Below are 56,335 nucleotides of genomic sequence, written 5' to 3'. Positions count from 1 at the left end.
GCCAGGGGTTCTAGAGCAGGGGCGCGCCAAGCAGACGCCCAGAGTCAGCGGCGAGGGCCTGCCGCACCGGTCCGTAAGCCCCTTCCCGGCGCAATCGGCGACTCCTAGCGTCGGTTCATGACTCGGAAGCCACTGCGGTGCTGGTTCGGGTTTCACTCCTACGTCCAGCGACACCCAGACGGAGAGGAGGCCCCGGCGCCGGACGAGAAGATCTGCCGTCGGTGCGGGAGGCGCACCGGCGCCCCGTTCAACAAGGCTCCGTGGGTGGCCGGGTGACGTTCTCGACGCTGGGGTGCGCTGACTGGTGAGGACGGCGCCCATGAGACATGCCGTGAGGGGACACAAGGACCTCCCGCGCGCCGTCGCGGGCCTGAGCTGGGTCCTGCTCCTCTTCGGACTTCTCTACCTCATCGCTGCGGTAGCGCCGGACAGCGGCATGTACTGGGACGTCGAGCGGCAGTCGACGACTGCGTGGATCGGCATCGGTTTGCTGACCACGGCTGTGCCCGTGGGAGTGCTGGCCCTCGTCCTGGACCGGGACAACCAGGTCCGCGACTACGCCCCCGGAGAGTCCCGCGCCGGGATCCGGCACCCAGTCGCGCTCGCCGCTGCTTTCGCCTTGGCCGCCCTGACAGCGTTGGCTCTCACCGTCGTCGTGGCGCGTGCCTTCTGAGCCGGTATGCACCGGACCACTCAACGACACGTCAAACGCTGAGCTCGCCGCCGGACGTGTCCCTGAAGCCGCCTTCAGGGACAGGGGCGGCGGCGCACAAGATCTGCAGTACAGGCCGTAGGCGAAGTTGCTTTGAACGGACGCCCGCCTGACCTGGTGCCAGCGGTTCGGCTGGCCGGGCGGCCTGGACTACGTGCAGTTGATGCGGCAGATGGTCACTGAACGGCGTCGTTCTCGGCGCGTTAGCTGAGAGAACGAGGGCCCGGCACTACGGTCCCCGCCTTGTGAACCTCGGCCAGCAACTCCTGCACGACCTTTGGGCCGGTCTCCTCGACCGGCCGTGGCTGCTGGCTCTCCTGCTCTTCGTCGTCGTCTACCGGGCCGTCGGATTCGTGCGTGCAGTCATTCACGCCGGTCACCCCAAGGACGGCATCCGCCGGTTCTCCAGGGCCGACAAGACGGAAATCCTCGCTCGCGCAGGTAACCGCTGCGAGCGCCACTCTGTGCTCTATGGCCGCTGCCCACGAACCGATGCGCTCGAGGCAGACCACGTCCACCCACACAGCCGGGGCGGCTGGACCGCGGTCAGCAACGGCCAGGCGTTGTGCCGCAGGCACAACAAGGGCAAGGCGGCGCGAGTGCCGTGGGGCTGGGAGTTGCGGCGGCTAGCTCGCCGTCGAGCTGCCTACTTCCCGCCCGGCGTGCCGACCGAGGTCACCCGTCACCGACCTCGCTCGGTTGCCCGTCACTGAGCTCGACCTGACCGCCGACCGCCACGGTCGCCGTCCACTCAAACCACACCACGTCGTGCCGGCCAACTGCCTCGGTCGGCCCCTCAACCGTCAGCTCCGACCAGTCGGGCGTGACGCCGTCCGCGAAGGCCATGAGCCGGAGTTGTCCGCGCAGGCCAGCGGTTGCTCGTTCGCGGTCGTCGTAGGGCAGCGCCGTCGTCGCCCAGTAGATCACCGGGGAAGCGTCGCGCAGTGCACGCGCCGAGTACGGGTTGATCACGGCACGTCACTCGGGTGGGTCGGGCGCGTGGAGCGTCCGCCCGAATAGATACACCGAACATGTGTTCGCCCCGCCTCGCCTCATCCACCAGCAGTTGTTCGACCCGCCCCGCGACGTCCTCGTCTTCAACGACGGGCAGTGGTGGCCCGGCGAACAGACCGCGTGGCGGCTGTGCGACGACGGGTTCGGCTGGCGGGCCGCGGTCACCTGGCGGCAGTTGCACGACTACGGGTGGGGCCGGCACCTAACGTCGGTGCGGCCGGAGCAGGTGCGCCTGCCTTAACCGCCATGACTCTGCTGCGGTCCGGCGCAGGGACTCCAGTGGCAGAAGTGACTTCGCAGGCAAGGGTTGCTAATGGAGGAGAACCTGTTCCGTTTGAGCACGCCGCGACGGGTGCCCGGGTCGAGAAGCGCAGCGGGAGAGGGTGACGGGGACCTCAGCACCCCTCACCGGGAGAGAACATGCGTCTCCGCACCACCGCCGCCGCCGGCATCCTCATGACGGCCGCCCTGTCCTTCGGCGTCTCTGGCACGGCCCAGGCCGCCGACCGATACAACTGCCCGGACTTCGTCTCGCAGGCGGACGCCCAGGCGGTCTACGACGCCGACACGAGCGACCCGAACGGCCTGGATGGCCCCATCGGCACCGGCTCCACTGGCGTTCCCGGCGTGGCCTGCGAGGAGCACGACTACGTCGCCAACCCGGGGACCGTCACCGCCGCCATGGCCCTCGGCACCACGAGCCAGGTGACCCCCGGTACCACGAGCCAGGTGACCAGCCGTCCGGCGGGGGCCGTGGCCGCCGGCGACGGCAGCTCGTCCAACGACGCCAGCGCACTGCCCTACGTCCTGGGCGGCGTCGCCCTGACCGCGGCCGGTGGCGCCGCGTTCGCTGCGCGGCGCAGCTCCCGCGCGACCGTCTGACCTTCGCGACGTGCGGCACCGCGCACCCGACACCCGCCCCGGCCACACCGTGGCCGGGGCGGGTGGTGCGGTGCGCATCGTCGGGGCGTACCCCCCGCCACTACCTTCGGCGCGAGCGTCGAGCACCGACGCCGAGCTTGAGGTCCTGCTCGCCCGGCCGCCCCGAGTCACCCGCTACGGACAGCCCAGTCGCCGGGCTGTCCGTAGCGCCCGGCCACGTGCCGCCCGTGTCTGGGGGTGCACATCGGCGGTGCTGGCCGCCGCAGGAATCGCCGCGGTCGTCGTCCTGCCCCAGGGCGCGAATGATCCCGTCCGACTCGACGAGCCCCTCGCCGTGGTCGCCCCACCGACACCCGAGACCGCGACCCCGTCCGTGCCAGCCGCCGAGCTGGCCAGTTCGGCGGTCACCGCACCGCAACTGCCGGCCAGCACTCCCACTCGGGTCCAGATACCGGCCCTCGGAGTCACATCCCGGATCATGGAGCTCGGCCTGGAGCGGGACGGCTCCATGGAGGTTCCGCCGGGCGCCTATCCCGTGGGCTGGTACGACGGCAGCCCCACCCCCGGCCAGCTCGGGCCCGCTGTCCTCGCCGGCCATGTGGACTGGGAGGGCGAACCGGGAGCCTTCTACGGGCTACGGGAGCTGCGCCCCGGGGACACCGTCGTCGTCGACCGCGCCGATGGCACCGTCGCGACCTTCCGCGTCGACCGCGTTGAGCGGCACGCCAAGGACGGCTTCCCGACGGAGGAGGTTTACGGCGACATCGACCACGCCGGCCTCCGCCTCATCACGTGCGGCGGAGCGTTCAACGAGGACTCGGGGGACTACGAGGACAACATCATCGTGTTCGCCAGCCTCGCAGCGGTCGGCTGACTAGGCAGTACGCCAAGGTGGCTCAGAACACCAGCGCGGAGTTGTGAGTCGCTCCAGGCGTCTTTATCGCCGTGACGATAGTGGCGATGCGGTCGTCAACCCCGACATCGACCGGCTGCGTGCGCTGCATGACGCGATCGGCGAGTGCCTCGAGGGTTTGACGGAGACGGTCTCGCGGTAGAGACGCCCGCGAACCCGCCCCGCCCTGGTCGTCAAATCCCCGGGGCGGGGCGGTGGCAGCGTCCTTCGCTCATAGTGAGGACCTCGGGCGGTGTTCCGGCGCCGGGCGGGGACCACCTGTTAACGGTGCCATTTCGTGTGCCAGTGGTAGGCGTACAGGGCGGTCCGCGATTGTCCGCGGACGTCAGTCAAGTGCCTTGAGCTGCGGTTTTGTACGGCGGCGAACGACCCGGAACGACGGGCCTCTGAACTTTTAATCCGCGGGTTGTGGGTTCGATCCCCACGGGGCCCACCGTGCTGCCCCGGTGAGGAGCCGTCGACCCGGGATCCCCGCGGTCCCGGGGTGCTACGGAGCATCGCCCGGCCCGCGGCCCTCGACGTCGTCCGGGCCTCCTACGACCGCATCGCCGAGAACTACCTGGCGACGGGTGTGGGTGAGTTGCACGCCCATCCGTGGCTGCGGCGTGCCGGTGGCCTGGACGACGCACCTGTGGCTCCCCGAGCAGGTCGCCGCGATGCTCGCCGACGCGGGGCTGGAGCCGGTGTCCGAGCTGCGGCTGGCGGCGGACGCGTCCGGGCACCCCCAGGTGGCGCTCACCGCCCGGCGACCGGGTTGACCGCGCCGGGTCAGGAGCCCGCCAGCCAGGCCAGGGTGCGGCCCCGCGACCAGCACCGGCCGACCGCCTCGGCGTGCAGGCTCGAGCCGTCGAGCACGGCCACCCCCAGGATGCTGTGGCCGGAGGCGCGGCGGTCGCCGAACGTCGGGACGGCGGGCGCGACGCCGACCCCCTCCGCGGACACCCACGCCACCGGCCGGCCGGCCGCCGCCTCGCCGAGGCGCTGCAGGAAGCGCAGCCGGGCCTCGGGCGGGAGGCGCGAGAGCGCCCACGTCGTCGTGACCACCGGCAGCGCGTCCGCGGGCACCCGGGCGACGGCGTCGGGCAGCACCTCGACCGCGTCGCCGCGCAGCAGCAGGGGAGGGTCCGTCGCCGCCAGCGCGATCTCCGCGTCGAGCAGCGCCCTCCGCTCGGTCCGGTCCGGCGGCAGGCAGGCGCGCAGCCAGCGGGCGTCGTCGGGGTCGGTCACGTCCACCGGGTCGCGGTCCACGCCGATCCGGGCGACGACCCCGGGCACCGCCCGCGCCGGGACCGGCCGGTCCCCCACGACCCGGCACGCCGTCCACACCGGCGACGACCAGTCGCCCAGCGTCCGCCCGTCCCCGTAGGTGATGCCGATGCGGTCGAGGAACAGGTCGAACCCGGCCCCGCAGTCCACGCCGACCAGCCCGACCGCGGCCGCGCCCACCCGGTGCGCCGCCTCGGCGACCAGCGGGTACAGCACGGCGCCGTGCCCGGTCTCGTCGGCGCGCACCGGCCGGCGCGCGGCGACGGCGGCGACCGCGTCGGTCGTCCGCAGCAGGGTGTCGACCGCCGCGGCGGCGGCCGCGTCGGCGTCCCCGGCGGCGAAGGCCGCGGCGAGCGCCGGGGCGCGCCCGGCCAGGGCGAGGTCGTGCAGCGCGGCCAGGACGACGGCGGGGGTCCGCCGGCGCGCCGGCAGGGCCCCGACGGCGCGCAGCGCCGCGTCGGATGCGCCCAGCGCGACGGCGACCCGCTCGTACAGCGGCGAGTCCCCGGCGACGGCCTCCCCGAACCGCCGGGACGCCGCTGCCGGGCCGCGGGACCTGCTCCCGGGCGCGGCGCCTCCCGACGTCGGCTCCGGCACCCCGGCGACCCTAGCCGGACGACGGCCCTGCCCCTGCGACCCGAGCCCCTGTGACCGCGGGCCTTGGTCCCTGGTCCGGCGGCGGGCCCGGGACAACGGTGGCGGCGACGGCAGCCGGGACGACGGCCGGAGGTGGGGGCCATGGACGTGGTGGTGGTCTACGAGAGCGTGTTCGGGATGACGCACGACATCGCCGACGCCGTCGCCGAGGGCGTGGCCGAGGCGCGGCCGGACGCTCGCGTGGCGTGCCTGCGCGTCGGCGAGGCGACACCCGAGCGGATCGGCACGCCGGACCTGCTCGTCGTCGGCGGTCCGACGCACATGCGGGGCATGTCCTCGTCGATGACCCGCCGGATGGCGGTCTCCATCGAGGAGAAGGCCGACCGCGGCGAGGGTGAGCACCAGGGGCACGGCCTGGAGCCCGAGATCGAGGGCCCGGGCCTGCGCGACTGGTTCCACCGGTTGCCCAGGGCGCGCGGGGGCCAGATGGCCGCGGCCTTCGACACCCGGGGGGCCCAGGGGCGCGTCGTCGGCGGCGCGGCGCACGGCATCGCCCGCCGGCTCGAGCGGCACGGCTACGCGCTGGTCGCCGAGCCCGAGGGGTGGATCGTCGAGGGCGACGCCGGCCGGTTGCGCCCCGGGGAGCGGGAGCGGGCCCGGGCCTGGGCCGCGGACCTGACCCGTCGGGCCGCGCAGGCCACCGCCCCGTCCCGCTAGTGGCCGGCGCAGCCACCCGGCCGGGGCGGACCGCCGCGGGCGTGGGGACGGGGGCCCCGTGAAGCGGGGCCGCGGAGGCGCCACGGTCCTCGACCTGCCGGCGAGCAGGCGCGAGACGCCGAACCTCATCGACCTCATCTGGTGGCGGCACTGGGTCTACGGCCTGGTCGAGGTCGACGTCACCACGCCGCGCGCCCTGCTGCGGGAGTACGAGCTCCGGTCGGGCGAGCAGGTGTCCTTCACCGGCTACCTGGCCTACTGCGTGGGGCGCGCCGTGGGTGAGGACAGGACGGTCCACGCCCTGCGCAAGGGCCGCCGCCGGTTGGTGGTCCTCGACGACGTCGACGTCCTGGTCATGGTCGAGCGCCCCGTGGGCGACGTCCGCGTCCCCACCGGGCACCTCGTCCGGCGGACCGACCGCCGGCCCTTCCTGGAGATCAGCCGCGAGATCCGGGACGTGCAGGCCCGGCCGGCCTCCGGCACGAAGGGGATGCCCCCGCTGCTGCACCGGCTGATGCTGCTCCCGGGCCCGCTCGCCAGGCCGGTGGGCGCTCTGCTGCGGTTCGCCGCGCGACGCGACCCGGAACGGCTGGCCGGCACGGGCGGGACCGTGGGCCTCTCGGCCGTCGGCATGTTCGGCCGGCACAGCGGCTGGGCGCTGGCGCCGAACGGCCACACCCTCGACCTGCTCGTGGGCGGCATCGCCCGCAAGCCGGTGGTCGTGGGGGACCGGATCGAGGCGCGGGAGGTCCTGAGCCTCACGGTCGCCTTCGACCACGACGTCGTGGACGGCGCCCCCGCCGCACGCTTCGTCGAGCGGCTGGTCGACCACGTCGAGAGCGGCGCGGGCCTGCCCGGCGCGCCGACGAGTCCGCCTCCCGCTGCGGACACGGACCGACAGGCGGCCGCGCAGCCCCCGTCGCCCGCCGGCGAGGTCGCCGCGCCGGCGCCGGCCGAGGACGGTCCCGCCGCGCGTCGGGCTTGACCCTGGACCCGGGTCACAGGCCTAGCGTCGGCCGCATGACAGCGACAGCCGTCCGCGGGCTCCGCGTCGCCGAACTGGCGTCCGCGGCGGGGGTCCCGACGGACACCGTCCGCTACTACGAGCGCGTCGGCCTGCTGCCCGAGCCGGAGCGGACCGCGGCGGGCTACCGCAGCTACGACGCCGGCGCCGTCGACCGGCTGCACTTCATCCGCGGCGCCCAGCGCCTGGGCCTGCGGCTGTCCGACATCCGCGACCTGCTGGCCGTGCGCGACACCGGGACGTGTCCCTGCGAGCCGGCCGAGCAGTTGCTGCGCCGGCGCCTGGACGAGGTCGACGCCGAGATCGCCCGCCTCGTGGCCCTCCGCGCGGAGATGCAGGCGATGGCCGACGCCCTGCCCTCCGCGCAGTGCCCGCCTCCCAGCCCCGGCACCTGGTGCCCGCCCGCGAGGGGAGGTGACGAACCGTGAGCGACCCGATCGAGGACGACTGCTGCGACGAGACGTGCGACTGCTGCTGACGCCGCGCGCCTGACGCGAGGGCCGCCGGGCCCGGGACCGGTGCGCTCTCCACAGCGAGGCGATCTCTCGTTCGTCGACAACTGTCTATCGACAGTCGATGGATGATGCGCAAGAGTCGATGCATGTCACGTGTGCACCGGGTGGTCGTGCCCCTGCGGGTCCTGCTGGTCGTCGTGTTCGCCGCGCTCGCCGCCGCCCAGGTCTGGGCCGTGCCGGAGCTGGTGCCCGACGTCGCCGACCCGTCGCGGGAGCAGACGGCGATGGGCTGGGTCATGTGGACGGTCCTGGTGCTCGCGCTCGTGTGCGTCCAGGTCGTCATCGTCTGCACCTGGCAACTGCTGACGCTGGTCACGGCCGACCGCATCTTCAGCGCGAGCTCGCAGCCGTGGGTGGACGCGATCGTCGGCGCGATGGCCGCCGGGTGGCTGATGCTGCTCGGCGCCTTCGTCTGCGCGTACTACTTCGTCGTCGACGAGGTCAGCGACGACCCCGTGCTCCCCGCGCTGTTGATCGTGCTGCTGCTGGTCGGCGCCGTGGTCGGGCTGCTCATGGTGGTCATGCGGGCGCTGCTGCGGCAGGCCACCGTGCTGCGCAGCGACATGGAAGCGGTCATCTGATGCCCATCGTCGTGCGTCTGGACGTCGAGCTGGCCCGGCGGAAGATGAGCGTGGGCGAGTTCGCCGAGCGGGTGGGGCTCACCCCGGCGAACGTCGCGGTGCTCAAGAACGGCCGGGCCAAGGCGGTCCGCTTCAGCACCCTCGAGGCGATGTGCCGGGTGCTCGACTGCCAGCCCGGCGACATCCTCGAGTGGGTGCCCGACGGGCAGGAGGCGTCGCAGCCGGCGCACGAGGCGTCCCGGTGATCGAGGTCCGCGGCCTGACCAAGCGCTACGGCGACGTCCTCGCCGTCGACGGCCTGAGCTTCGACGTCGCGCCCGGCACGGTGACCGGCTTCCTCGGCCCCAACGGGGCGGGCAAGTCGACGACGATGCGGATGGTCCTCGGCCTGGACCGCCCCACCGCGGGGACGGCGCTGGTCGGCGGCCGGCGGTTCGCGGAGCTGGCCGAGCCGCTGCGCGAGGTCGGCGCGCTGCTCGACCCCGGCGCCGTCCACCCCGGCCGCACCGGGCGCGACCACCTCCGCGTGGCCGCCCGGACCAACGGCATCCCGGCGCGCCGCGTCGACGAGGTGCTCGGGCAGGTCGGGCTGGAGCGCGCCGCGCGCCGCCGCGTCCGCGCGTACTCCCTCGGCATGCGCCAGCGGCTGGGCATCGCGGCCGCGCTGCTCGGCGACCCCTGCGTGCTGCTGTTCGACGAGCCGGTCAACGGGCTGGACCTCGACGGCGTCCGCTGGATCCGCGGGCTGCTGCGCGCGCTCGCCGACGAGGGCCGCACCGTGCTGGTCTCCAGCCACCTGCTCGGCGAGGTGCAGGCGATGGCCGACCGGCTGGTCGTCATCGGCCGCGGCCGCCTCGTCGCCGACGTCACCACCGACGAGCTCCTGCGCGGGCTCGGCCGGCCCCGGGTCCGCGTCCGCAGCCCGCAGCCGGAGGCGCTGACGGCGCTGCTCCGGCGGCACGGGCTCTCCGTCGAGCCGGCCGGGGGAGCGGAGCTGCAGGTCGAGGGCGGCACCGCCGCGCAGGTGGGCGACCTCGCCGCGGCCTCCGGCGTCCCGCTGCACCACCTGTCCGAGACGGCCGCCTCGCTGGAGGAGGCCTACCTCGCGCTGACCGGCGAGGCGGTCGAGCACGCCGGCCGGCCGGTCGCGGCGACGCCGGAGGGGGCACGGTGACCGGGCGGGTGACGACCGGGCGCCTGCTCGTCCGCACCGCCGCCGCCGAGTGGACCCGGCTGTGGACGGTCCGCGCCACCTGGTGGTGCCTGGCCGCCGCCGCCGGGACGATGGCCGGCATCGCCGCCGTCGCCGGCTCGGAGGCGGCCGCGGACCCGCCGTCGGCGAGCGGCGCCTGGGCAGCGGCGGCCGTGCCGGTGCTGCCCGCCCAGTTCGCGCTGCTCACGCTGGTGCTGCTGGCGGTCACGTCCGACCACGCCACCGGCGGGATCGTCCCGACGCTGCAGTGGACGCCGCGCCGCGGGGTCCTCATGGCGGCGCGCACGCTGGTGCCGGTCGCCGCCGCCACCGTCCTCGGGGTGGCGATCGCGCTGGTCAGCGCGATGGCCGCCTTCGCCGCGCCGCACCCGGAGATCACCCTGTCCTGGGACGACGGCCCGGGCGTGCTCGCCGACGTCGCCCTCGTGCTCGCGGCCGGCACCGCCCTCGCCGCCGGGCTCGGCTTCCTGCTGCGCAGCACGGCGGGCGCCCTCGTCGCCGCCTTCCTCCTGCTCCTCGTGCTGCCGCTGCTGCTCCCGGCGGTCGGCGCCGGCTGGTCGGCGGCGGTCGCCGAGGTGCTGCCCGGGTCCGGGGCGGCGTTCCTCCTGCTCGGCGGGGACGTGCCGGGGATGACGCGGGCGTCGTCGGTCGCCGTGCTGCTCGCCTGGGCCGCCGGTGCGCTGCTGCTCGGCCTCCTGCGCCTCGTCCGCACCGACGCCGACCGGTGAGCGGCCCCGACACCGCCGACGTGCTCGTCGTCGGCGCCGGACTGGCCGGCCTGCACACCGCCACGCTGCTCGCCCGCCGCGGCCACGACGTGCTGCTGGCCGACCGGCGGCGGCGCCTGGACGGCGCGATCCGTACCACGGGCATCTTCGTCCGCAAGACGCTCGACGACTTCCCGCTGCCACCGGACTGCCTCGGCCCGCCGATCCGGCGCGTGGTCCTGTACCCGCCCGACCGGCGCCGACCGGTGGTCCTGGACAGCGACCGCGACGAGTACCGCGTGGGCGACATGGGCGCGCTCTACCTGGCCGCCGCCCGCGAGGCGGCCGACGCCGGCGTCCGGCTCGCCCTCGGCACCCGCTACGCCGGGCGCACGGACGGCGTGTCCCTGCTGGCCGGCCCGGACGGGGTCGCGCGCGTGCGGGCGCGGTTCGTCGTCGGCGCGGACGGCGCCCGGTCCGCCGTCGCCCGCGACCTCGGCCTGGACCGCAACACGCACCTGCTGGTCGGCGCCGAGGAGGTGTTCCCGGTCACGGACGGCGGGAGACCGCCGACGTTCCACTGCGTGCTCGACCCCTCCCTGGCCCCCGGCTACCTGGCCTGGGTGGTCGACGACGGCCGGCACGCCCACGTCGGCGTCGCCGGGTACGCCGCCCGCTTCCCGGACGGCATGCGCGCGGCGCTGCGGCGGTTCGCCACGGCGGCGCCGGGCCTGTCCGCGGGCCGGCCGGGCGAGGTGGAGCGGCGCGGCGGCCCGATCCCCGTCGGCGGGCTGCTGCGCCGGATCGGCTGCGCGGACGGGCTGCTCGTGGGGGACGCCGCGGGCGCGGTCTCCCCGCTCACCGCCGGCGGTCTCGACCCGTGCCTGCGGCTGTCCCGGCACGCCGCCGGCGTCCTCGACGACGCGCTGCGGACCGGCCGGGCCGACGCCCTGGGGCACTACGACGGCGCCGCGCTGCGCGCCGCGTTCCGCGGCCGGCTGCTGCTGCGCCGGGGGCTGGCCGCGGTGCGCACCCCGGCGACGGCGGCGGCCGCCTTCGGGGTGCTGCGCACGGCACCCGGGCGCGCCGCGGCACGCCGCGTGCTCTTCGGGGACCGCTCGTTCCCCGACCCCGCGCGACGTACCGTCTCCTGAGGCCGGTCGTCCCCGCAGCGGGCGCCCGGCGGCCGGGGGGACCGGCCACCGGACGACGAGGGGGAGAGGACCGATGCGCCCGACGGGCGACCTGCTGGGCGGCCGCTACCGGCTGGACTCCGTGCTCGCCAGCGGCGGGATGGGACGGGTCTGGCGGGGGCACGACACGCTGCTCGACCGGCCGGTCGCGGTGAAGGTCCTGCGCAGCGAGTACACCGGCGACCCGTCCTTCCTGCAGCGCTTCCGCGCGGAGGCGCGGCACGCGGCGCTGCTGACCGACCCGCACATCGCCGCGGTGCACGACTACGGCGAGACGGTCAGCCCGGACGGCGAGCCGCTGGCCTACCTGGTCATGGAGCTGGTGGCCGGGGAGCCGCTGTCAGCGGTCATCGCGCGCACCGGCGGGCTGGACGCGACGGAGACGCTGCGGATCGTGCGGCAGGCCGCCGCGGGGCTGGCGACGGCGCACGCCGCCGGCGTGATCCACCGGGACGTCAAGCCGGGCAACCTGCTCGTCAGGCCGGACGGCGGGGTGAAGATCACCGACTTCGGGATCGCCTTCTCGGCGTCGTCGGTGCCCATGACCCAGACCGGGCAGGTGATGGGCACCGCCCAGTACATCTCCCCGGAGCAGGTGCAGGGCGCGAAGGCCTCGCCCGCCAGCGACGTCTACGGCCTCGGCGTCGTCGCCCACCAGTGCCTCACGGGGCGGGTGCCCTTCGACGCCGAGAGCCCGGTGCAGGTGCTCCTCATGCACGTGCAGCAGCAGCCGCCGCCGCTGCCGGCCGACGTGCCGCCGGACGTCCGCGCGCTGGTCGCGCGGGCGATGGCCAAGGACCCGGCCGCCCGCTTCCCCGACGGCGCCGCCCTGCGCGACGCCGCCGACGCGGTGCTGGCCGGCCGGCCGGCACCGAGCGCGTCGTCGGCCACCCTCGTCCTCCCCGTCGCGGCCGCGCAGCAGACGACCGTCCTCCCGGCCGACGCCTCGGCGCCCGTCGACGTCCCCGAGGAGGCGCCGCGGCGCCGCCGGCTGCTCGCCGGCGCCCTCGCGCTGCTCGTCCTCGCCCTCGCCGGGGTGGCGGTCGTCCTCGGCACCCGCGGGGACCCGTCGTCCTCCGCGGCGCCGTCCTCGACCCCGCCGTCGTCGTCCGCGCCGTCGTCCTCCGCGCCGACCACCACCGAGCCCGCTCCGCCGCCCACCGTCGACGTCGTCGCCGCGGCCCTCGTCGGGCGCCCCCTCCCCGACGTCCAGGCCGAGCTGGCCGGGCTCGGGCTCCAGGTGCAGCCGGGCACGGTCGTCACCGGCGACGTCCCGGAGGGGCAGGTGGTCGCCGTCGACCCCGCAGGCCCGGTCGTCGTGGGGTCGACGGTCACCGTCACCTACGCCACCCCGCCCCCGGCGCAGGACGAGGGCGGCGGCGACAGCGGGGAGGGCGGCGGCGAGGACGAGGGCGGGGACGACGAAGGCCCCGGGAACGGCAACGGCAACGGCAACGGCCGCGGGAACGGCAACGGCGGCGACGACTGACCGCCCCGGGCCTCAGAGCACGGACAGGCCGTACATCTCCCCGAGCGGGTCGGCGATGAGCTCGATGCGGGCGCCGTCGGGGTCGCGGAAGTAGACCGAGACGCCGCTGTGCACCTCGTGCGGCACCCCGGCGTCGCTGAGCCGCCGCACCAGCTCGTGCCAGCGCTCGGGCTCGACGCTGATGGCCATGTGGTGCAGCCCGCCGAGCACCTCGGCGTAGGGGCCGACGTCGAGGCCGGGGAAGTCGAAGAACGCGAGCAGGTTGCCGTTGCCGATGTCGAAGAAGAAGTGCGAGGAGCCGGGGTAGTCGCGGTTCTCGACCAGCTCGGTCAGCGGGAAGCCCAGGACGTCCTGGTAGAAGCGCACGGTCCGCTCGACGTCGCTGCTGATCAGCGCGGTGTGGTGCAGGCCGCGGGCGGTCGAGGGCGGGCGCTCCCCGGCCGGCCTCAGGTGCGCGGCGCGGATGCGGGCGCGCTCGGCCTCCAGGGCCGTCAGGTCGCGGGTCTCGGTCATCTCGGGTCTCACCTCGGGTCGTCGGGGGTCGGGTGGTCGGCGGCCGGCGCCAGCCCGAACTGTGCCCGCCGGTCGGCGGGGACGAGGTCCAGGTAGTCCGGGTGCCGCCGGATGTATCCCCGGATGAACGGGCAGAACGGCAGGACCCGCGCACCCGCCTCCCGGGCGGCGTCGAGGGCGCCGCGGGCGAGCACGGAGCCCAGCCCCCGGCCCTCGAAGACGGGCTCGACGACGGTGTGGGTGAACGACAGCGCCGACGCCGTCCGTCGGTACTCCGCGTAGCCGGCCACCGCGCCGTCCACGAGGACCTCGAAGCGGCTGGCCGCCGTGTCGTCGACGACCACCGGTGCACTGTCGGTCACGGGCCTGTCGGTCACGGGTCTCCTCCGTTCGTCCCGGGGATGATCGCGCATCCGGGCCGGGCGCGGTCCCGATGCGCCTGCGCCGCCGCCGGGACGCGCCGCGGGGTTGAGCCGAAACGGCGTCGTCGTGCGGTTTCGGCACATCCCCACGCCCGCGCGAGCGCGGAACGGTCGACATGTGGGCGGTTGGAGGAGCCGGTCACCGTCCGTGTCGGGAGCCTTCGCAACGATCCGCTTACGCCGTGTCACGTGCGCGTTCCGCGGGGCGCCGCGGCGGGCCCCGCGCCCCTACGTTTCTGCCACCCGCTCCGCCCTCACCCGGCGGGCGCGGGCGCCGTCGCGCTTCCCCCGCGGCGGTCCCATGGACGGGATGAACGGTGGAACCAGTGGCACTCCGCAGCAGTGAGATCAGGGTCGACGGCCAGGCACGCCTGGGCTGGTGGCTCGTCGTCGACGACGGGCAGGGACGCGACCGCCTCGTCGACGGTCCCTTCCCCGACCGCTCGGAGGCGGCCTGGGCCGCCTCCATGCACGCCGGCGACGCCCGGCCGGTCTACGGCGTCCTGCGACCCGACGGCGGCCTGCACCGCCGGCCCTCCCCGCAGGAGCTGGCCTGGCTGGGCCACCTCGGCGACCAGCTCGACCGGCTGCCCGCGGACTGGGACGCCGAGCTGTCCGACGAGGACCCGCTGGCCACCCTCATCGTCGAGGTCACCGCCGCGCTCACCGAGGCCGGCCTGCCGCTGTGGGACGCCGCCGGTGACGGCGCCGCGCTCGGCGGGGCCTGCGTCAGCGCCGAGCCGGCCCTCGACGGCGTCGTCGTCGGCTGGCGGCAGCACGACCGGATGAGCGTCGAGCAGGTGCACGGGCTGGTCGCCGACATCTCGGTGCAGGCCGTCATGAACCGCGCGCTCGCCGACGTGCTGTGGCTGCGCGGCCTCGACGTCACGCCGCTCGGCGAGGAGGCCGGCGGGCACGTCGTCCGCCACCCCGAGTAGCCCCGCACGCGACACACAGCACGCCCTCCCGGGACGCCGTCGACACCGACGGCGTCCCGGTGTCGTTCCCGGGTCCCGCCGCCCGTCGGACCCCCGTGGCAGGCTCCGGGCGACCCGGGACCCCGAGGACGGAGGCGGACGTGCCCCAGACCGGGTCCACCGAGGGACCGCACGAGGAGCGGCACCGCGACGGGTCCCTGCGCGCCCGCGGGCACGTCGTCGGCGGGCAGCCCGACGGCTACTGGGAGTGGTCCCGCCTCGACGGGACGGCGCTGCGCTCCGGGTGGTTCGACCGGGGCCGCCCGACCGGCGAGTGGACCACCCACGACGGCAGCGGCGCGCCGTACAGGACGACCACCCGGGGCTGACCCGCGCCGACACGCCGTCGTCCGGGGTCACCGACCGGCCGCCGGCGCCGTCCACGCGGGGGGACCCACCGCGAGTCGACAAGACGTCGTCGGTTGCACACGGTCACCACCCCCGCGGGTGGGCGCACACAACGATCACGTGACGCCGCCGGGGAGCCGTGTCCAGCAGGGGCTCCGCGGGGCGCGCGGGCCCGATGCTCTCGGTGTCCCCGGCACTTCCCCGGCCGGGACGACGTCCTGGAGGAACACCGTGAGCGCGCCCACCCTGCCGGCACCCCGCCGGACCTCCTCGTCCCCGGTCCCGCCCGGGGACGGGCTCGGCATCGCCGACCTGCTCGGCCTGCTCGGTCTCGAGTCCGACACCCTGACCACCCTCGACCCGCCCCTCCCCGGCGACCCCGCCGACCACGTGCCGGTGGACCCGGTGGCGGTCGTGCGCGGCTGGGTGCGACGGGCGGCCGACTGGGGCGCCGGCCCGCAGCGGTCCTGGTGCGCCTGGTGATGACCGCCGTCCTGGTCTGGCCGGCCGTCGCCGTCCTCGGGTTCCTCGCGATGGCCGGGCTGGTCGTCGCGCTCGGCCGCAGCTCGACGGCCCGCTACGAGTTCGAGCGCAACGCCGCGGGCCGGCGGCAGCCGCCCGCCGACCCGCCCGCGGCGGCCGCGGCGGGCGCCGACGACACCGTCCCCGTCCTGCTGAAGACCCCCGTGCCGGCCCTGCCGACCGGCGGCGGCGAGGCCGCCGCGGCCGGCGCCGTCGCCACGGTCACCCCGGCCCGCACCGCCGTGGGGCTGGCGACCCACCCCGCCGGGCGGCGCAGCGGCTCAGCCGGCGCGCCGACGGCGTGGTGGCTGGCCGACGGGACCGGGGAGCGGCCCGTCGCGCTCGCCGGGCCCTTCGACGACCGGGTGGAGGCCGACTGGGCGGCCGTGGCCTGCGAGCTCGACGGCGCGGTCCGCACCGTGCACGGCGTGCTCCGCGAGGACGGCACCGTCGCCCGGCGGCCCTCGCCGCAGGACCGGGCGTGGCTGACCGAGCTCGGCACCCAGCTCGACAGGCTGTCCGAGGACTGGGACGAGCTGCTCACCGACGAGGACGCGCTGACCACGCTGGTCGTGGAGGTCGCCGCCGCGCTGGTCGAGACCGGCCTGTCGCTGCACGACTGCTCGGCCACCGACCCGGGGACCGCCGCGGCCGGCGGCGTGTGCCTGACCCCGGAGACCACCCACGGCGGGGTCCTGGTGAGCTGGCGCCAGCACGACCGGATGAGCCTGCAGCAGGTCCGCGGCGCCGCGCTGGACACGGTCGTGCAGCGGACCATGAACGCGCTGCTCGCCGACGTGCTCGTGCAGTTCGGCTTCGTCGTCGACCCGTTCGGGCCCGACGGCTGCTCCCTGGTCACCGCGATCCGCACCCACCCGCTCGGGGGGTGACCGGCGGGTAGCGGGTCGAGTCCGTCCGGAACCGTGCCGACCTCCCGGGCATGGCCGAGTCGACGACGACCCGCTCCCGCCGCCGCGGGGTCCCGCTGTGGTGCCACCTCACGGCGCTGGTGACCGTCCCGCTCGTCGGGGTCGGCGTGCTCACCGCGCTCATCGCCGGCGCGCGCTCGGCCGAGGTGGCCAGCGCGACCCGCGCGGAGGACGGGATCCGGGCGTTCGCCCAGCTCGACGCGCTGCGGACGGCCGCCGAGCAGGAGGTCCTGCCGGCGCTGGCGCTGACGGTCATCGACGACCCGGCGGCGGCCGCGCAGCTCGGCGTGCAGCCGTGGCTGCTGACCGGGATGCGCGGCACCGCCGAGCAGGCCCTCACCGAGCGCCGCGCGGTCACCGACCGGGCGCTGGCCGCGGTGCCCGCGGGCTCCCTGGGGTCGGGGGTCGCCGGCCGGGCGGCCGAGGCCCTGGCCTGGTGGCGGGCCCGCACCGACAGCGGCGGCGTGCGCCTCGAGCAGGTCTACCTGGGCTACCTCGACCTCTCCAACGAGATCATGACCGCCGAGCGCGCCGCCGCCTCGGCCGCCGTCTCCGAGGGGGTGCCGGCGGCCACCGTGCGCGCGGTCCAGGACGTCCAGACCGTCGCCCGGCTCGCGCAGGACGCCAGCCGGCAGATGCCGCTCTACCTCGGCTCGCTGTTCGCGGCCGACACCGCGCTCATCGGCTCCCGCCTGGCGTGGGAGACCGGCTGGCTGTCCTACACCGACGCCAAGCGGCAGATGGACGAGCTGTCCCAGGGCTCGCTGCGGCGGGCGTGGGAGGAGGTCCGCGACTCCGACCTCGTCACCGGCCTCGACCGGCTGCTCACCCCCTCCGACACCCCGCACGCCGCCTACGCGGCCGACGTCACCGGCATGGCCGAGCTGCTGTTCAGCAGCGGGGACCGCGACGCCCGGCTCGCCGGGCTGGTCGACACCGCGGTCGGCACGGTGCTGGAGCTGGCCGCGGCCGACCGCGAGGAGGCCGCCGCCGACCTGCGCACCACGCTGCAGGTCGGGGTCGGGCTGCTGCTGCTGTCCCTGGTGGGTGCGGTGTGGACCGGCCGCACCGTGTCGCGCGAGCTGGGCGTGCTGGCCGGCCAGGCCACCCGGATCAGCGAGGGCGAGCTCGTGGAGGTCGAGGTCGCCGGCCCGCGCGAGGTCCGCACCGTGTCCGCCGCCCTCGGGGACGCCGTCGCCGGGCTGCGCCGCATCCAGGACCAGGCCCGGGCCGTGGCCCGCGGCGACCTCGACGACGCGCTGCTCGACCGGCCCCTGCCCGGCCCGCTCGGCGAGGTCGTGCACGCCTCGATCCAGCAGATCGTCTCGTCGGTGCGCCAGCGGGAGGAGCTGCAGTTCGCCCTCGCCCACCGCGCCACCCACGACCCGCTCACCGAGCTGCCCAACCGGGCCCAGGCGCTGACCCTGGTCACCTCGGCGCTGCACCGCGCCCGCCGCTCCGGCGAGATGACCGGCCTGCTGTTCGTCGACCTCGACGGCTTCAAGGCGGTCAACGACGCCCACGGCCACGCCGCCGGCGACACGGTGCTGCGCGAGGTCGCCGCCCGGATGCGCGCGCTGGTCCGCGCCGGCGACGTCGTCTGCCGCCTCGGCGGGGACGAGTTCGTCGTCCTGGTCGAGCCGGTCGGGGCCGAGCGCGACCTGCAGGACCTCGCCGAGCGGCTGATCGCGGGCGTGAGCGAGCCGATCGCGGTGGGCGGCGTCCCGGTGCGGGTCGGCGCCAGCGTGGGCATCGCGGTCAGCCGGGACGGCGGCGCCGACGCCGACGTCCTGTTCGCCGAGGCCGACACCGCCGCCTACCGCGCCAAGCAGCGGGGCCGCGGCCGGGCGGAGGTCTTCGACGAGGCGCTGCGGCGGCAGCTCGCCGTCCGCGCCGAGACCGAGGCGGCGATCACCGCTGCGCTGGCGAACGGCGACATGCGGCTGCACTACCAGCCGGTGGTCGACGTCGACGGGCAGCGGCTGCACGGCTTCGAGGCGCTGGTGCGCTGGCAGCGCGACGGCGCGTTCGTCCCGCCGGACGAGTTCGTGCCGGTCGCGGAGAGCTCCGGTCTGGTCTGCGAGCTGGACCGGTGGGTGCTGCACGAGGCCACCCGGCAGCTGGCCGCCTGGCGGGCCGAGGTGCCGCCGGTGCCGGGCGCGCCGGAGCCGACGGTCGCGGTCAACGTCTCGGGGCGGCACCTCACCGACCCGCGGGTGGTCACCGACGTCACCGACGCCCTGGCCGCCTCGGGGCTGCCGGCGCACCTGCTGGTCCTCGAGGTCACCGAGACCGTCCTGGTCGACGACCCGGTCGCCATGACCCACCTCGCGCAGCTGCGGGAGATGGGCGTGGCCATCGCCATCGACGACTTCGGCACCGGCTACACCTCCATCGGGCAGCTCCGGCACATGCCGGTCGACACGCTCAAGATCGACCGGAGTTTCGTCACCTCGCCCGACCCGGGGCAGCGGGAGCTCGTGGCGCTGGTCATCCGGGCCGCGCACACCTTCGGCCTCGACGTCGTGGCCGAGGGCGTGGAGGAGCCGGGGCAGCTCGAGCGGCTGCGCGAGCAGGACTGCGACCTCGCGCAGGGCTACCTCATCCACCGCCCGCTGCCGCCGGAGGCCGCCGGGGCGCTGCTCCGGTCGGCGCCGGTCGGCGTGCCCGCCCCGCGCGGCGACGGCGCGCCGCGGGCGGTGCCGGCCTCCTGACCGGGCGCGCGGCCCCGTTGACCGCGGGGTCGCCGCCGGGGAGCCTCGCTGTCACGATGCCTGCCGCCGCCCGTCCGCGCCGCCCGGCCGCCGGCGTGCTGCTGGTGGCGGGGGTGCTGGCGGCCGGGTGCACCGCCGTCGTCCCCGGCACGGCGTCCCCGACGGGGACGGCGACCACCGACGCCACCGACGTCGAGGTGCAGGTGCACCTGGCCGAGGAGGGCGATCCGGCCGACCGGTTGGCGCGCAACGCGGTGGCCGACGTCCTCGCCTGGTGGGAGCGGACCTACCCGGAGGTGTTCGGCGGGCGGTTCGGGGCGATCGAGGGCGGCTTCTGGTCGGTCGACCCGGCCGAGACCGACCCCGCCGCCCTGCCCGACGGCGCCTGCTTCCCCGACGACGTCGACGACCTCGCCGACAACGCCTTCTACTGCGGCGACGACGACGCCGTCGTGTACGACCGGGCCTGGCTGGCCGACCTGGTCGGGGACTACGGCCCCTTCATCGTCGCCGAGATCATGGCGCACGAGATCAGTCACGCCGTCCAGGCGCAGGCCGGGCTGGACGACCCCTCGATCGTCGCCGAGACCCAGGCCGAGTGCTTCGCCGGCGCGTGGACGAAGTGGGTGGTCACCGGCCGGTCCGAGCACTTCGCGGTGCGGCCCAAGGAGCTCGACCCCTACCTGCTCGGCTACCTGTACTTCGGCGACGCCGTCGGCACCTCGCCCGACGCCGAGGACGCGCACGGGTCGCTGTTCGACCAGCTGTCGGCCTTCCAGGAGGGCTACGCCGACGGCCCGGAGGCCTGCGCCGCCTTCGACGAGTCCCGGCTGTACACCCAGCAGGAGGTCTCCCCGCGCGCGGGCGGGCACGACCGGTCCTACCGCGCCGTGGTCGACGGCGCCGACGACGTGCTGGCCGGCTTCTGGCAGCAGGCCCTGACCCGCGGCTTCCCGGGCACCGACCCGCTCGGCGGCCCGTTCGCCGCGCCCGAGGTCCGGGCCGCCGACGGCCCGGGCGCGGTGTGCACCGGCGAGGGCGCCGAGCTGGACCTGCAGTTCTGCCCCGAGGACGGGTCGGTCCGCTACGACGCGGCCGACCTGCTCGAGCCGGCCTTCGACGACGTCGGCGACTTCGCCGTGACGACGCTGCTCGGCCTGCCCTACGCGATGGCGGTCCGCGAGCAGCGCGGGCTGTCGGTGGACGACCCCGAGGCGGTGACCAGCGCGGTGTGCGCCACCGGCTGGCTGGCCCGCGAGGCGTACCTCGGCGCGCTCGACGGCGCGCCGGTGGCCCTCTCGCCCGGGGACGTCGACGAGGCCGCGGTGGTGCTGCTGCAGTACGCCACCGAGCCGACCGTCGTCCCGGAGCCGGACCTGTCCGGCTTCGAGCTGGTCGACTCCTTCCGGCAGGGCTTCGCCGACGGCGGCGACGCCTGCGGGCTCTAGGCCGCGTCCTCCCGGTCGGCGTCGAGGAAGTCCTCGACCACCGGCGCCAGCTCGTCGGCCTCGGTGACCAGCGCCAGGTGGCCGCCGCGGTACACGTGCAGCCGGGCGTCGGGGATGAGCCGGGCCATGATCCGGGCGTTGACCAGCGGGACGATCGGGTCGTCGTCGCCGGCCACCACCAGCGTCGGCTGCCGGACCAGCGAGAGGAACGGCAGGCTGCTCCAGCCCGAGCTCGCGGCCAGCTGGTAGTAGTAGCCGCGCCCCGGCCCCGTGCGCTCGTGCGCGTGCAGCGCCCGCGCGGCCCGCTCGGGGTCGGTGCGCACCGAGCCGCCGTAGATGACCGGCGCGATCCGCCGGGCGTACTCGGCGTCGCGGTGCCGCCGCGGCGTGAGCATGTGCGAGAGCACCCGCGGCGAGCCGGGCACCATCAGCGCGCCGGTGCCGGTGGCCGCGAGCACCAGCCGGCGGCAGCGGCGGCGGTGCTGGACGGCGAAGTGCTGCGCCAGGCCGCCGCCCCAGGACAGGCCCAGGACGTCGACCGGCCCGTCGTGGCCCAGCCGGCGCAGCACCCCGGCCACCACCGGGGTCAGCGTGCCCAGCACGTAGGGGACGACCGGCCGCGGGGACCCGCCCACGCCCGGGACGTCGAACCGGACGACGGTGCGCCGCGGGTCGAGCGCGTCGACGAAGGGCTGCAGCACCTCCAGGCTCGCGCCGATGCCGTTCATGAGCAGCAGCGGCGGCGTCGTGCCGTCGCCGGGCCGCTCGGCCACCCGCAGGGTGCGGCCGAGCACGGTCAGCGTGCGGACGGACTCACTTCTCGAGGACATAGGTCCCAGGAGCGTCCCCCAGGACCGGCAGTTCCGCACTCCCGAGCGACTCCGGCGCGGGCACCTCGTCCCCCGACCGCTCGCCCAGCCAGGCCATGAAGTCCGGCCACCAGGAGCCCTTCTCCTTCGTCGCCCGGGACAGCCACTCCTCCGGGTCGGCCGGGGTGTCCGGCGCCGCCTGGAACGTCGACTTCGGGTTGCCCGGCGGGTTGACCAGCGAGGCGATGTGGCCGTTGGTGGACAGCACGAACCGGCTCTCCCCGCCGAGCAGCTGGGTGGTGCGGTAGCAGGCCTGCCAGGGGCAGAGGTGGTCGGCGATCCCGGCGGTCACGTAGGCGTCGACGTCGACGGCGGACAGGTCCACCGGCGTGCCGAGCATCGTGGCCGCGCCCGGCCGGGTGAGGGAGTTGCCGACCGCGACCTCGATGAAGTCCCGGTGCAGCGCCGCGCTCATCCGGGTGGTGTCGGCGTTCCAGAAGAGGATGTCGAAGGCGGCCGGCGGCTTGCCCTGCAGGTAGTTGTTGACCCAGTAGTTCCACACCAGGTCGTTGGGACGCAGCCAGGCGAACACCTCGGCGAGCATCGCGCCGTCGAGGTAGCCCTTCCGCCGGGACTTCTCCGTCGCCTCCCGCACCGCCTCGGGGTCCATCAGCGCCGACACCGTGCCGGCCCGCGCCCAGTCGAGGACGGTGACGGCGAAGCTGGCGGCGGCCACCCGGTCCAGCCGGCCGGTGGCGGCGAGGTGGGCCAGCACCATCGCGGTGATGATCCCGCCGGAGCAGAACGCCTGGAGGGCCACCCGCTCGCTGCCGGTGACGCGCTGCGCGGCGTCCATCGCGTCCAGGACGGCCTGGCCGTACGTGTCCAGCCCCCAGTCGGCGTGCCGCTCGTCGGGGTTGCGCCAGCTGATCATGAAGACCTGCTGGCCGGCGGCCACGTAGTGCTCCACGATGCTGCGGCCGGGCGCGAGGTCGGTGATGTAGTACTTGTTGATCGTCGGCGGCACCATCAGCAGCGGGACGGCGCGGACGGTCTCCGTCGTCGGCCGGTACTGGATCAGCTCGAACACGTCGGTCCGCAGGACGACGGCGCCCGGGGTGACCGCGAGGTCCTCGCCCACGGTGAAGGCGTCGGGCTCGACCATCGAGGGCACCCGCGGCGGGGACACCAGGTCCGAGACCATCCGGCGCAGCCCGCTGACCGCGTTGCGGCCGCCGGTGTCGATGACCGCCTTGAGCGCCAGCGGGTTGAGGAACGGCACGTTGGACGGCGCCAGCGCGTCGACGACGTTGGTCATCGTGAACCGGATCCGCTCGTCGTCCTGCCAGTCGAGGTCGGCGTCCTCCACCAGGCGCGCGGCGGCCTGCGCGGCGGCGATGTGCGCCTGCATGGTCCGCCGGAGGAACGGGTTGCCGGTCCAGGCGGGGTCGGCGAAGCGGCGGTCCTTCGGGGAGGGGGCGACGTCCGAGCGGCCCACCGCGATCCGGCCCAGCTCGCGGACCAGGTCCCCGCCGGTCCGGACGACGGTCTCGGGCCGGCGCGCCAGGGACGCGCCGAACCGGGCGACCGTGCGGGCCGGCGGGACCATCCGCCGCAGCGGCCCGCGGGCGCCGTCGACCAGCACCATGTCCAGGCCGGTGACCGCCTCGGACGCCTCCGGGGAGGAGGGCTGGCCCCCGTCGGGGGCCGCGGCGGGACGCGGACGGGGCGGGGCGGACGGGCGCGGGGCGGTGGTGGTCATCCCGGGCTCCTCGGGTCTTGAGGCCTCCTGTGACCTCAGTCACTCAACCACAGGACGCGTCCGGCGGCAGACCTCACCGCGGACGGCCGACCACCAGCAGCGCCACCGCCCCGACGAACAGGCCCAGCCCGACGCCGCCGACGACGTCCAGCGGCAGGTGCGCCGCGGTCCACACCCGCGCCAGGCAGACCAGCGCCGCCAGCACCACCCCGGCGATCCGCCCGCGGCGGCCCAGCCACGGCCAGGCCACGGTGAGCACGGCGACCACGACGGCCGCGTGCCCGGACAGGAACCCGCGGCCCCGCGCGGCCGCCCCCCGGATCACGACCTCGTCGAGCAGCCCGTCGGGCCGGCCGCGCACGACGACGTCCTTGATCCCCTTCGCCGCCAGGTAGGTCCCGACGCCGGCCAGCAGCAGCCCCAGCGCGAGCCGCCACCGCCGCAGCGCGGCCGCGACCACGGCGGCCGCCGGCACGACGAGGAAGTTCCCCAGCTGCATGACCGGCCAGACCAGCACGAACGGCACCACGTCGACCCCGTTGACCGCCCGGAACACCGCCGCCTCGGGCGCGGGCACCGACGTCCGCTCGACCGGCAGCGCGGCCAGCACGAGCAGCGCCCCGCCGACGGCGGCCAGGACCACCTCGCGACCGCCCCGGGCGACCGGCGGGCGCGGGCGGGTCGCCGTCCGCCCGGTCACGCCGTCTCCGGCACCAGCTCCGTGCGCGGTGCGGAGTTGGGCTCGCGCCGCCACGAGCGGTTGTGCCGCCAGAACAGGTAGGTGCCGATGCCGAGGGGGATGGGCAGCAGGTAGGTGAGGCCCCGGAAGACGAGCACGGCCGCGGCCACCAGCGACCGGTCCCCGCCGTAGGCCGACATGCCGGTGATCAGGGCCAGCTCGACGACGCCGAGCCCGCCCGGGGTGAACGGGATCGCGGTGAGCAGGCGGGCGAAGGCGAACACCATGAGCGCCTCGACGACGCTGACCTGCTCGGCGGACACGCCCACCGCGCGCAGCGCGATGAGCAGCACGAGGAACAGGGACAGGTGGCTGACCACGGTGGCGAGGGTGAGCCAGTGCCAGCGGGCGCGCAGCAGCAGCGCGGTCCGGTCGCGGAACTTCGTCGTCGCCTTGTCCCAGCCCTGCACGGGCGGGCGGCCGAACGGCCGGATCAGCGCGGAGGCGACCCGCCCGCTGCCCCGGCCGATCCGGGCGGCGCCCTCCCGGCTGTGCAGCAGCAGGCCGAGCACGACCACGGCCGCGACCAGCCCGGCCACCCCGGCGATCCCGGCGGCCACCCGGCCGGGACCGGGAGTGGACGAGGTGAAGGCCATCAGCACGAGGGCGACCACCGGCAGGGCGAGCTTGGCGAAGTTGTTCCACAGCCCCGACAGCAGCAGCGACACCGACGTCCGGGACCGCGAGAACCCCCACGAGGAGTTCATCGCGTAGGTCAGCCCCAGGGAGATCGCCGCCCCGCCGATGACGGTGTTCGACACCGCGGTGGTGGTGAGGGTCGAGACCGTCGCCTCCCGCAGCCGCAGGCCGGGCATGGTCACGACCATCACGAACTGGTAGGTGGCCAGGTTCCAGGCGGCCGCGGCCAGGAGCAGCAGCAGCGACCCCCACGACAGGTCGACCACCGCGTCCCAGACCTGCGTCATGTCGGCGAAGCGCGGCAGGAACCACAGGAAGACGGCGGCGACCAGTGCGAGCGAGAACAGCGGGGCGAGCACCCGGCGCCACAGGGGCTTGCGCCGGGACGGCCGTGCGGGGGGCGCCTGCGGGGTCACGGCGGTCATGGCGGGTCCCCCTCGTCCTCGGGGCCGGCGGCGTCGGCGGACGGCGGGTCGAGCTGCAGCCGGCCGCCGCTCTCCTCGTGCACCTCGCCGGCGAGCACCTCGCGGCTCACGACGCCCAGGCTCTGCGTGGCGAGCGCCAGGGGCTCCCCGCGGTTGTCGCCGGAGAGCGTGAACACGACGGTCAGGCAGCCGCCGGGGAAGACGTAGTAGCGGCGGCCCAGGTACTCCGGGGTCACCCGGACGACCCGCTCGAAGCGCTGGAGCCCGTCCCGCTCGCTGGGGATCTCGGTGGCGCCTTCGGTGTCGCAGCCGGCGGTCAGCCGCACCTCGATGGCGTGGTAGCCGTCGCGGTCGGAGTTCAGCCAGAACCGCGCCGAGCCGGAGTGGGCGTCGAGGCCGGCGAAGGTCCAGCCCACCGGGACGCTCTCCACGCACGGCACCCAGGTCGCCGTCGGCACCGCCTGGGCCATGAGCACGACGCCGTGGGCCGCCCGGTCGTCGTCGCCGGTGCGGCAGGCGGGCAGCTCGCCGCTGACGGTCGGGGTGCCCGGCGCGCAGCCCGCGGTCAGCAGGGCGGCCGCCAGCACCGCTGCGGCGGCCGGGCGCCGGGCGGCGCTCACAGCGGGGACCCGAGCAGGTCGACGGCGACGGCGAGGGTGAGGACGAGGGCGAGCGCGGTGACCACGCACAGCCCGGCCCGGCGCCAGGTCCACCGCTGGATGCGCACCGGCGGGAGCCGGTAGGGCAGCAGCTCGAGGAAGTCCCGGTGCAGGTCGCGGCCCTGCGCGCGCAGCATCCGGCGCAGCTGCGAGGGCATGGTGAGCCCGCGGGTGGCGGCGAAGGCCTCGGCCAGCTCCTCGTCGGAGAACTGCAGGCGCGCCCGCTCGTAGACGGTCCGGGCGTCGGTGCGCAGCGCGAGGACCAGCAGCATGTTGGCCAGGTCCACCGCCTGCCGCCACGGGCTGGGGCGCACCTCGGCGAACGCCGAGTCGATGAGGAACAGCGTGCCGTCGCGCACCATCACGTTGGCCGGCTTGATGTCGCGGTGGGCCATGCCGATCTCCCACATCCGCCGCACCACGGCCAGCCCCTGGTCGATCACCGCGTCGTCCACCACGACCTCGGGGTCGCCGATCTCCCGCGCGCCCTGGAGGAACTCGGCGACCAGGAGGTACTCCCGCTCCGGGGTGATCTCCACGATCCCCAGCGGGTGCGGCACCGGCAGGCCGGCGTCGGAGAGCAGCCGCAGCACGTAGTCCTCGTACTGCACCAGCCGCCGCACGCTGTGGTACGGCTTCTCGTCCTCGAGCCGCCCGTAGAGCAGCGTGCGCCCCAGCTTGAACCAGCGGTCGGACCGCACGTGCGTGGCGGCGTAGAGCTTGCCGAAGACGCAGCTCTCCTCCTGCTCGGCGGCGTCGGTGGCCTTGACGGTGATCTTCAGCGGCGTGGACCCGCCCGACCCCGCCAGGCCGAACGGCTTCACCGAGGTGGCGACCAGCCCGAGCTGGTCCTGCAGCGCGCGGATGATGGCCTCCCCGCGGGCGCCGGTGACGTCGAGGTGCGCCGGGCTGCCGCGCCGGTAGCGGACCGGGTACACCTCGTTGGGCGTCAGCAGCCGGAAGGCGGCCAGCGGGGCGGCGACGCCGAGGACCACCCCGGCGAGGACGTCGGTGGGGTGGTCCTGGGCCAGGTAGAGCCGGGAGGCCGCGGTGACCAGCAGCAGGCCCCACACCACCCACTTGCCGATGTCCCGGAGGCGGCCCGCGGGCACCAGGGAGTAGAGGGTGCTGACGAGGAAGGTGGCCAGCACGGTCATCGGCACCGACGGCATCGAGAAGCCCGACCAGCTGCCGAGGATCTCCACCTCGTAGGGCCGGGGGCGCTGCAGGGTGGCGGCCAGGGTCGCGGCGGTGTTCACCACCAGCAGGCCGACCCCGATCCACACGAACAGGTGCCGCCAGCGGCGGAAGACCGCCAGCACGACGAGGTTGGCCAGCCACAGCAGGTGGATCGCCCGGCTGGTGCCGAGGACGCCCGCCACCTCGGCGACGTCGGTGAGGCCGGGGGAGCGGATCGCGGCGATCGCCTGCAGCACCCGGGTGTCGACCAGGTCGAAGAACGCCGAGCTGCCGGTGAGGAGCACGACGCCCCAGGTGACGACGACGACGCCGCTGAGCGCCAGCCACCACTTGCCCGAGGCGTTGAGGTGCCGCGGCAGCGGCGGGGGCTCGCCGGAGGGGCGGCGCCTGCGGTGGACGTGCTGGATCGGCGGGAGGTCCGGTCGCCGGACCTGTCCTCCCGCGGGGTGCTGCGCCGCCGGCGCCGTCGCCGGTGCCTGCGGCGCCGGAGCGCGGCCTGGTGCCCGGGGCGCCGGGGGTCGCGCCGTGGCCGCCATGCCGCCCGATGCTGCACCGGTTGCGCTCGCGGGACCATCGACCTTGGTCCCGAGCAGGGCTAGCGTGGCCGTCCCCGCGCCAGTCCGCCCGCGGGGCGTCGCCTCCTGTCCCGGGAGGGTCCGCGATGCGTCGTCGACCGCTCGCCGCGCTGCTCCTCGCCGCCGCCGTGCTGGGCGCCTGCGGCTCCCCGGCCGCGGACGCCGGCCCGCCCGCCGAGGGCGTCGTCCGGGTGGCGTCCTACGACTTCCCGGAGAACCAGACGCTCGCCGAGGTGTACGCCGAGGCGGTCCGGCGGGCCGGCTTCGAGGTGGCGGTGCAGCACGGCATCGGCACCCGCGAGGTGGTCTTCCCGGCGCTCGAGCAGGGCGTCGTCGACCTCGTCGTCGACTACCTGGGCACCGCGTCGGAGTTCCTGGAGGCCGGCGCGGGGACGGCGTCCCACGACCCCGCCGTCCTGCGGGAGTGGCTGGCCGCCGCCCTGGCGCCGCGCGGGCTGACCGTCCTGGCCCCGGCCGAGGCCGAGGACCAGAACGGGTTCGTCGTGCTCACCGACCTCGCCGCCCGGCGGGACGTGACGACGCTCAGCGACCTCGCCGCGATCGCCCCGGAGCTGGTGTTCGGCGGCCCGCCCGAGTGCAGCGAGCGGCGGTTCTGCCTGCCCGGGCTGCGCGAGGTGTACGGCATCGAGTTCGCCGAGGTGCGCAGCATGCCGTCGCGGGCGGCCACGGTGGAGGCGCTGCTCACCGGGCAGGTCGACGTCGGGATGCTGGAGACGACCGACGCCCGGCTGACCGACGCCTCGCTGCACCTGCTGCGCGACGACCTGGCGCTGCAGCCGCGGGAGAACGTGGTGCCGCTCGTGCGGACCGAGGTGGCCGCCGAGGGCGGCGAGCGGCTGGGCGCCGCGCTGGACGCGGTCAGCGCCCAGCTGACGACGATCGACCTGATCCGGCTCAACCGCTCCGTCGCCGTCGACGGGCTCACCCCCGCCGAGGCCGCGGCCCGCTGGTGGGACGGGCGCTGACCAGGGGGCCTGCCGCTCAGGTGATGGCGCTGGTGCCGGTGATCGCGCGGCCGACGATGAGGCTGTTGACCTCCCGGGTGCCCTCGTAGGAGTAGATCGCCTCGGCGTCGGCCACGAACCGGCCGACGTGGTTCTCCAGCAGGATCCCGTTGCCGCCCATGAGCTCCCGCGCCCAGCCGACGGTCTCCCGCATGCGCATGGTGCTGTAGCCCTTGGCCATCGAGGCGTGCTCGTCGCGCAGCATCCCGCAGTCCTGCAGCTGGGACGCCCGCGCGCACAGCGCCGCCGACGCGGTGATGTTGCCGAGCATCCGGAACAGCAGGTCCTGCACCAGCTGGAACGAGGTGATCGGCCGGCCGAACTGCTCGCGGCCCAGCGCGTAGCGCAGCGCGTGCTCGTACGCGCCGCGCGAGCACCCCACCGCCGACCACGCCACGCTCACCCGGGTCGCCCGCAGGACGTTCGCGGTGTCGCGGAAGGAGTTCGCGTTCTGCAGCCGGTTCTCCTCCGGCACGCGGACGCCGTCGAGGGTGATGTGCGCGTTCTGCACCGCCCGCAGCGCGATCTTGTCCTCGAGGTCGACGGCGCTGAAGCCCGGCGTCGGCGTCTCGACGACGAAGCCCAGCACCCGGTCGGTCTCGACGTCGCGCGCCCAGATGACGACCAGGTCGGCGAAGCTCCCGTTGCCGATCCACTTCTTCTGCCCGTCGAGGACCCACTCGTCGCCGTCGCGGCGGGCGGTGGTCTGGATGCCGCGGGCGACGTCGGAGCCGTGCTCGGGCTCGGTCAGGCCGAAGGCGCCGATGGTCTCCATCCGCGCCATCCCCGGCAGCCAGCGCTCCTTCTGCTCCTCGGAGGCGCACAGGTGCAGGGTGCCCATCGCCAGCCCGCCGTGGACGCCCATGAAGGTGGCCACCGACGGGTCCCCGCGGCCGAGCTCCATCGAGACCATGCCGTCGAACAGCGACGAGCGGCCGGGCGAGCCGTACCCGGAGTACTGCGCCCCCGCGATGCCGAGCTCGGCCAGGCCCGGGATGAGCTCCCGGGGGAACTGCGCCCGGGTCCAGTACTGGTTGATCACCGGCTCGACCTGCTCGTCCATGAACGCCCGGACGCGCATCAGCGTCGCCCGGTCCTCCTCGTCGAGGAGGGCCTCGAGCTCGTAGAAGTCCGACGTGACGGTGGGCCGGTCGGCCATGGCACTGCCTCCTCCGGGTGCCGGGACCCCGCTGTCCCGTGGGTCCGGCCTACCCCCGCCCCCGGGCGGCAACCCGCGCCGGCGGTGCGTGTCGATGACCCGGGGCGCCGGTCGGCCGCCGACGTCGTCCCCGGTCACCGACCCCACCGTCCGGTGCCCGACCCCACCCCGCGGGGACGGGGCGGGCACCGCGGGTGAGGTCGCGCCCGGCCGGCGGCGGCATGGGGGCGGGGCCATCGGGGCAGGGACGGGCGGATCCGACCGCACCCGTTCCGAGGAGGGCCCCGTGCCCCGTTCCATCGCCGACCAGACCGACGACGAGCTGGGAGGTCCCGGCAGCGTCCTGGTCCGCCAGCGGGAGGACCACGTCGAGCTCGACCGGCTGCTGCACGAGCTCGACGGCACCACCGGCCGCGCGCAGGAGGAGGTGCTGACGCGCATCGACCGGCTGGTGTTCAGCCACGCGTTCGCCGAGGAGACCGTGCTCTGGCCGGTGATCCGCCGGGTGCTGCCCGACGGCGACGCGCTGACCCGGCGGATCGAGACCGAGCACCAGGAGGTCAACGAGCTGGTCGCGGCGCTGGAGGAGGGCGGCCCCGACCACGCGGAGCGGCCCGCCCGGCTGGCCCGGCTGGTCGAGGTGCTGCGCGAGGACGTCCGCGACGAGGAGGACCTGCTGTTCCCCCGGCTGCAGGAGCGGCTCGACCCCGCCGAGCTGCGCCGGCTGGGCCGCCGGTGGGAGCTGATGCGCCGGATCTCGCCCACCCGCGCGCACCCCACGGTGTCCCGCCGCCCGCCGGGCAACGCGCTCTCGGGCCTGCCGCTGTCGCTGCTGGACCGCAGCCGCGACGTCGTCGACACCCTCGTCCGGCGGGCGCCCGCCCCGCTGGCCCCGGCCGGTCGGGCGGTCAGCCGGGGGCTGGCCGCGGTGGCCGCCGTCGTCGAGCGCACCCCGCCGGCCCGCCGCGGCGACGGCCCGCCCACCGCCCGCTGAGCACACGACGAGGGCCCCCTCCCGGGATCGGGAGGGGGCCCCTGTGTTCGGCCTCCCTGCAGGGGCCCGCCGCGAGCGGAGCGAGTGGCGGGGGGCAGGGAGGTCCTTCCTCAGTGGGTGTGGCGGGGCTTGGGCTCGGCGCGGGCGTCGAGCTGGATCTCCTTGTCCGCCCCCGGGACGCCCTCCTTGAGCTCGGTCGTCCGCTCCTTCTCGGCGTCGAACTCGATGCCGAACAGCAGGGCCAGGTTGATCAGCCAGAACCAGATCAGGAAGACGATGACGCCGGCCAGCGCGCCGTAGGTCTTGTTGTAGCTGCCGAAGTTGGCCACGTAGAAGGCGAAGGCGGCCGAGGCCAGGACCGCGACCAGGATGGCCACGCCGGCACCGGGGCTGATGAACCGGAAGCCGCGCAGCTTGACGTTCGGCGTGGAGTAGTAGAGGACGGCGATCATCAGGGCCAGGACCACCAGGATCACGGGCCACTTGACGACGTTCCACACGGTGAGCGCGGTGTCGCCCAGACCGATGGCCGAGCCGACGGCCTCGACGACCGGGCCGCTGAGGACCAGCATCGCCACGATGACGGCGGCGAACAGGATGCCGATCAGGGTGATCAGCAGCTGCAGCGGCTTGAGCTTCCAGATCTTGCGGCCCTCGGGCGTCTCGTAGACGACGTTGGACGCGCGGGTGAAGGCGCCCACGTAGCCCGACGCCGACCAGATCGCGAGGGCGAGACCGATGACGAGCCCGATGCCGGCGGTGCTCTGGTTGCCGGCGACCTGCTCGATGACCGGGCCCATCGTGCTCGCGGCGCTGGCGGGGACGACGGTGGTCAGCGCGTCGGTGAGCTGCTGGGGGGTCGTCAGCAGGCCGACGATCGACGTCAGCGCGATCAGCGCCGGGAAGAGCGCGAGGACGCCGTAGTAGGTCAGCGACGCCGCCCAGTCGGTGAGGTTGTCCTCCTGGAACTCCTTGACGGTCCGCTTGACCGTGCCGAAGAAGGTCGGCGTGGTGTCCGCGCCGCGCGGCGCGTTGTCGAAGCGGGTGGAGTTGACCTTGTCGTCGTGCGGCGCGGGGTCACCGGAGGTGTTGCCGGAGAAGCGCGTCGGCTTCGCCGTGTCGGTGCTCGCGGCGCGGGAGCCGTGCGGGCGGGCCATGGTCGTCCTCCGGGTCTGGGGCGGGTCGATCGGACCGTGGTTTCCCCGGACGGGGCGCTTCCATGCGTACGGTGATCATCCCGGCGCGTCGCGGGGCGTCAGCGGATGCCGGAGACCGGGGACCACTCGCCGGCGCCGGCGGTGGCCCGCTCGACGTCGTGGAGGTCGTCGGGGCCCGCCGGCCCGCTGCGTCGCGCCTGCACCATCCCGGCCACGCTCACCAGCGCCACCGCGGCCGCGGCACCCGCGCCGAGCAGGGCCACCGCGGTGAACCCGGACGCCCGCGGCAGGCCGGTGGCCGGGTCGAGGGTGGCGCCGAGCAGCGCCACGGTGAGCGTGCTGCCCACCGCCTGGCCCACCGCGCGGGCGATCGAGTTGACCGCGTTGGCGACGCCGGTCTCGCTGCGCCGCACCGCCTGCACCACGAGGGTCGGCAGCGCCGCGTAGGCCACGGTCACCCAGGCCTGCGACAGCAGCCCCGCGACGACCACCAGCGCCGGCTCGGAGCGGCCCAGCGCAAACACCACGAACCCGGCGACGCCGGCGACCGCGCCGGTGAGCAGGGTGGGCAGCGCGCCGATGCGGTCGACGACCTTGCCGGCCAGCGGCGCCAGCAGGATGCCGACCACGCCGCCGGGCAGCAGGTAGACGACGGCGGCCTCGAGCACCGGCGCGCCGAACCCGTAGCCGGCCACCCCGGGCGGCGTCTGGACGTACTGCATGACGGCGAGGAAGGACACGAACAGCCCGATGCCGGTGGTGAAGCCGGCGATGTTGGGCACGAGCATCCGCGGGTCGGTGAGCAGCGCGGGGCGCACCAGCGGCTGGGCGCGGCGGCGCTGCAGCAGCACCCAGCCGGTGAGGACGGCCAGCGCACCGGCCGCGCAGCCGAGCGTCAGCGGGGAGGTCCACCCCCAGGTGTTGCCCTGCGACACCGGCAGGAGCAGCAGCACCAGGCCGACGCCGAGGACGACGGCGCCGAGCCAGTCGACCCGCCCGCTCGCCGTCGCGGTACGGCGGGGGAGCAGGACCGCGGCGAGCGCCAGGGACAGCAGGGTCACGCCCAGCCCGATCCAGAACGGCCGGTGGTAGTCCCCGCCGTCGCCGGTGAGCAGGCCCGCGGCGACCAGGCCGACGACGCCGCCGACGCCGAGGGTGCTGCTGACGACCGACATCGCCACGCTGAGGCGCTCCGGCGGGAGCTCGCGGCGCAGCACGCTGATCGACAGCGGGAACAGCCCGTAGGAGGAGCCCTGCAGGACCCGCGCGACCAGCAGCAGCGGCAGCGACCGGGTGACGATCGCCAGCAGCGTGCCGAGCGCGACCGCGACCAGGATGCCGAGGATCACCGGCCGCTCGCCGCGGGTGTCCCCGAGCCGGCCGAGCACCGGGGTGAGGACCGCGGCGGCCAGCAGGTTGGCGGTGAGCACCCAGCCGGCCGCGGCCGGGGAGACGCCGAGCTGCTCCCCGATCGGCCCGAGCACCGGGACCACGAGGCTCTGCAGCAGGGACAGGGTCGTGACGCCGAGTGAGAGGGTCAGGACCAGCAGCGCCGGCCGCGTGCGGGCGGGCGGGGTGCCGGTGCCGGCGGGGAAGACCTCGGCACCTGCGGACACGACTCGATGACACCACGCGCCGGACCCGGCGGCGCACCGGCCTCCGACGGCCCCGACGGGTGAAGTCGGTCACAGCCTGTCAGGTGAACACTGCGCAGCGACGATTGAGAGGGCGGTTCGCTGGGGACACAGTCCCCAGAGACGAGCCGCCGGGCCCGCCGCCCGGCCGGCGTCACGAGACGAGCAAGGGGACGTTCGAGATGCTTCTGTGGCCTGCAGTCACCCTGGTCGGGTTCCTGGTCCTGACCGCCCTGGTGATCGCGATGGGCACGTCGACCACGGCGCGGTACGAGCGCGAGCAGCGGGCGGCCGCCCGCCGCGAGACCGCCCCGACCGGTGCCGCCGTCGAGGCGGTCGGGATGGCCCGGGCGGCGTAGCAGCCGCCGGCCCCCGAGACGACCCGCGCCCCGCCGCTCCTCCCGGAGCCGCGGGGCGCGAGTGCGTTCAGAGGTGGGCGTCGGGGGTGTCGAGCACCGTCCGGTCCAGGGACTCCAGCAGGTCCAGCCAGGTGTGCACCCTGGGCAGCTCCCAGTGCTGGAAGTACCGCGCCGCGGCGCGCTTGCCCTCGTGGAAGTCGCTGGTCTCGTCGCGCGTGGCCAGCGCCTGCTCCAGCCACAGCCAGCCGACGACGGTGTGCCCGGCCGCGTCGAGGTAGGCGCTGGCGTTGGCCAGGGCCAGCGCCGGGTCGCCGGTGCCCCACAGCGTGCCGGTCACCGCGACCAGCCGGGCGATCGCGGCGTCGACGTCGGCGGCCAGGTCGGCGAACGGCGTCCCGGCCGCCCGCGCCGTCGTCGCCGCGATCGTCTCGGCCAGCAGCCGCAGCCCGGCGCCGCCGTGCATGGTGACCTTGCGGCCGAGCAGGTCCAGGGCCTGGATGCCGTTGGTGCCCTCGTGGATCGGGTTGAGCCGGTTGTCCCGGTAGAACTGCTCGACCGGGTAGTCGCGGGTGTAGCCGTAGCCGCCGTGCACCTGGATGGCCAGGTCGTCGGCGACCGGCCCCCACTGCGAGGGCCACGCCTTGGCGATCGGCGTCAGGGTGTCGAGCAGCAGGTGGGCGCGGCTGCGGTCGTCCTCGGTCTCGCCGGTCCGCTCCTCGTCGACGAGGCGGGCGCAGTACAGGCCGAGCGCCAGGCCGCCCTGCGCGTAGCTCTTGGCGGCCAGCAGCATCCGGCGGACGTCGGGGTGGTCGACCAGCCGGACCATCGGCGACGACGGGTCCTTGCTGCTGGCGGAGCGGCCCTGGGTGCGGGTGCGGGCGTACTCCAGCGCGTGCAGGTAGCCGGTGTAGCCGAGGACGGTCGCGCCCATCCCGACGCCGATCCGCGCCTCGTTCATCATGTGGAACATGTAGGAGAGCCCCTTGTGCGGCTCGCCCACGAGGTAGCCGACCGCGCCGGCCCGCCCGCCGGGGGTGTGCACGCCCTCGCCGAAGTTGAGCAGCGTGTTCGTCGTCCCGCGGTAGCCCATCTTGTGGTTGAGGCCGGCCAGGACGACGTCGTTGCGCTCGCCGAGCGACCCGTCCTCCTCGACGAGCACCTTCGGCACGATGAACAGCGAGATGCCCTTCACGCCCGCCGGGCCGCCGGGGATCTTGGCCAGCACCAGGTGGACGATGTTCTCGGTCAGCTCGTGGTCGCCGGCCGAGATCCACATCTTGTTGCCGGTGAGCCGGTAGCTGCCGTCGTCCTGGGGCTCGGCGCGGGTGGTGATGTCGGCCAGCGAGGACCCGGCCTGCGGCTCGGACAGCGCCATCGTGCCGAACCAGCGGCCCTCGAGCATCGGCCGGACGAAGCGGTCCTTCTGCTCCTGCGAGCCGTGCGCGAGCAGCAGCCGGGCGTTGCCCATGGTCAGGAACGGGTAGCTCGAGGTCCCGACGTTGGCCGCCTTGAACCAGGCGAACGCGGCCTGCCCGACGGTCTGCGGCAGCTGCATGCCGCCGTACTCCTCGTCGAAGGTGCCGGCCATGATCCCGGACTCGCGGAACACCGCGAGGGCCTTCGCGACCTCGGGGATCATCTCCACCCGGCCGTCGACGAACCGCGGCTCGTTCTCGTCGGCCTTCCGGTTGTGCGGCGCGAAGTGCTCCGTGGCGATCTGCTGCGCCAGCTCCATCACCGCGTCGAACGTCTCGCGCGAGTGCTCGGCGAACCGGGGCCGCTTGGTGAGGGTCTCGACCTCGAGCCACTCGTGGAGCAGGAAGTCCAGGTCGCGTGGCGACAGGATGAGGTTGGGGGACACGGGGCCTCCACGGACGACGGCGGCGGGAGAGCCGGGCGCGCGGCCCGACCGGCCCACGATAGGCCGGGGGCGGGACGGGTCAGCGGGCGCCGCGGCCCGCCACGGCCCGGCCCGCTCGTGTCGATCATCGGCTGCGTGCACGCGACACGGGATGACACGCCGCCGCACCGTGCACGCGTCCGATGATCATCAGCCGGACGGGCTGTCCGGACAGCGGGCTGACACACGACGAGAGGCCCCTCCCCGGTGCGGGGAGGGGCCTCTGAACGTGCTGGAACGGCCTCCCTCAGGGGCCCGCCGCGAGCGTGCGAGCGGTGGGGGAGGGAGGTCCTTCCTCAGGCGCCGTGCCGGCCCGCGGGCTCGGCGTCGCCGGGGCGCCCGACCGGGGGAGCCGTCGACGTCGGCGCCGCGGCACCGGCGGCCTGGGCCACCTGCCGGCCGGCGTCGTCCCCGGTCGGCTCGCCGGCGGTCTGGCGGGCGGCCTGCTGGGCCTGGATGCCGGACTGGTTGCTCAGCGCCAGCTGCGGCAGGAACAGGAACACGAAGAACCCGACCGCCACGACGCAGGCGGCGATGAGGAACACCAGGTCGATCGAGTTCGAGAACCCGGTCTTGAACGGCGCCGCGAGGAACGACGGCAGCGTCTGGATGAACGAGGTGTCCGACAGGTCGCCGCCGCCCTGCAGCTGACCGCTCTGCAGCGCCTGCTGCACCCGCGGGTCGGTCGACGACGTCAGCGCCGACTCGATGTCCACCGGCAGCCGGCTGAACAGCACCGACAGGAAGACCGCGGTGCCGATCGTGCCGCCCATCTGCCGGAAGAACGTGACCGACGAGGTGGCCACGCCCATCTCCCGCGGGGAGACGGCGTTCTGCACGGCGAGGATCGTCGGCTGGAAGTTGAAGCCCAGCCCCAGACCCAGCAGGACCATGAACGGCACCAGCGTCCACACCGAGGTGTCGGCGTCGACGACGAACGACATCGACAGCAGCGCGACGGTCATGAAGACGATGCCGACCAGCGGGAAGACCTTGTACCTGCCGGTCTTCGAGATCGCGATGCCCGAGCTCATCGCGCCGGTCATGATGCCGGCGACCAGCGGGATCATCTGCAGGCCGGCGACCGTGGCGCTGGAGCCGTGGACGATCTGCAGGTACTGCGGCAGCAGGAGCAGGCCGCCGAACATGCCCGCGCCCATCACCACGCTGCCGACGCCGACGACGGTGAAGCTGCGGTTGCGGAACAGCCGCAGGGGCAGCAGCGCCTCGTCGCGGTAGGCGCGCTCGGCGAGGAGGAACAGCACGAAGCCGACGGCACCGACGGCGTAGCAGACCAGCGAGCGGGTCGAGTCCCAGCCCCAGATGCGGCCCTGCTCGGCGACGATCAGCAGCGGCACCAGGAAGGTGACCAGCGCCAGCGCGCCCGGCCAGTCGATGCGGTGCTCGCGCCGCTCGTGCGGCAGGTGCAGCACCCGGAAGACGGCGGCGAAGGCGAGCAGGCCCAGCGGGACGTTGACGTAGAAGATCCAGCGCCAGCCGTCGATGCCGAGCAGCGAGTCCTGGCCGGCGAAGAAGCCGCCGACGACCGGGCCCAGGACGCTCGAGGTGCCGAAGACGGCCATGAAGTAGCCCTGGTACCGGGAGCGCTCCCGCGGCGGCACGATGTCGCCGATGATCGCCAGCGCGAGCGACATCAGGCCACCGGCGCCGATGCCCTGGACCGCGCGGAACGCGGCGAGCTCGTACATGGAGTCGGCCAGGCCGCAGAGCATCGAGCCGACGACGAAGACGGCGATGGCGAACAGGTAGAACGGCCGGCGGCCGTAGATGTCGGAGAGCTTGCCGTACAGCGGCGTGGCGATCGTCGAGGTGATGAGGAACGCCGTCGTCGCCCACGCCTGCAGGTCGTAGCCGTGCAGGTCGTCGGCGATGGTGCGGATGGCGGTCGCGACGACGGTCTGGTCGAGGGCCGCGAGGAACATCGCGACCATCAGGCCGACGATGATCGTGACGATCTGGCGGTGCGTGAAGGCGCCGGAGGAGTCCGGTGCGGCCGCCGCGGCGCGGGCGCCGCTGCGCCCACCCGTGGGGCGGGCGGTGGTCTGGCTCATGGCTTCTCTCTCGGGACGGGGAGGGCAGAGGGGGACCGGGGGTCGGACGGCAGCGCTGCCGTCAGGTCGTCGAGCAGGCGCCCGAAGAGCCCGGTGAGCGTGGCGAGGTCGGCGTCGGACCAGCCGGTGAGCATCGCGGCGAGCTGGGTGGTGCGCTCCTCGGCCAGCCGCTCGACGGCGGCCCGGCCGGCGTCGGTGACGACGAGGCGCGTGGCGCGGCCGTCGGTCTCGTCGGCCACGCGCCGCACCAGGTCGTGCTCGACCAGCCAGGCCACGTGCCGGCTGACCGTCGACGGGTCGGCGTGCACCAGTTCGGCCAGCGCACTCTGCCGCAGCGGCCCGAGCCGGGTCAGCGGGAAGAGCAGCACCAGGGCCGCGCGCTCCCGGCCGTCGGCGGCGGACGGGAGGCTCTTGAACGCGTGCACCAGCCGCATGAAGCGCGGCATCTGCTCGGAGAGCCGGCGGACCTCCGCTGCGCGCTGCGGCGACGGCGCGGCCGGAGGGCCGGCGTCCCGGGACGCGGACGAGGACATGGAGGACTCCAGGAAACGGGAGGAGAGGATGTGTGCACGGTACAAGTGTGTGCGCGCTACACACAACCAGTTGCGCCGTGCACGCATCATGACGTGAGCGACAGCGGGTCCTCCTCCGGTACCCGCGAGTGCCGCTGGTGCACCTCGGGCGGGAAGGGTGCGGCGCCCCCGCGCGTTGCACCCCCTGGCCCAGCAGCGCCGGACGTCCGGCGGCGCGGGCCGGACCTGCGATCCTGGGGGCGGTGGCCCCGGTCGCCCCCCCGTCCCCCCACCCCGGAAGGAAGTCGAGCGCGCCCGTGACCGCGACCCTCGCGGACCTCCGGTCCCGGCTGGCCGCGCTGACCCTCGACGACGAGCACCGGCTCGGCCGGCGGCTCGAGGGCCTGCGCCGCACCCGCGACGAGGCCGCGCGCGAGCGGGCCCTCGAGAAGATCGCCCCCGACGTCGCCGCCGCGGAGGAGCGCATCGCCCGCCGCCGGGCCGCCGTCCCCGCGATCACCTACCCCGAGCAGCTGCCGGTCAGCGCCCGCCGCGACGACATCGCCGCCGCGCTGCGCGAGCACCAGGTGGTCGTCGTCGCCGGGGAGACCGGCTCGGGGAAGACCACCCAGCTGCCCAAGATCGCCCTCGAGCTCGGCCGGGGCGTGCGCGGGCGGATCGGGCACACCCAGCCGCGGCGGATCGCCGCGCGCACGGTGGCGGAGCGGATCGCCGAGGAGCTCGGCACGCCGCTGGGCGGGGCGGTCGGCTGGAAGGTGCGGTTCACCGACCAGGTCGGCGACGGCACGCTGGTCAAGCTCATGACCGACGGCGTGCTGCTGGCCGAGATCGCGCACGACCGGCTGCTGCGCCAGTACGACACCATCATCGTCGACGAGGCGCACGAGCGCAGCCTCAACATCGACTTCCTGCTGGGCTACCTCGCCCAGCTGCTGCCACGCCGGCCCGACCTCAAGGTCGTCATCACCTCGGCCACCATCGACGTCGACCGGATCGCCAAGCACTTCTCCGTCGACGGCGCCGAGGTCCCCGTCGTCGAGGTCAGCGGCCGCACGTACCCGGTGGAGGTCCGCTACCGGCCGGTGGTGGACCCCGACGACCCGGACGCCGATCCCGACCGCGACCAGGTCACCGCCATCGGCGACGCCGTCGAGGAGCTGGCGCACGAGGGCCCGGGCGACGTCCTCGTCTTCCTCGCCGGCGAGCGCGAGATCCGCGACACCGCCGACGCCCTGGCCGAGCGCTTCCCCGGCGTCGAGGTGCTGCCGCTCTACTCCCGGCTGTCGGCCGCCGACCAGCACAGGGTTTTCCAGCCGCACACCGGCCGCCGCGTCGTGCTGGCCACCAACGTCGCCGAGACGTCGCTGACCGTGCCCGGCATCCGCTACGTCGTCGACCCCGGCACCGCGCGCATCTCCCGCTACAGCGCGCGCACCAAGGTGCAGCGGCTGCCGATCGAGCCGATCAGCCAGGCCTCGGCGCGCCAGCGCTCGGGCCGCTGCGGCCGCGTCGCCGAGGGCGTCGCGATCCGGCTGTACACCGAGGACGACTTCGACGCCCGGCCGGAGTACACCGACCCGGAGATCCTCCGCACCAGCCTCGCCTCGGTGCTGCTGCAGATGGCCGCGCTCGACCTCGGCGCCGTCGAGGACTTCCCGTTCGTCGACCCGCCGGACCGGCGCGCCGTCGCCGACGGCCGGGCGCTGCTCGAGGAGCTCGGCGCCCTCGACGACGCCGGCCGGCTCACCGACACCGGGCGGGCGCTCGCCCAGCTCCCGCTGGACCCGCGGCTGGGCCGCATGGTGGTCGAGGCCGACCGGCGCGGCGTGCTCGAGGAGGTGCTGGTCGTCGCCGCGGGCCTGACCATCCAGGACCCGCGGGAGCGGCCCACCGAGCACCAGCAGGCCGCCGACCAGATGCACGCCCGGTTCGCCGACGAGCACTCCGACTTCCTCACCCTGCTCAACCTCTGGCGGTACCTCACCGAGCAGCAGGAGGCGCTGTCGGGCAGCGCGTTCCGCCGCACGGTCAAGCGCGAGTTCCTCCACTACCTGCGCATCCGCGAGTGGCAGGACCTGCACGGCCAGCTGCGCAGCACCGCCCGCCGGCTGGGCATGACCCCCGGCTCGCTCGCCGCCGAGCCCGACGAGCGCGGCATCACCACCGCCCTGCTCGCCGGCCTGCTGTCGCAGGTCGGCCTCCAGGTCGAGGACCTCGCAGGGAGGAAGGACGCATCCCGGCGGCGCGGCGGCCGCGAGTACCTCGGGGCCCGCGGCGCCCGGTTCGTCATCGCCCCCGGCACCCCGCTGGCGAAGAAGCCGCCGCGCTGGGTCGTGGCCGCCGAGCTCGTCGAGACCAGCCGGCTGTTCGCCCGCACCGTGGCCCGCGTCGACCCCGACGACGTCGAGCGGCTGGCCGGCCACCTGGTCCGGCGCGAGTACTCCGAGCCCCGGTGGGACGCGAAGCGCGGCTCCGTCGTCGCCACCGAGCGGGTCACCCTCCACGGCATCCCGCTCGTCGTCGGCCGGCGGGTGCAGTACGGCTCGATCGACCCGGTCGTCTCCCGCGAGCTGTTCATCCGGCACGCCCTCGTCCAGGGCGAGTGGACGACGCACCACCGTTTCTGGGCCGACAACCAGCGCGCCATCGAGCGGGTCGCCGAGCTGGAGGAGCGGGCCCGCCGCCGGGACATCCGGGTCGACGACGAGACGCTGTTCGAGCTCTACGACGCCCGCATCCCCGCCGACGTCGTCTCCACCCGGCACTTCGACCGCTGGTGGAAGCAGGCCCGCCGCGAGACCCCGGACCTGCTCACCCTCACGCCGGAGGTGCTCACCGACGCGGCCGCGGCCGGGCAGGTGGACCCCGCGGACTTCCCCGACGAGGTGCCGCTGACGCAGGGACTGACCCTGCCGCTGTCCTACGCCTTCGCCCCCGGCGCGCCGGAGGACGGCGTCACCGTCGACGTGCCGCTCGCGGTGCTCGACACGGTCGCCGAGCGGACGTCGGGGGAGTCGCTGGCCTTCACCGTGCCCGGCCTGCGCGAGGAGCTGGTGACGGCGCTGCTGCGGACGCTGCCCAAGCAGCTGCGCCGGGCGCTGGTGCCGATCCCCGACCGGGTCCGCGAGGTGCTGCCGCACATCGGCCCCACCGAGCCGCTGCTGCCGGCCCTGGAGCGCGAGCTGCGCCGGGCCGCGGCCGTCGTCGTCCCGCCGGACGCCTGGCGCCCGGCCGAGGTGCCGGCGCACCTGCGCGCCACCTTCCGCGTGCTCGACGACAAGCAGCGGCCGCTGGCCACCGGCAAGGACCTGCAGGCGTTGCGCCGCGAGGTGGCGCCGGCCAGCCGGGCGAGCCTGGCCCGCGCCGCCTCGGACCTGGAGCGCACCGGGCTGACCGCCTGGACGATCGGCGAGCTGCCGCGCACCGTCGAGGTCCGCCGCGGCGGGCACGTGGTCACCGCGTACCCGGCGCTGGTCGACGAGGGGACGACGGTCGGCGTCCGGGTGGTGGCCACCGGGACCGAGGCCACGCGGCTGACCTGGCGCGGCGCCCGGCGGCTGCTCGTGCTCGTGGCCGGCTCGCCCGCCCGGCAGGTGGTCAAGGGGCTCTCGCCGAAGAGCCGGCTGGCGCTGCAGTTCAACCCCGACGGCGAGATCCCCGCGCTGGTCGACGACTGCGTGGACGCCGCGGCCGACGAGCTGGTCGCCGCCGCCGGCGGGCCGCCCCGCGACGAGGCCGCCTTCGCCGCCCTGGTGACGACGGCCAAGCAGCAGCTGCTGCCGCTCACCCAGGACGCCGTGCGGCGGGTCGAGGCGGTGCTGAGCCAGGCCCGCGAGGTCGCCGTCGCGATCGGCGCGGCGCCCGGGCGCCGGGTGCCCCAGGCCGCGGTCGCCGACCTGCGCCGGCAGATGACCGGGCTGCTGCACCGCGGCTTCGTGGCCGACGCCGGCCGGCGGCGGCTGCCCGACCTGGTCCGCTACCTCAAGGGCATGGCGCTGCGGCTGGAGAAGCTCCCGGCCAACGCGGTGCGCGACGCGCTCTGGGCGGAGCAGGTCGCCGCGGTCACCGCCGAGTACGAGCAGCTGCGCCGCGAGGTGCCGCCCACCGGCGCCCCCGACGACCCGGTCACCCGCATCCGGTGGATGATCGAGGAGCTGCGCGTGGGCCTGTTCGCCCAGCAGCTCGGCACGCCCCGGCCGATCTCCGAGCAGCGCGTCTACAAGGCCATCGACGCCCTGGGCGCCTAGGCCGTCGCGCCGTCCCGGCCGGCGGGGCCGGGCTGGTCCCGCAGCAGGGCCGAGATGCGCTGGCGGGTGACGCCGAACATCCCGGCGATCCGGTTGATGCTCACGTGCTCGGCCTGCAGCGCGCGGGCCTGCGCGCGCCGCCACGTCGACCCGGCGCCGGCCAGGGCGCCGAGGACGGTGGTGATCCGCTCGACGACCAGCGGGCGGGACTCCTCGGTGACGATGTCGAGCCAGCTGTCCCCCGAGCGGCGCTGGGACAGCAGCTGCTCGGCGCGGGTCCGGGCGTCCTGCAGCTCGGCCGCGCACCGGTCGATCTCCCGCACCAGCTGCTCCAGGGCCGCGACCGCGTCGTCCCCGGGTGCCGGCGGGGCGCTCACCCACGGTCCTGTGGTCACGGGGCCTCCTCGCAGTCGGGCGGGCCGCGCCCGCGACCGGTCGTGCCCGATCGTAGGGAACGGGCGTTGCGTGCAAGGGGAGTTGCGCTCCGACGGCGGCAGGCGCGTCCGGCCCGTCCTCGGCGGGTGACCGGGGCCCGAGTTTGACCACGGGGCGCGCCGGGGAGGGCTGGAGGGACCGAAGCCGTTCGACGGAGGAGATGGGATGAGCGAGCCCACCAGCCACACCGAGGCCGCGGGCGAGGGCCTGTCCGACGAGGAGATGGCGCAGACCGTCGCCGACCAGACCGACAGCGCCTCCGGGCACGCCTACAAGGCCGGCAAGGACTGGGACGGCGACGCGAGCCAGACGCCCGCGCCCCCGGACACCGAGTCCTGAGCTGACACACTCCTCTCGCCCGGCGCCCGCCGGGCGGGAGGTGCTGTGACGACGACGTCCCGGCGGCCGGACCGGACCGCCGCCGACCCCGCGACCCCGTCCGCGACGGCGCGCCTGCTGCGCCCGGCCCGCACGGCCACCCGCTACGCGCTGGGCCACGGCCTCCCGGCCCTGTACCTCGCGCGCGCCGCCCGCCGGGGCGACCCGGTCGGCCGGCTGCTGCGCGACCCGGCGGCCCGCGAGGACCCCTACGCCCTCTACGACCGGCTGCGCGCCCGCGGCCCGCTGTCCGGCGGCGCGCTGGGCCCGGTCACCGCCTCGCACGCCGTCACCACCGCGGTGCTGCGCTCGGACGCCGCCGGCGTGGGCTGGGACCGGTCCCGGGCGCCGGCCCTCGTCCGGTGGGCGCTGCGCTTCGGCGACGAGCTCGACGCCACCGGCGTGGCCGAGCCGCCGTCCATGCTGGTCACCGACCCGCCCGACCACACCCGCTTCCGCCGGCTGGTCAGCCGCGCGTTCACCCCGCGCGCCACGCTGGCCTCCGAGCCGATGGTGCGGCGCACCGCCGAGGCGCTGCTGGACCGGCTGGCCGGCCGCGGCGACGTCGTGGACCTGGTCGACGCCTACGCCGCGCAGCTGCCGGTGCTGGTCATCGCCGACCTGCTCGCCGTCCCTGCCGACCGCCGCGGGGACTTCCTGCGCTGGGGCGCCGCCGCGGCCGCCACCCTCGACCCCGGCCTGCCGCTGCGCCGCTACCTGGCCGCCGAGCGCGGGCTGCGCGCCATGCACGCCTTCCTCCGCGGGCACTTCGCGCGGCTCCGGGCCGACCCGGGCGAGGACCTGGTCAGCCGGCTGGTGACCCTCCCCGACGACGAGGCGCTCTCCGAGCGGGAGCTGCACGCCACGGTGATGCTGCTGCTCGGCGCCGGGTTCGAGACCACGGTCAACCTGCTCGGCAACGCCGTCGTGCTGCTCGACGCCCACCGCGACCAGTGGGACGCCCTCCGGGAGGACCCGGCGGGCTGGGACGGCGCGGTGGAGGAGGTCCTGCGCCACGACAGCCCGGTCCAGCTCACCGGCCGCAGCACCACCCGCGACACCGAGGTCGCCGGGGTGCCCCTGCCGGCCGGCACGCGGGTGACCCTGCTGCTCGGCGCGGCCAACCGGGACCCGGCGGTGTTCGCCGACCCCGCCCGCTTCGACGTCACCCGGCCCAACGCCCGCGAGCACCTGGCCTTCTCCGGCGGCGTCCACTACTGCCTGGGCGCCGGGCTGGCCCGGCTGGAGGGCGTCGTCGGGCTGCGGACGCTCACCGAGCGCTTCCCGCGGCTGCGGGTGGCCGGCCGTCCCGTCCGCCGCGACCTGCAGACGCTGCGCGGCTTCGAGGTCCTCCCGGTGCGGCTGGGGTGAGGACCCTCCGTCAGCGGTGGGGCGGGAGCATCCCGGCGCCGACGGTGGCGTTGGTGGCCTCGTCGACGAGGATGAACCGGCCGGTGACCCGGTTGCTGTTGTAGTCGTCGACGAACAGCGGCTGGGTGGTGCGCAGCCTGACCCGGCCGATGTCGTTGAGGCCGAGCTCGGTGGCCTCGAGGTCGCGGTGCAGCGTGTTGACGTCGAGCCGGTAGGTCAGCTCCTTGACCACCGCGCGCACCGAGCGGGTCGTGTGCTTGACCGCCAGCCGCTGCCGCGGCCGCAGCGGCTCCTCGGCCATCCAGCACACCAGCGCGTCGAGGTCCTGCGTCACCGGCGGCACGTTGCCCGGCCGGCAGATCAGGTCGCCGCGGGAGACGTCGACGTCGTCGGTCAGGCGCACGGTCACCGCCATGGGCGGGAAGGCCTCGGCGACCGGGCCGCGCGGGCCGTCGATGCCCGCGATCGTGGTGGTCAGGCCGCCGGGCAGCACCTGCACCTCGTCGCCGGGGCGGAGCACGCCGCTGGCCACGGTGCCGGCGTAGCCGCGGTAGTCGTGGAAGGCGTCGGACTGCGGCCGGACGACGTACTGCACCGGGAAGCGGGTGTCGACGAGGTTGCGGTCACCGGCGACGTGCACGTGCTCGAGGTGGTGCAGCAGCGAGGGCCCGCCGTACCAGGGCGTGTTCTCCGACCGGGTCACCACGTTGTCGCCGTGCAGCGCCGAGATCGGGACGACGGTGAGGTCGTGGATCGACAGCTTCGTCGCGAACGCGGTGAACTCGTCGCGGATGCCCTCGTAGACGTCCTCGGACCAGTCGACGAGGTCCATCTTGTTCACCGCGACGACCAGGTGCGGCACCCGCAGCAGCGAGGCGAGGAAGGCGTGCCGGCGGCTCTGCTCGACCAGGCCCTTGCGCGCGTCGACCAGCACGATCGCCAGGTCCGCCGTCGAGGCGCCGGTGACCATGTTCCGCGTGTACTGCACGTGGCCGGGGGTGTCGGCCAGGATGAACGTCCGCCGCGGGGTGGCGAAGTACCGGTAGGCGACGTCGATGGTGATGCCCTGCTCGCGCTCGGCGCGCAGGCCGTCGGTGAGCAGCGCGAGGTCGACGTAGTCGCCCTTGCTGGCCCGCTCGATGGCCGCGTACTGGTCCTCGAACACGGCCTTGCTGTCGTAGAGCAGCCGGCCGATCAGGGTGCTCTTGCCGTCGTCGACCGATCCGGCGGTGGCGATGCGGAGGATGTCCTTGCGCGCCGTCGCGATCTCGGCCGCCTGCTCGGCGGCGGGGGAGTGGACGTCGACCGCGGACTGCTCGGACATGGCCCCCATCGTCCCAGCCGCGGCACGGGGGCCCGCGATCGGGGACGCTGGTGTGAGCGGGACCACCCGGCCCTGCGGGGAGGAGCGGTGCGTGGGCGGCTTCGTGTTCCTCGTCCCGGTGCTGCTGGTCGTCGTCGCGGGGTACGCGCTCGGCTACGTCGTCGCGGAGGCGCTCGGGATGGCGGCGCCCGAGGCGGTGGCCTGGCCGGCGGGACTGCTGCTGCTCGCCGTCACCGTCGCCGCCCTGCTCCGCTACCGCCGCCGGCGTCGCGCTAGAAGTAGCCCTCCTTCTTCCGGTCCTCCATCGCCGCGTCGCTGACCTTGTCGTCGCCGCGGGTGGCGCCGCGCTCGGTCATCCGGGTCACCGCGATCTCGGCGATGACCTCCTCCACCGTGCGGGCCTCGGAGCGCACCGCCGCGGTCAGGTTGGCGTCGCCGACGGTCCGGTAGCGCACCGTCTCGCGGGACACCCGCTCGCCCTCGCGCGGGCGCACGAACTCGTTGACCGCGTAGAGCATCCCCTGCCGCTCCACGACCTCCCGCTCCTGCGCGAGGTACAGCGGCGGGATCTCGATGCCCTCGCGGGCGATGTACTGCCAGATGTCGAGCTCGGTCCAGTTCGACAGCGGGAACACCCGGATCGACTCGCCCAGGTGGATGCGCCCGTTGTAGAGGTCCCACAGCTCCGGCCGCTGGTTCTTCGGGTCCCACTGGCCGAACTCGTCGCGGAAGGAGAACACCCGCTCCTTGGCCCGCGCCTTGTCCTCGTCGCGCCGGGCGCCGCCGAACAGCGCGGTGAAGCCGTGCTCCTCCACCGCCTCGAGCAGCACCGGCGTCTGGATCCGGTTGCGCGAGCCGTTGGGCTCCTCGCGGACCAGGCCGCGGGCCATCGCGTCGGGCACCGAGGCGACGACGAGCTCCACGCCCAGCTCGGCCACCCGCTTGTCCCGGAACTCGAGGACGTCGGGGAAGTTCAGGCCGGTGTCGACGTGCATCACCGGGAACGGGATGCGCGCCGGCGCGAACGCCTTGCGGGCCAGCTCCAGCATGACGATGGAGTCCTTGCCGCCGGAGAACAGCAGCACCGGCCGCTCGAGCTCGGCGGCCACCTCCCGGATGACGTGGATCGACTCGGCCTCGAGCGTCTCCAGCTGGGTGAGCCGGTAGTCGGGGGTCGTCACCCCACCAGTGTCCGTCACCGGGTCGAGCCCCCCGGCCCGGCCCCTCGCCCGGCGCTCAGCGCACGGCGGCCAGGAGGTCCGCGGCCAGCTCGGGGCGGCACACCAGCAGGTCGGGCAGCGAGGGGTCGGGCTGGTTGTAGCGCAGCGGCGACCCGTCCAGCCGGACCGCGGTCAGCCCCGCGGCCAGCGCGACGGCGACCGGCGCCGCCGAGTCCCACTGGTACATCCCGCCGGCGTGCACGTAGGCGTCGACCTCGCCGCGGACCACCGCGGTCACCTTGAACCCGGCCGAGCCCAGCGGCACCAGCTCGCCGCCGACCGCCGCGGCGGCCGCGTCGGCCTGCGCCGGCGGCCGCGTCCGGCTCACCGCGATCCGCGGCGGGCGGGTCACCGGCGGCGGCAGGGCCGGCGCCGGGTCGGTCACCAGCACCTCCCCGACGGCGGGCAGCGCGACGGCGCCGGCGGCCAGCGCCCCGCGGACCCACAGAGCCACGTGGACGGCGAAGTCGGACCGCTCCGTCTCGCCGTACTCGCGAGTGCCGTCCAGCGGGTCGACGATCCACACCCGCCCGGCCTCCAGCCGGCTGCGGTCGTCGGCCGCCTCCTCGCTGAAGACGACGTCGTCGGGGCGCTCGGCGGCGAGGACGGCGGTGATCGCCCGCTGGGCCGCGGCGTCGCCGGCGTCGCCGAGGGCGCGGCCGCTCAGCCCGCCGGTGCGCAGGCCGGTCAGCGCGTCCGCGGCGGCCCGTGCGGTGGCCGCGGCGACCTCGACGTCCCTCACTCGGCACCTCCGGGAGCGGTGGCGTCGGTGGGGCGGGAGGGCGGGGCGTGCCGGCCGGAGGCGTCGGTGACCCGCGCGAAGTACTCGGCGCGCAGGTCCTCGCGCGGCAGCACGAACACCGCCCGCGCCTCGACCAGCGGCCGGTCGGGCGACTCGGCGAGCGCGATGGTGCCGGTGACGACCGACTTGCGCCCGCCGGCCTCGGTCACCCGGCCGCGGCAGACGACGGGGGTGTCCAGCGGCACCGGCCGCCGGTAGTCCAGCTCCAGCCGGGCGGTCATGCCCCACAGGCCCGCGCGGATGGTGGCGGCGCCCAGCACCTGGTCCATCACCAGGCCGCTCATCCCGCCGTGCAGGAAGCCGGGCGGCCCCTCGTAGGCCAGGCCGAAGGACACCTCGCCGACGACGCCGCCGGGCTCCTCGCGCAGCCGCAGCGGCGGGGCGAAGGCGCTGCCGACCCCGGCCACCGGGTTGTAGACGCGCCGGAACCGCACCGGGTCGTCCAGCGCCGGCAGCTGCCCCGGCGGGCGGACCGCGGCGGTCAGCCGGCCGGTGGCGGCCCGCACCGCCGCGGCGACCTCCTGCAGGTCCGCGGCGGGGACGGCGGTGCGCACCGAGGCGTCGACCAGGCCGCGCAGGGCGTCGCCCAGGTCGGCGACCGCGGCCATCAGCGCGGCGTCGTAGGGAGCTCCTCCGCTGTCAGTGGTCACCGGCGGACGGTAGCCCCGCGGGTTCGGCGGGCCGGTCGGGGGGACCGGCGGGCGCGGGCCCGGGCGCCGCGCCGGGCGCGCCGCCCGGGACGCCGGGCACCTCGGGGCCGGAGCGGGGCAGCCGCGCGGTGAAGGCCGCGCCGCGGCCGGGGGCGGTGTCCAGGGAGACCTCCCCGCCGTGCGCGGCGACCAGCGAGGCCACGATCGACAGGCCCAGCCCGGTGCCGCCGGCGGCGCGGCTGCGCGAGGCGTCGGCCCGGTAGAAGCGCTCGAACACCCGGGCGGCGTCCTCGGGCGCCATGCCCGGGCCCTCGTCGGCCACCCGCAGCACCACCACGTCCCCGCCGCCGCTGGTGTCCTCGCCGATCGAGACGGTCACCCGGGCGGTCTCCGGCGTGTGCACCAGCGCGTTGGTCACCAGGTTCCCGACCACCTGGCGCAGCCGCGCCTCGTCGCCGAGGACCACCGGCACCTCGGTGAGGGAGTCGTCCAGGTGCAGGCTGACCGGCCGGTCCGGCTGCAGGACCCGCGCGTCGTGCACGGCGTCGCCGGCGACCTCGGCCAGGTCGACCGGCGCGATCGACAGCGGGCGCTGCATGTCCAGCCGGGCCAGCTGCAGCAGGTCCTCGACCAGGATGCCCATCCGGCCGCCCTCGCTCTCGATGCGCTGCATCAGCCGGGCGGTCTCCTCCGGGTCGGTGACGGCGCCCTGCCGGTAGAGCTCGGCGAAGCCGCGGATGGAGGTCAGCGGCGTCCGGAGCTCGTGGCTGGCGTCGGCGACGAACCGGCGCATCCGCTCCTCCGACGCCCGGGCCTGCTCCTCGGAGGCCCGCTGGGCGCGGAACGAGTCCTCGATCCGGGCGAGCATGCCGTTGAGTGCCTGCGACAGCCGGCCGACCTCGGTGCGGCTGTCGCCCGGCGCCACCCGCTGCGAGAGGTCCCCGGCGGCGATCGCCTGCGCGGTGCGCTCCACCTCGGCGAGCGGGCGCAGGCTGCTGCGCACCAGCCAGTACCCGGCCACGCCCAGGGCGCCCAGCACCACCAGGCCGACGACGACCTCGATGGCCACCAGCCGCGCGATCACCCGGTCGTCGCGGTCGAGGTCCCCGCCGACGACGAGCACCAGCCCGCCGGGCAGCTCCGCGGCGGTGACCCGCCAGGAGGTGTCGCCGTCGCCGGAGGCCACCGTCTCCGCCAGCGACCGGCCCGGGCCGCCGTCCTGGGGCGGTCCGCCGGGTGCCGCGGCCCGGGCCGCGATCGCGGCGACGTCGTCGGAGTCGAGGGCGGGCAGGTCGTCCTCGTCGTCCGGGCCGGAGAGCACCACCGGCTCCTCGTCCCCGGGCACCACGCACGCCAGGTAGTTGCCCGGGGCGAGGTAGCGCTGGCGGCTGCCGAACAGGCAGTCGGTGAGGTAGTCCTGCGAGGCGGCCGTCTCGCGCAGCGTGCTCTCCAGCTGCTGGTCCAGCTGGTCGACCAGGTAGCGCTTGAGCAGCGACGTCGCCGCCACCCCGGTGGCGACCAGCGCGAGGGTCACCAGGACCAGCAGCATCGCGACGAGCGTGATCCGCAGCGGCACCCGCGGGAGGCGGGGGCCGCTGCGGAGCGCCGCTCCGGGAGGAGGACCCGGGGGAGTGCTCACGCGCCGCGGGGCAGGCGCAGGGTGTAGCCCACCCCGCGGATGGTGTGCAGCAGGCGCGGCTCGGTGGTGTCCACCTTGCGCCGCAGGTAGGAGATGTAGGACTCGACGACGTTGGCCTCGCCGTTGAAGTCGTAGTTCCACACGTGGTCCAGGATCTGCGCCTTCGACAGCACCCGCCCGGCGTTGGCCATGAGGTAGCGGAGCAGCTTGAACTCGGTGGGCGACAGGCTCACCACCTGGCCGGCCTTGACCACCTCGTGCGACTCCTCGTCGAGCTCGATGTCGGCGAAGGTGAGCCGGCTGGTCTCGACGGCGCGCTGCTGGCCGGCGCTGCGGCGCAGCACCGCCCGGATGCGGGCGAGCACCTCGTCGAGGCTGAACGGCTTGGTCACGTAGTCGTCGCCGCCGAGGGTCAGCCCGGAGACCTTGTCCTCGGCCGCGTCCCGCGCGGTGAGGAACAGCACCGGCGTGTGCCGCCCGCTCTCCCGCAGCCGGCGGACGACGCCGAAGCCGTCCAGGCCCGGCATCATCACGTCGAGGACCAGCAGGTCGGGGCGGAACGTCGAGGCCAGGGCGAGCGCCTGCTGGCCGTCGGACGCCGTCGCCACCTCGAACCCGGCGTAGCGCAGGCTGGCCGAGAGCAGCTCGCGGATGTTGGGCTCGTCGTCGACCACCAGGAGGCGCGCCTCCGGGGCGGCGGGTCGAGCGGTGCGGGCTCCCGTCACGACAACTCCCGTCGGACGCCTGGCTGCTGTCGTCATGCCCCGAGGCTGTGCCGCGGAACTGCCGTCCCCCTGGACGCTACCTGTGAGTTCCCTGGGGGTGGCCCCGCTAGCCGGCGGGCGCCATCGCGCGGCCGCGCCGCCAGTAGCCGATCGCGTGGTGCTGGGCGCGGCTGAGCCCCCAGCGGCCGCGCAGGTCGGCGCGCACCGCCCGGACGGCGGCCGACTCGGCGGCCACCCACGCGAAGACGTCGTCGCCGGCCGGGCGCTCCGTCGCGGCCACGGCGTCGGCGAGCAGGGTGCTCCCACCGGGCGGCGTCCCGCCGCGGTGCAGCCAGCGGACCTCGACGCCGGCCGGCGCGGCGAGCGGCTGCTCCTCCTCCGGCCCGGCGACCTCGAGCAGCGCCGTCCCGACGGTGTCCGGGCCGGCCGCGGCCAGGATGCGGCTGATGGCCGGCAGCGCCGTCTCGTCGCCGGCGAGGAGCAGCGTGCCGGCCGGCCGGTCGCCCAGCGGGCCGCTGCCGGCCACGCCCAGCAGGGCGCCGGGGGCCGCCGCACCCGCCCAGGCGGCGGCCGGGCCGTCGCCGTGCAGCACGAAGTCGATCTCCACCTCGCCGCGGGCGGGGTCCTGGCGGCGGGCGGTGTAGCTGCGCAGGCTGATGCCGTGCGCCCCGGCCGGCCACACGACCCGGCCGTCCCGGGCGACCGCCGGCCACCGCGGCTCCGGGTCCCCCACGCGGGGCACCAGCAGGTTGACCGTGGGCCCGGCCGCGGCGACGGCGTCCGGGGTCCCCGAGAGCACGACCCGGCGCACCGACGGGGTGACGTCGGTGACGGAGACGACGGTGAGGACGTCGACGGGGCGGGGGCTGCCCGGCAGGTGGTCCCCGTCAGCGGGAGCAGGCGGGCCGGCGGGATCGGTCACGCCGGCGAGCGTAGGGACCGGGCCCGCAACGGGGCCGACCCGGCCGACCCCGGGGGAATGGGGTCGACCGGGCCGGCGATCGAGGACGGGCGCCTCACCGAGCGTCACCGCTGCTCGACTCTCAGCAGGAGGTTCGCTCCTCCGGTCCCCGTCACCGGACACGCTACGTGAGCGCGGCGGTCCTGCCACCGCACGAGCGGGTGACGCCGACGCTCCGGAGGGTGATCTGCGTCGCTGCGCGTGCCGATGTGTGTGCGCTCCGGACGCCGGGCACGGGGGAGGGACGACCCGACGACGTGGAGGCTCCGACGATGGCCGACGACTTCGAGAAGGGTGACCACGTCACCTGGAACAGCCACGGCAGCACGGTCGAGGGGACCGTCACCCGGAAGATCACGGGGGAGGCGGAGGCCGGCGGTCGGAAGGTGAAGGCCAGCTCGGACGACCCCCAGTACGAGGTGAAGAGCGACAAGAGCGGCAAGACGGCGGTGCACAAGCCCTCCGCGCTCGACGAGAAGTAGTCACAGGGACAGGGAGACGATCGTGAGCGAGATGGACGACGGGTTCGCTGGTGTGTCGTCGCGCAGCAACAAGCACAACCCGCGGCTCGACGAGGAGCTCGAGCACGAGATCCAGGGGATGCTGAAGGCCGAGCGGGCCACCCGGGCCGAGGAGTTCCGGGAGGTCGAGCCGGTCGCCGAGGGCGAGCCGGACATCTCCGCGAACCCCGCGGGCACCCTGGTCGGCGGCGTCCCCGTCGGGATGACCGAGGACGCCGTGGTCGCCCGTGCGGAGCTGGCGCGCTGGCTGGTGCGGGCCGACTTCCCGAACGACGGCCCGGGGCTGGTCGAGGCCGCGCTCGACCACCGGGCGACCGACGCGGTGGTCGACGAGCTGCGCCGGCTGCCCGAGGGCGAGACCTACGAGCGGATCGGCGACGTCGCCCGCGCGCTGGGGTACCCGACCGAGACCTGACCGGCGGGACGAGCAGGACCCGAGGGGGCTCAGGAGCCGGTGCGCTCCTGGGCCCCCTCGGCGCTCTCGTCCTCGGCGATCTCGTCGCGGCCGCGCCGGCGGAACAGCCGGGAGCCGGGGAAGCCCTTCACCACCTCGCGGATGTCCTGCATGGTGTCGACGAGGTCGTGGACGTCGGTGCCGACGTCGCCCAGCGACTCCAGCACCGGCAGCATCGTCTCGTCGAGGTGCGTGACCAGGTCCGGCAGCCGGTCGACCAGCCGGACCAGCGCCTCCACCTCGTGCGGGTCGAGCGTCTCGGCCAGCCGTCGCACCGACGGCGCCAGCCGCGTCAGCGGCTCCTCGTAGCCGGCCAGCAGCGGGTCGATCCGCCCGACCAGCCCCTCGGCGGCGGTGACCGCGCCGTCCGCCCGCCCCAGCGTGCCCTCGGCGCGGTCGACCGCACCCTCGGCCCGCCCGACGGCGTCCTGCGCCCGCTCGATGGTGCTGCCCACCGCCGCGATGGCGTCGTCGGCCCGCCGCTGGGTGCCCTCGACAGCCTCGATCGCGCGGTCGGCGCGGACCTGCGTGCCCTCGACGGCGCCGATCGCGGCGTCGGCCCGGGACTGGGTCTGCTCGACCGCGCCGATCGCGGCGTCGGCGCGGCGCTGGGTGCCCTGAACGGCGCTGATGGCGGCGTCGGCCTTCTGCTGCGTCCCGCCGACCGCGGTGATCGCGGCGTCGGCGGCCTGCAGCGTCGACCCGGCGCCGGCGACCAGCCCGTCGGCGCGCTGCCGCGTCGAGTCCAGGGCGGCCACCGCGCCGTCGACCCGGTCGACCAGGCCCTCCGCGCGGTCCACGACGGCGTCGACGCGGTCCAGCAACCCCTCGAGCCGCCCGACCGCCGCGGCCACCCGGGGTACGAGGGCGAGCGCCTCGGCGACGCCGTCGCGCAGGCTCTCGACGGCGGTGAAGACGTCGGAGGGACCGGGGATCGAGGGCAGCCGCACGTGCCGACGCTACGTCCGAGCGCCGGACCCCGCCCGTCCGCCGACCACCCCTCCCTCGTTCGTGGCCTGCGGATACGCGACCCGCCCGGCGGGTCACGCCGCGCGCAACCGGTCGAGGGGGCCTTCCGCCCGTATCGTTGAGTACTGCCGCGCGTGCGGTGTGCAACGGCACGGACCACGACGATGGGATCGACAGCGGTGCGGGACGAGCGGGGGGACGACCTGGCCGAGGGCGGCGACGCGCCCGGTCCGGTGACCGTCGAGCAGTTGCTCGCCCGCCAGGGGGGCGCCACCGGCCGCCGCGCCGCGCGCCGCACCGGTGAGGTGCCCATCCCGCTGGAGCCCGGCGAGTCGCTGCCCCCGCACCGCGGGCCGAAGCCGCCCGTGCCCGGCACCGCCGCCGCGCCGCCGCCCGCTGCCTCCCCGGCGGCCGAGGAGCCCCGCCGCGGGCTGCCGCCGGTCCCCGCCGCGCCGGTCGGCGTCCAGCACTCCCGCCCGGTGCCGCCGCTGCCCGGCACCCCGCCGGCGGGCGTCCCGCGCCCCACCGCGGTCCCGCCGGCCGGCGTGCAGTACTCGCGCCCGGTGCCGCCGCTGCCCGGCACGCCACCCGTGGGCGTGCAGTACTCCCGCCCGGTGCCGCCGCTGCCCGGCCGTCCCGCGCACCCGCCGATCCCCGGCCTCGACGGCCCGGCGATGTCCGGGGCCGGCAGCACCCGCCGGCCCGTGGCGCCCCGCCCGCCGCGCAGCCCCGGCCGCCGCCGGCTGGTCCGCGCCGCCGTGGTCCTCGGCGTGCTGCTCGGCCTCGTGGTCGGCTACCACGCCGGCCTGTACGCCTACGTCGACCGCAGCATCGCCCGCGTCGCCGCCCTCGCCCCCGAGGGACCTGAGGTCATCGCCCCGCAGCTGCAGGACGGGTCGACCACCTACCTCGTCGTCGGCACCGACCTCCCCGGCACCGACGGGCCGGCCTCGGTCACCACGCTGCTCGTGCACGTCGCCGCGGACGAGCAGCGCGCGGTCCTGGTGAGCGTGCCGCCGACGGCGTGGGTCGACACCCCCGCCTGCCGGACCGACGACGGCGCCGCCCGCGAGCCCGTCTCCGAGGCGTTCGCCGCGTCGCTGCTGGCCGGCGGGCCCTCGTGCATGGTCCGCGCGGTGCAGCAGCTGTCCGGGCTGCGCGTCGACCACTACCTCGCCGTCGACCTCGGCCGCCTCCCGGCGATGGTCGACGCCGTCGGCGGGGTCAGCGTCTGCCTGCCCACCGCCGGTCCTGCCGACGCCGCCTCGGCCGCGCCGCTGCCGGCCGGCACGTCGGAGCTGACCGGGGCGCAGGTCGGCCGCTACCTCGCGCCCGGCGACGCGGGCTCCGACGTCACCGGGGTCGCCGCCGCCGAGCGCACCCAGCTGCTGCTGTCGGCCACGCTCCGCTCGGCGATGACCGTCGGGACGCTGGCCAACACCTACGACCTCACCCGCTTCCTCACCCGGTCCGCCGACGCGCTCACCGTCGACGAGCAGACGACGCTCGGCGACCTCCGCACGCTGGCCTCGGCGCTGGGCGACCTCGAGGGCGACGCGGTCCAGCGGGCGAGCCTGCCGGTGGCGCAGGTCGGCTACGTGCCGGCCGGCAGCGATCAGGCCTACGTGCTGCTCAACGGCCCGGCCACCCGCACGCTGTTCGACGACGTCATCGAGGACAGCACCGTGCCCGCCGAGCTGGCCACCCCGGTCGCCGCGGCGGCCACCGCTCCGGCGGACCCGGCCGCGGCGGAGACCCCGGCGGCCGACCCCGCCGCCGATCCCGCCGCCGCCACCGCGCCCGAGCAGCCGCCCGCCAGCCCGGCCGCCCAGCCGCTCACCGTGGCGCCGGCCGCCGTCACCGTCGACGTCCTCAACGGCACCGCCACCACCGGGCTGGCCTCGACCGTCGGCGACCTGCTGCGCCAGCAGGGCTTCACCGTGGGCCAGGTCGGCAACGAGCGCGGCACGGTCAACCAGACCGTCGTCCGGCATGGCCCAGGGGTGGTCGAGCAGGCGCGCACCGTGGCCGCCGCCGTCCCCGGCGCCGTCCTGCAGCCCAGCGACGCCATCGGCGACACCGTGCAGCTGGTCCTCGGCCCCGGCTACACCGGCGTCGTCCCGGTGCAGGTGCCCCCCGCCCCCGCCCCGGCCGTGGCCGCCGCGCCTCCGGCTCCCGAGACCCCGGCGGCGCCCTCCTCCACGGCTGCTCCTGCCACGCCCGTCAGCTGCTGACCGAGGCGCCCCGCCGGGTGGGGCCCCGCCCAGCCGCTCGTGCTCTGCCCCGTCCCACGGGGCAGAGC

General features: G+C 75.6%; 56 protein-coding genes. 31 read left to right on the top strand and 25 right to left on the bottom strand.

From position 1 onward, the window contains the following. Positions 1-331: 331 nt before the first annotated feature. Both ACI79L_RS09845 and ACI79L_RS09840 read left to right on the top strand, forming a co-directional pair. Positions 332-673 (top strand): hypothetical protein, encoded by a 342-nt coding sequence (locus ACI79L_RS09845; RefSeq protein ID WP_456936616.1) that lies wholly within the window; start codon positions 332-334, stop codon positions 671-673. Between the two features lie 284 nt (positions 674-957). Further along, a complete protein-coding gene (locus ACI79L_RS09840; protein WP_456936615.1) occupies positions 958-1,425 on the top strand; it encodes an HNH endonuclease in 468 nt (155 codons plus the stop codon). Here ACI79L_RS09840 and ACI79L_RS09835 read toward each other — a convergent pair. After that, positions 1,388-1,684 (bottom strand): hypothetical protein, encoded by a 297-nt coding sequence (locus ACI79L_RS09835; RefSeq protein WP_456936614.1) that lies wholly within the window; start codon positions 1,682-1,684, stop codon positions 1,388-1,390. The genes ACI79L_RS09840 and ACI79L_RS09835 overlap by 38 nt on opposite strands. A gap of 61 nt (positions 1,685-1,745) precedes the next feature. Here ACI79L_RS09835 and ACI79L_RS09830 point away from each other — a divergent pair, with 61 nt between their 5' ends. The 4 genes from ACI79L_RS09830 (at position 1,746) to ACI79L_RS09815 (ending at position 4,279) form a co-directional block, all read left to right on the top strand. After that, positions 1,746-1,967: a hypothetical protein gene (locus ACI79L_RS09830; RefSeq protein WP_456936613.1), complete on the top strand. Its 222-nt coding sequence runs from the start codon at positions 1,746-1,748 to the stop codon at positions 1,965-1,967. Positions 1,968-2,146: 179 nt separating this feature from the next. After that, positions 2,147-2,608, top strand: coding sequence for a hypothetical protein (locus ACI79L_RS09825; RefSeq protein WP_456936612.1), 462 nt, complete (start codon positions 2,147-2,149; stop codon positions 2,606-2,608). Positions 2,609-2,858: 250 nt separating this feature from the next. Then, the gene (locus tag ACI79L_RS09820; RefSeq protein WP_456936611.1) at positions 2,859-3,482 is read left to right on the top strand and encodes a class F sortase; all 624 of its coding nucleotides are present in this window, start codon (positions 2,859-2,861) and stop codon (positions 3,480-3,482) included. A gap of 614 nt (positions 3,483-4,096) precedes the next feature. Then, positions 4,097-4,279 carry a hypothetical protein gene (locus tag ACI79L_RS09815; protein ID WP_456936610.1) on the top strand — a complete coding sequence of 61 codons (183 nt, stop codon included), beginning with the start codon at positions 4,097-4,099 and terminating at the stop codon, positions 4,277-4,279. Positions 4,280-4,289: 10 nt separating this feature from the next. Here the strand turns inward: ACI79L_RS09815 and ACI79L_RS09810 are convergent, their stop codons facing one another. Further along, positions 4,290-5,384: a DUF2332 domain-containing protein gene (locus tag ACI79L_RS09810; protein ID WP_456936609.1), complete on the bottom strand. Its 1,095-nt coding sequence runs from the start codon at positions 5,382-5,384 to the stop codon at positions 4,290-4,292. A gap of 141 nt (positions 5,385-5,525) precedes the next feature. Between ACI79L_RS09810 and ACI79L_RS09805 the strand changes: the two genes are divergently transcribed. The 9 genes from ACI79L_RS09805 (at position 5,526) to ACI79L_RS09765 (ending at position 12,823) form a co-directional block, all read left to right on the top strand. Beyond that, positions 5,526-6,101 carry a flavodoxin family protein gene (locus tag ACI79L_RS09805; protein ID WP_456936608.1) on the top strand — a complete coding sequence of 192 codons (576 nt, stop codon included), beginning with the start codon at positions 5,526-5,528 and terminating at the stop codon, positions 6,099-6,101. 58 nt (positions 6,102-6,159) lie between these two features. Then, complete coding sequence (locus tag ACI79L_RS09800) at positions 6,160-7,086, top strand: 2-oxo acid dehydrogenase subunit E2 (protein ID WP_456936607.1); 927 nt, start codon at positions 6,160-6,162, stop codon at positions 7,084-7,086. Positions 7,087-7,121: 35 nt separating this feature from the next. After that, positions 7,122-7,553, top strand: coding sequence for a heavy metal-responsive transcriptional regulator (locus ACI79L_RS09795; protein WP_456936606.1), 432 nt, complete (start codon positions 7,122-7,124; stop codon positions 7,551-7,553). Positions 7,554-7,726: 173 nt separating this feature from the next. Next, positions 7,727-8,221 carry a DUF2975 domain-containing protein gene (locus tag ACI79L_RS09790; RefSeq protein ID WP_456936605.1) on the top strand — a complete coding sequence of 165 codons (495 nt, stop codon included), beginning with the start codon at positions 7,727-7,729 and terminating at the stop codon, positions 8,219-8,221. Next, the gene (locus ACI79L_RS09785) at positions 8,221-8,466 is read left to right on the top strand and encodes a helix-turn-helix domain-containing protein (RefSeq protein WP_456927527.1); all 246 of its coding nucleotides are present in this window, start codon (positions 8,221-8,223) and stop codon (positions 8,464-8,466) included. Before ACI79L_RS09790 ends, ACI79L_RS09785 begins: the two co-directional genes overlap by 1 nt. Next, a complete protein-coding gene (locus ACI79L_RS09780; RefSeq protein ID WP_456936604.1) occupies positions 8,463-9,395 on the top strand; it encodes an ABC transporter ATP-binding protein in 933 nt (310 codons plus the stop codon). Before ACI79L_RS09785 ends, ACI79L_RS09780 begins: the two co-directional genes overlap by 4 nt. Before the next feature lie 8 nt (positions 9,396-9,403). Beyond that, on the top strand, positions 9,404-10,162 hold the full coding sequence (locus ACI79L_RS09775; protein ID WP_456936603.1) for a hypothetical protein: 759 nt from the start codon (positions 9,404-9,406) through the stop codon (positions 10,160-10,162). Then, positions 10,159-11,295, top strand: coding sequence for an FAD-dependent oxidoreductase (locus ACI79L_RS09770; RefSeq protein ID WP_456936602.1), 1,137 nt, complete (start codon positions 10,159-10,161; stop codon positions 11,293-11,295). The genes ACI79L_RS09775 and ACI79L_RS09770 overlap by 4 nt, the downstream gene beginning before the upstream one ends. A 73-nt stretch (positions 11,296-11,368) precedes the next feature. Further along, positions 11,369-12,823 carry a protein kinase domain-containing protein gene (locus ACI79L_RS09765; RefSeq protein WP_456936601.1) on the top strand — a complete coding sequence of 485 codons (1,455 nt, stop codon included), beginning with the start codon at positions 11,369-11,371 and terminating at the stop codon, positions 12,821-12,823. A gap of 12 nt (positions 12,824-12,835) precedes the next feature. Here the strand turns inward: ACI79L_RS09765 and ACI79L_RS09760 are convergent, their stop codons facing one another. After that, positions 12,836-13,336: a VOC family protein gene (locus ACI79L_RS09760; protein ID WP_456936600.1), complete on the bottom strand. Its 501-nt coding sequence runs from the start codon at positions 13,334-13,336 to the stop codon at positions 12,836-12,838. 8 nt (positions 13,337-13,344) lie between these two features. Then, complete coding sequence (locus ACI79L_RS09755; protein WP_456936599.1) at positions 13,345-13,749, bottom strand: GNAT family N-acetyltransferase; 405 nt, start codon at positions 13,747-13,749, stop codon at positions 13,345-13,347. 335 nt (positions 13,750-14,084) lie between these two features. Here ACI79L_RS09755 and ACI79L_RS09750 point away from each other — a divergent pair, with 335 nt between their 5' ends. From ACI79L_RS09750 to ACI79L_RS09725, 6 genes are all read left to right on the top strand, one after another. Next, a complete protein-coding gene (locus ACI79L_RS09750; RefSeq protein ID WP_456936598.1) occupies positions 14,085-14,696 on the top strand; it encodes a hypothetical protein in 612 nt (203 codons plus the stop codon). 140 nt (positions 14,697-14,836) lie between these two features. Beyond that, positions 14,837-15,064 (top strand): hypothetical protein, encoded by a 228-nt coding sequence (locus tag ACI79L_RS09745; protein ID WP_456936597.1) that lies wholly within the window; start codon positions 14,837-14,839, stop codon positions 15,062-15,064. A gap of 250 nt (positions 15,065-15,314) precedes the next feature. Continuing rightward, positions 15,315-15,566, top strand: a complete 252-nt coding sequence (locus ACI79L_RS09740; RefSeq protein WP_456936596.1) for a hypothetical protein — start codon at positions 15,315-15,317, stop codon at positions 15,564-15,566. Next, the gene (locus ACI79L_RS09735; protein ID WP_456936595.1) at positions 15,566-16,495 is read left to right on the top strand and encodes a hypothetical protein; all 930 of its coding nucleotides are present in this window, start codon (positions 15,566-15,568) and stop codon (positions 16,493-16,495) included. Before ACI79L_RS09740 ends, ACI79L_RS09735 begins: the two co-directional genes overlap by 1 nt. 50 nt (positions 16,496-16,545) lie before the next feature. Continuing rightward, positions 16,546-19,248 carry a putative bifunctional diguanylate cyclase/phosphodiesterase gene (locus ACI79L_RS09730; RefSeq protein WP_456936594.1) on the top strand — a complete coding sequence of 901 codons (2,703 nt, stop codon included), beginning with the start codon at positions 16,546-16,548 and terminating at the stop codon, positions 19,246-19,248. Between the two features lie 56 nt (positions 19,249-19,304). Beyond that, positions 19,305-20,696, top strand: coding sequence for a neutral zinc metallopeptidase (locus ACI79L_RS09725; RefSeq protein ID WP_456936593.1), 1,392 nt, complete (start codon positions 19,305-19,307; stop codon positions 20,694-20,696). Here ACI79L_RS09725 and phaZ read toward each other — a convergent pair. The 6 genes from phaZ to ACI79L_RS09695 all read right to left on the bottom strand — a co-directional run bounded on the left by phaZ (position 20,693) and on the right by ACI79L_RS09695 (position 27,465). Next, positions 20,693-21,526 carry a poly(3-hydroxyalkanoate) depolymerase gene (gene phaZ, locus ACI79L_RS09720; RefSeq protein ID WP_456936592.1) on the bottom strand — a complete coding sequence of 278 codons (834 nt, stop codon included), beginning with the start codon at positions 21,524-21,526 and terminating at the stop codon, positions 20,693-20,695. The two genes, ACI79L_RS09725 and phaZ, sit on opposite strands and share 4 nt — an antisense overlap. Beyond that, complete coding sequence (locus ACI79L_RS09715; protein ID WP_456936591.1) at positions 21,510-23,267, bottom strand: PHA/PHB synthase family protein; 1,758 nt, start codon at positions 23,265-23,267, stop codon at positions 21,510-21,512. The genes phaZ and ACI79L_RS09715 overlap by 17 nt, the downstream gene beginning before the upstream one ends. 73 nt (positions 23,268-23,340) lie before the next feature. Further along, a complete protein-coding gene (locus tag ACI79L_RS09710) occupies positions 23,341-23,967 on the bottom strand; it encodes a phosphatase PAP2 family protein (RefSeq protein WP_456936590.1) in 627 nt (208 codons plus the stop codon). Further along, complete coding sequence (locus tag ACI79L_RS09705; RefSeq protein ID WP_456936589.1) at positions 23,964-25,070, bottom strand: lysylphosphatidylglycerol synthase transmembrane domain-containing protein; 1,107 nt, start codon at positions 25,068-25,070, stop codon at positions 23,964-23,966. The genes ACI79L_RS09710 and ACI79L_RS09705 overlap by 4 nt, the downstream gene beginning before the upstream one ends. Next, positions 25,067-25,690 carry a hypothetical protein gene (locus ACI79L_RS09700; RefSeq protein ID WP_456936588.1) on the bottom strand — a complete coding sequence of 208 codons (624 nt, stop codon included), beginning with the start codon at positions 25,688-25,690 and terminating at the stop codon, positions 25,067-25,069. Before ACI79L_RS09700 ends, ACI79L_RS09705 begins: the two co-directional genes overlap by 4 nt. Then, positions 25,687-27,465, bottom strand: coding sequence for a phosphatase PAP2 family protein (locus ACI79L_RS09695; protein WP_456936587.1), 1,779 nt, complete (start codon positions 27,463-27,465; stop codon positions 25,687-25,689). Before ACI79L_RS09695 ends, ACI79L_RS09700 begins: the two co-directional genes overlap by 4 nt. Positions 27,466-27,590: 125 nt before the next feature. Between ACI79L_RS09695 and ACI79L_RS09690 the strand changes: the two genes are divergently transcribed. Then, the gene (locus tag ACI79L_RS09690) at positions 27,591-28,490 is read left to right on the top strand and encodes an ABC transporter substrate-binding protein (RefSeq protein ID WP_456936586.1); all 900 of its coding nucleotides are present in this window, start codon (positions 27,591-27,593) and stop codon (positions 28,488-28,490) included. Positions 28,491-28,506: 16 nt separating this feature from the next. Here the strand turns inward: ACI79L_RS09690 and ACI79L_RS09685 are convergent, their stop codons facing one another. Beyond that, entirely contained in the window at positions 28,507-29,688 is a 1,182-nt protein-coding gene (locus tag ACI79L_RS09685; protein ID WP_456936585.1) for an acyl-CoA dehydrogenase family protein, read from the bottom strand. Positions 29,689-29,974: 286 nt separating this feature from the next. Between ACI79L_RS09685 and ACI79L_RS09680 the strand changes: the two genes are divergently transcribed. Then, the gene (locus tag ACI79L_RS09680; RefSeq protein WP_456936584.1) at positions 29,975-30,682 is read left to right on the top strand and encodes a hemerythrin domain-containing protein; all 708 of its coding nucleotides are present in this window, start codon (positions 29,975-29,977) and stop codon (positions 30,680-30,682) included. A 110-nt stretch (positions 30,683-30,792) separates the two neighbouring features. On the opposite strand, the gene ACI79L_RS09675 is transcribed toward ACI79L_RS09680, so the two are convergent. Both ACI79L_RS09675 and ACI79L_RS09670 read right to left on the bottom strand, forming a co-directional pair. Then, positions 30,793-31,839, bottom strand: a complete 1,047-nt coding sequence (locus ACI79L_RS09675; RefSeq protein ID WP_456936583.1) for a YihY/virulence factor BrkB family protein — start codon at positions 31,837-31,839, stop codon at positions 30,793-30,795. A 98-nt stretch (positions 31,840-31,937) separates the two neighbouring features. Then, positions 31,938-33,455, bottom strand: coding sequence for an MFS transporter (locus ACI79L_RS09670; protein ID WP_456936582.1), 1,518 nt, complete (start codon positions 33,453-33,455; stop codon positions 31,938-31,940). A gap of 200 nt (positions 33,456-33,655) precedes the next feature. Here ACI79L_RS09670 and ACI79L_RS09665 point away from each other — a divergent pair, with 200 nt between their 5' ends. After that, positions 33,656-33,832 carry a hypothetical protein gene (locus ACI79L_RS09665; protein ID WP_456936581.1) on the top strand — a complete coding sequence of 59 codons (177 nt, stop codon included), beginning with the start codon at positions 33,656-33,658 and terminating at the stop codon, positions 33,830-33,832. A 67-nt stretch (positions 33,833-33,899) separates the two neighbouring features. Here ACI79L_RS09665 and ACI79L_RS09660 read toward each other — a convergent pair whose 3' ends face one another. From ACI79L_RS09660 to ACI79L_RS09650, 3 genes are all read right to left on the bottom strand, one after another. Further along, the gene (locus tag ACI79L_RS09660) at positions 33,900-35,693 is read right to left on the bottom strand and encodes an acyl-CoA dehydrogenase (protein ID WP_456936580.1); all 1,794 of its coding nucleotides are present in this window, start codon (positions 35,691-35,693) and stop codon (positions 33,900-33,902) included. Between the two features lie 335 nt (positions 35,694-36,028). Continuing rightward, positions 36,029-37,804 (bottom strand): MDR family MFS transporter, encoded by a 1,776-nt coding sequence (locus tag ACI79L_RS09655; protein ID WP_456936579.1) that lies wholly within the window; start codon positions 37,802-37,804, stop codon positions 36,029-36,031. Beyond that, on the bottom strand, positions 37,801-38,337 hold the full coding sequence (locus tag ACI79L_RS09650) for a MarR family winged helix-turn-helix transcriptional regulator (RefSeq protein WP_456936578.1): 537 nt from the start codon (positions 38,335-38,337) through the stop codon (positions 37,801-37,803). The genes ACI79L_RS09655 and ACI79L_RS09650 overlap by 4 nt, the downstream gene beginning before the upstream one ends. A 296-nt stretch (positions 38,338-38,633) precedes the next feature. Here ACI79L_RS09650 and hrpA point away from each other — a divergent pair, with 296 nt between their 5' ends. Then, a complete protein-coding gene (gene hrpA, locus ACI79L_RS09645) occupies positions 38,634-42,584 on the top strand; it encodes an ATP-dependent RNA helicase HrpA (protein WP_456936577.1) in 3,951 nt (1,316 codons plus the stop codon). Here hrpA and ACI79L_RS09640 read toward each other — a convergent pair. After that, positions 42,581-42,979 (bottom strand): hypothetical protein, encoded by a 399-nt coding sequence (locus tag ACI79L_RS09640; protein ID WP_456936576.1) that lies wholly within the window; start codon positions 42,977-42,979, stop codon positions 42,581-42,583. The two genes, hrpA and ACI79L_RS09640, sit on opposite strands and share 4 nt — an antisense overlap. 205 nt (positions 42,980-43,184) lie before the next feature. Between ACI79L_RS09640 and ACI79L_RS09635 the strand changes: the two genes are divergently transcribed. Together ACI79L_RS09635 and ACI79L_RS09630 are read left to right on the top strand one after the other, a co-directional pair. Further along, positions 43,185-43,358, top strand: a complete 174-nt coding sequence (locus ACI79L_RS09635; RefSeq protein ID WP_456936575.1) for a hypothetical protein — start codon at positions 43,185-43,187, stop codon at positions 43,356-43,358. Between the two features lie 45 nt (positions 43,359-43,403). Then, entirely contained in the window at positions 43,404-44,768 is a 1,365-nt protein-coding gene (locus tag ACI79L_RS09630) for a cytochrome P450 (RefSeq protein WP_456936574.1), read from the top strand. A gap of 10 nt (positions 44,769-44,778) precedes the next feature. On the opposite strand, the gene ACI79L_RS09625 is transcribed toward ACI79L_RS09630, so the two are convergent. Then, a complete protein-coding gene (locus ACI79L_RS09625; protein ID WP_456936573.1) occupies positions 44,779-46,092 on the bottom strand; it encodes a sulfate adenylyltransferase subunit 1 in 1,314 nt (437 codons plus the stop codon). A 91-nt stretch (positions 46,093-46,183) separates the two neighbouring features. Here ACI79L_RS09625 and ACI79L_RS09620 point away from each other — a divergent pair, with 91 nt between their 5' ends. Beyond that, a complete protein-coding gene (locus tag ACI79L_RS09620; protein ID WP_456936572.1) occupies positions 46,184-46,411 on the top strand; it encodes a hypothetical protein in 228 nt (75 codons plus the stop codon). Here the strand turns inward: ACI79L_RS09620 and cysD are convergent. From cysD to ACI79L_RS09590, 6 genes are all read right to left on the bottom strand, one after another. Next, positions 46,365-47,273, bottom strand: coding sequence for a sulfate adenylyltransferase subunit CysD (cysD, locus tag ACI79L_RS09615; protein WP_456936571.1), 909 nt, complete (start codon positions 47,271-47,273; stop codon positions 46,365-46,367). The two genes, ACI79L_RS09620 and cysD, sit on opposite strands and share 47 nt — an antisense overlap. 55 nt (positions 47,274-47,328) lie before the next feature. Next, the gene (locus tag ACI79L_RS09610) at positions 47,329-48,054 is read right to left on the bottom strand and encodes an inositol monophosphatase family protein (protein WP_456936570.1); all 726 of its coding nucleotides are present in this window, start codon (positions 48,052-48,054) and stop codon (positions 47,329-47,331) included. Beyond that, the gene (locus ACI79L_RS09605) at positions 48,051-48,764 is read right to left on the bottom strand and encodes a PaaI family thioesterase (RefSeq protein WP_456936569.1); all 714 of its coding nucleotides are present in this window, start codon (positions 48,762-48,764) and stop codon (positions 48,051-48,053) included. The genes ACI79L_RS09610 and ACI79L_RS09605 overlap by 4 nt, the downstream gene beginning before the upstream one ends. Further along, positions 48,754-50,340 (bottom strand): sensor histidine kinase, encoded by a 1,587-nt coding sequence (locus tag ACI79L_RS09600; RefSeq protein ID WP_456936568.1) that lies wholly within the window; start codon positions 50,338-50,340, stop codon positions 48,754-48,756. Before ACI79L_RS09600 ends, ACI79L_RS09605 begins: the two co-directional genes overlap by 11 nt. 59 nt (positions 50,341-50,399) lie before the next feature. After that, a complete protein-coding gene (locus ACI79L_RS09595; protein ID WP_456936567.1) occupies positions 50,400-51,128 on the bottom strand; it encodes a response regulator transcription factor in 729 nt (242 codons plus the stop codon). 106 nt (positions 51,129-51,234) lie between these two features. Next, on the bottom strand, positions 51,235-52,050 hold the full coding sequence (locus tag ACI79L_RS09590) for a siderophore-interacting protein (protein WP_456936566.1): 816 nt from the start codon (positions 52,048-52,050) through the stop codon (positions 51,235-51,237). Positions 52,051-52,361: 311 nt separating this feature from the next. Here ACI79L_RS09590 and ACI79L_RS09585 point away from each other — a divergent pair, with 311 nt between their 5' ends. After that, complete coding sequence (locus ACI79L_RS09585) at positions 52,362-52,571, top strand: DUF2945 domain-containing protein (protein ID WP_456936565.1); 210 nt, start codon at positions 52,362-52,364, stop codon at positions 52,569-52,571. A 31-nt stretch (positions 52,572-52,602) separates the two neighbouring features. Next, on the top strand, positions 52,603-53,025 hold the full coding sequence (locus ACI79L_RS09580; protein ID WP_456936705.1) for a DUF2795 domain-containing protein: 423 nt from the start codon (positions 52,603-52,605) through the stop codon (positions 53,023-53,025). 29 nt (positions 53,026-53,054) lie between these two features. Here the strand turns inward: ACI79L_RS09580 and ACI79L_RS09575 are convergent, their stop codons facing one another. Next, the gene (locus ACI79L_RS09575; protein ID WP_456936564.1) at positions 53,055-54,014 is read right to left on the bottom strand and encodes a hypothetical protein; all 960 of its coding nucleotides are present in this window, start codon (positions 54,012-54,014) and stop codon (positions 53,055-53,057) included. A 183-nt stretch (positions 54,015-54,197) separates the two neighbouring features. On the opposite strand from ACI79L_RS09575, the gene ACI79L_RS09570 reads away from it, so the two are divergent. Beyond that, the gene (locus ACI79L_RS09570) at positions 54,198-56,267 is read left to right on the top strand and encodes an LCP family protein (RefSeq protein WP_456936563.1); all 2,070 of its coding nucleotides are present in this window, start codon (positions 54,198-54,200) and stop codon (positions 56,265-56,267) included. Positions 56,268-56,335: the final 68 nt, after the last annotated feature.

Source organism: Geodermatophilus sp. SYSU D00684 (assembly GCF_054050455.1).
The sequence above is the reverse complement of the archived record's forward strand: the minus strand, read 5'-3'. Positions and strand labels throughout refer to the sequence as shown.

Bases quoted from the DNA above. Each gene is read 5' to 3' on its own strand.
- ACI79L_RS09825 (WP_456936612.1), top strand. From the start codon at position 2,147: ATGCGTCTCCGCACCACCGCCGCCGCCGGCATCCTCATGACGGCCGCC.
- ACI79L_RS09805 (WP_456936608.1), top strand. From the start codon at position 5,526: ATGGACGTGGTGGTGGTCTACGAGAGCGTGTTCGGGATGACGCACGAC.
- ACI79L_RS09795 (WP_456936606.1), top strand. From the start codon at position 7,122: ATGACAGCGACAGCCGTCCGCGGGCTCCGCGTCGCCGAACTGGCGTCC.
- ACI79L_RS09790 (WP_456936605.1), top strand. From the start codon at position 7,727: ATGTCACGTGTGCACCGGGTGGTCGTGCCCCTGCGGGTCCTGCTGGTC.
- ACI79L_RS09785 (WP_456927527.1), top strand. From the start codon at position 8,221: ATGCCCATCGTCGTGCGTCTGGACGTCGAGCTGGCCCGGCGGAAGATG.
- ACI79L_RS09765 (WP_456936601.1), top strand. From the start codon at position 11,369: ATGCGCCCGACGGGCGACCTGCTGGGCGGCCGCTACCGGCTGGACTCC.
- ACI79L_RS09760 (WP_456936600.1), bottom strand. From the start codon at position 13,336: ATGACCGAGACCCGCGACCTGACGGCCCTGGAGGCCGAGCGCGCCCGC.
- ACI79L_RS09755 (WP_456936599.1), bottom strand. From the start codon at position 13,749: ATGCGCGATCATCCCCGGGACGAACGGAGGAGACCCGTGACCGACAGG.
- ACI79L_RS09735 (WP_456936595.1), top strand. From the start codon at position 15,566: ATGACCGCCGTCCTGGTCTGGCCGGCCGTCGCCGTCCTCGGGTTCCTC.
- ACI79L_RS09730 (WP_456936594.1), top strand. From the start codon at position 16,546: ATGGCCGAGTCGACGACGACCCGCTCCCGCCGCCGCGGGGTCCCGCTG.
- ACI79L_RS09725 (WP_456936593.1), top strand. From the start codon at position 19,305: ATGCCTGCCGCCGCCCGTCCGCGCCGCCCGGCCGCCGGCGTGCTGCTG.
- phaZ (WP_456936592.1), bottom strand. From the start codon at position 21,526: ATGTCCTCGAGAAGTGAGTCCGTCCGCACGCTGACCGTGCTCGGCCGC.
- ACI79L_RS09715 (WP_456936591.1), bottom strand. From the start codon at position 23,267: ATGACCACCACCGCCCCGCGCCCGTCCGCCCCGCCCCGTCCGCGTCCC.
- ACI79L_RS09705 (WP_456936589.1), bottom strand. From the start codon at position 25,070: ATGACCGCCGTGACCCCGCAGGCGCCCCCCGCACGGCCGTCCCGGCGC.
- ACI79L_RS09695 (WP_456936587.1), bottom strand. From the start codon at position 27,465: ATGGCGGCCACGGCGCGACCCCCGGCGCCCCGGGCACCAGGCCGCGCT.
- ACI79L_RS09690 (WP_456936586.1), top strand. From the start codon at position 27,591: ATGCGTCGTCGACCGCTCGCCGCGCTGCTCCTCGCCGCCGCCGTGCTG.
- ACI79L_RS09685 (WP_456936585.1), bottom strand. From the start codon at position 29,688: ATGGCCGACCGGCCCACCGTCACGTCGGACTTCTACGAGCTCGAGGCC.
- ACI79L_RS09675 (WP_456936583.1), bottom strand. From the start codon at position 31,839: ATGGCCCGCCCGCACGGCTCCCGCGCCGCGAGCACCGACACGGCGAAG.
- ACI79L_RS09665 (WP_456936581.1), top strand. From the start codon at position 33,656: ATGCTTCTGTGGCCTGCAGTCACCCTGGTCGGGTTCCTGGTCCTGACC.
- ACI79L_RS09655 (WP_456936579.1), bottom strand. From the start codon at position 37,804: ATGAGCCAGACCACCGCCCGCCCCACGGGTGGGCGCAGCGGCGCCCGC.
- ACI79L_RS09650 (WP_456936578.1), bottom strand. From the start codon at position 38,337: ATGTCCTCGTCCGCGTCCCGGGACGCCGGCCCTCCGGCCGCGCCGTCG.
- ACI79L_RS09635 (WP_456936575.1), top strand. From the start codon at position 43,185: ATGAGCGAGCCCACCAGCCACACCGAGGCCGCGGGCGAGGGCCTGTCC.
- ACI79L_RS09625 (WP_456936573.1), bottom strand. From the start codon at position 46,092: ATGTCCGAGCAGTCCGCGGTCGACGTCCACTCCCCCGCCGCCGAGCAG.
- ACI79L_RS09585 (WP_456936565.1), top strand. From the start codon at position 52,362: ATGGCCGACGACTTCGAGAAGGGTGACCACGTCACCTGGAACAGCCAC.
- ACI79L_RS09580 (WP_456936705.1), top strand. From the start codon at position 52,603: ATGGACGACGGGTTCGCTGGTGTGTCGTCGCGCAGCAACAAGCACAAC.
- ACI79L_RS09570 (WP_456936563.1), top strand. From the start codon at position 54,198: ATGGGATCGACAGCGGTGCGGGACGAGCGGGGGGACGACCTGGCCGAG.